Annotated in this window: 55 protein-coding genes and 1 tRNA gene (2 of these 56 only partly in view); 28 read left to right on the plus strand and 28 right to left on the minus strand. The window is 46.9% G+C overall.

The window, feature by feature from the left end; genetic code table 11:
• The 6 genes from DXN05_RS02885 to DXN05_RS02910 form a co-directional block, all read right to left on the minus strand.
• On the minus strand, positions 1-673 hold the 5' portion of the coding sequence (locus tag DXN05_RS02885; protein WP_116845693.1) for a hypothetical protein. The gene continues 53 nt to the left of window position 1, outside the view; 673 of the gene's 726 nt are visible here — the first part of the coding sequence; the start codon lies at positions 671-673; the stop codon falls past the left edge of the window.
• A gap of 156 nt (positions 674-829) precedes the next feature.
• The gene (gene bglX, locus DXN05_RS02890; protein WP_116845694.1) at positions 830-3,118 is read right to left on the minus strand and encodes a beta-glucosidase BglX; all 2,289 of its coding nucleotides are present in this window, start codon (positions 3,116-3,118) and stop codon (positions 830-832) included.
• 14 nt (positions 3,119-3,132) lie between these two features.
• Positions 3,133-3,798 carry a GDSL-type esterase/lipase family protein gene (locus DXN05_RS02895; protein ID WP_116845695.1) on the minus strand — a complete coding sequence of 222 codons (666 nt, stop codon included), beginning with the start codon at positions 3,796-3,798 and terminating at the stop codon, positions 3,133-3,135.
• A 93-nt stretch (positions 3,799-3,891) separates the two neighbouring features.
• Complete coding sequence (locus DXN05_RS02900; RefSeq protein WP_170148862.1) at positions 3,892-5,250, minus strand: glucoamylase family protein; 1,359 nt, start codon at positions 5,248-5,250, stop codon at positions 3,892-3,894.
• Positions 5,251-5,359: 109 nt separating this feature from the next.
• Complete coding sequence (locus DXN05_RS02905) at positions 5,360-6,889, minus strand: RagB/SusD family nutrient uptake outer membrane protein (protein ID WP_211329965.1); 1,530 nt, start codon at positions 6,887-6,889, stop codon at positions 5,360-5,362.
• 8 nt (positions 6,890-6,897) lie between these two features.
• Positions 6,898-9,996, minus strand: a complete 3,099-nt coding sequence (locus DXN05_RS02910; RefSeq protein ID WP_116845697.1) for a SusC/RagA family TonB-linked outer membrane protein — start codon at positions 9,994-9,996, stop codon at positions 6,898-6,900.
• Between the two features lie 298 nt (positions 9,997-10,294).
• Here DXN05_RS02910 and paaA point away from each other — a divergent pair, with 298 nt between their 5' ends.
• The 9 genes from paaA (at position 10,295) to DXN05_RS02955 (ending at position 16,812) form a co-directional block, all read left to right on the plus strand.
• Positions 10,295-11,245 carry a 1,2-phenylacetyl-CoA epoxidase subunit PaaA gene (gene paaA / locus DXN05_RS02915; RefSeq protein WP_116846373.1) on the plus strand — a complete coding sequence of 317 codons (951 nt, stop codon included), beginning with the start codon at positions 10,295-10,297 and terminating at the stop codon, positions 11,243-11,245.
• A 19-nt stretch (positions 11,246-11,264) separates the two neighbouring features.
• Positions 11,265-11,549, plus strand: a complete 285-nt coding sequence (paaB, locus tag DXN05_RS02920; RefSeq protein WP_116846374.1) for a 1,2-phenylacetyl-CoA epoxidase subunit PaaB — start codon at positions 11,265-11,267, stop codon at positions 11,547-11,549.
• Between the two features lie 27 nt (positions 11,550-11,576).
• Entirely contained in the window at positions 11,577-12,383 is an 807-nt protein-coding gene (paaC, locus tag DXN05_RS02925) for a 1,2-phenylacetyl-CoA epoxidase subunit PaaC (protein WP_116845698.1), read from the plus strand.
• A 12-nt stretch (positions 12,384-12,395) separates the two neighbouring features.
• On the plus strand, positions 12,396-12,902 hold the full coding sequence (gene paaD / locus DXN05_RS02930; RefSeq protein WP_116845699.1) for a 1,2-phenylacetyl-CoA epoxidase subunit PaaD: 507 nt from the start codon (positions 12,396-12,398) through the stop codon (positions 12,900-12,902).
• A 21-nt stretch (positions 12,903-12,923) separates the two neighbouring features.
• On the plus strand, positions 12,924-13,703 hold the full coding sequence (locus DXN05_RS02935; RefSeq protein WP_116845700.1) for an enoyl-CoA hydratase-related protein: 780 nt from the start codon (positions 12,924-12,926) through the stop codon (positions 13,701-13,703).
• A 127-nt stretch (positions 13,704-13,830) separates the two neighbouring features.
• A complete protein-coding gene (locus DXN05_RS02940; protein ID WP_116845701.1) occupies positions 13,831-14,439 on the plus strand; it encodes an acyltransferase in 609 nt (202 codons plus the stop codon).
• 285 nt (positions 14,440-14,724) lie between these two features.
• On the plus strand, positions 14,725-14,994 hold the full coding sequence (locus tag DXN05_RS02945) for a hypothetical protein (protein WP_116845702.1): 270 nt from the start codon (positions 14,725-14,727) through the stop codon (positions 14,992-14,994).
• Between the two features lie 98 nt (positions 14,995-15,092).
• Complete coding sequence (gene obgE, locus DXN05_RS02950; protein WP_116845703.1) at positions 15,093-16,085, plus strand: GTPase ObgE; 993 nt, start codon at positions 15,093-15,095, stop codon at positions 16,083-16,085.
• A 289-nt stretch (positions 16,086-16,374) separates the two neighbouring features.
• Positions 16,375-16,812, plus strand: coding sequence for a hypothetical protein (locus tag DXN05_RS02955; protein ID WP_116845704.1), 438 nt, complete (start codon positions 16,375-16,377; stop codon positions 16,810-16,812).
• A gap of 138 nt (positions 16,813-16,950) precedes the next feature.
• Here the strand turns inward: DXN05_RS02955 and DXN05_RS02960 are convergent, their stop codons facing one another.
• Positions 16,951-17,556, minus strand: a complete 606-nt coding sequence (locus DXN05_RS02960) for a DNA-3-methyladenine glycosylase family protein (RefSeq protein ID WP_116845705.1) — start codon at positions 17,554-17,556, stop codon at positions 16,951-16,953.
• 103 nt (positions 17,557-17,659) lie between these two features.
• Between DXN05_RS02960 and DXN05_RS02965 the strand changes: the two genes are divergently transcribed.
• The gene (locus DXN05_RS02965) at positions 17,660-18,085 is read left to right on the plus strand and encodes a YybH family protein (RefSeq protein WP_116845706.1); all 426 of its coding nucleotides are present in this window, start codon (positions 17,660-17,662) and stop codon (positions 18,083-18,085) included.
• Between the two features lie 252 nt (positions 18,086-18,337).
• On the opposite strand, the gene DXN05_RS02970 is transcribed toward DXN05_RS02965, so the two are convergent.
• Positions 18,338-19,111 (minus strand): glycoside hydrolase family 25 protein, encoded by a 774-nt coding sequence (locus tag DXN05_RS02970; protein WP_116845707.1) that lies wholly within the window; start codon positions 19,109-19,111, stop codon positions 18,338-18,340.
• 65 nt (positions 19,112-19,176) lie between these two features.
• On the opposite strand from DXN05_RS02970, the gene DXN05_RS02975 reads away from it, so the two are divergent.
• From DXN05_RS02975 to DXN05_RS02990, 4 genes are all read left to right on the plus strand, one after another.
• Positions 19,177-20,208 carry a radical SAM/SPASM domain-containing protein gene (locus DXN05_RS02975; RefSeq protein WP_116845708.1) on the plus strand — a complete coding sequence of 344 codons (1,032 nt, stop codon included), beginning with the start codon at positions 19,177-19,179 and terminating at the stop codon, positions 20,206-20,208.
• Positions 20,209-20,265: 57 nt separating this feature from the next.
• Positions 20,266-20,718, plus strand: a complete 453-nt coding sequence (locus DXN05_RS02980) for a MarR family winged helix-turn-helix transcriptional regulator (protein ID WP_116845709.1) — start codon at positions 20,266-20,268, stop codon at positions 20,716-20,718.
• A 204-nt stretch (positions 20,719-20,922) separates the two neighbouring features.
• Positions 20,923-22,395 (plus strand): glycoside hydrolase family 10 protein, encoded by a 1,473-nt coding sequence (locus DXN05_RS02985; protein ID WP_245975105.1) that lies wholly within the window; start codon positions 20,923-20,925, stop codon positions 22,393-22,395.
• A gap of 62 nt (positions 22,396-22,457) precedes the next feature.
• Positions 22,458-23,678, plus strand: coding sequence for a DegT/DnrJ/EryC1/StrS family aminotransferase (locus tag DXN05_RS02990; RefSeq protein WP_116845711.1), 1,221 nt, complete (start codon positions 22,458-22,460; stop codon positions 23,676-23,678).
• Between the two features lie 60 nt (positions 23,679-23,738).
• Here DXN05_RS02990 and DXN05_RS02995 read toward each other — a convergent pair whose 3' ends face one another.
• Positions 23,739-25,034 carry a response regulator gene (locus DXN05_RS02995; RefSeq protein ID WP_116845712.1) on the minus strand — a complete coding sequence of 432 codons (1,296 nt, stop codon included), beginning with the start codon at positions 25,032-25,034 and terminating at the stop codon, positions 23,739-23,741.
• A 577-nt stretch (positions 25,035-25,611) separates the two neighbouring features.
• Here DXN05_RS02995 and rpoN point away from each other — a divergent pair.
• A complete protein-coding gene (gene rpoN / locus DXN05_RS03005; RefSeq protein WP_116845714.1) occupies positions 25,612-27,099 on the plus strand; it encodes an RNA polymerase factor sigma-54 in 1,488 nt (495 codons plus the stop codon).
• Positions 27,100-27,163: 64 nt separating this feature from the next.
• Positions 27,164-27,841 carry a hypothetical protein gene (locus DXN05_RS03010; RefSeq protein ID WP_116845715.1) on the plus strand — a complete coding sequence of 226 codons (678 nt, stop codon included), beginning with the start codon at positions 27,164-27,166 and terminating at the stop codon, positions 27,839-27,841.
• 73 nt (positions 27,842-27,914) lie between these two features.
• On the opposite strand, the gene DXN05_RS03015 is transcribed toward DXN05_RS03010, so the two are convergent.
• A complete protein-coding gene (locus tag DXN05_RS03015; RefSeq protein WP_116845716.1) occupies positions 27,915-28,715 on the minus strand; it encodes a murein L,D-transpeptidase catalytic domain family protein in 801 nt (266 codons plus the stop codon).
• Positions 28,716-28,950: 235 nt separating this feature from the next.
• On the minus strand, positions 28,951-29,970 hold the full coding sequence (locus tag DXN05_RS03020) for an AI-2E family transporter (RefSeq protein ID WP_116845717.1): 1,020 nt from the start codon (positions 29,968-29,970) through the stop codon (positions 28,951-28,953).
• 519 nt (positions 29,971-30,489) lie between these two features.
• Between DXN05_RS03020 and DXN05_RS03025 the strand changes: the two genes are divergently transcribed.
• Positions 30,490-30,837: a hypothetical protein gene (locus tag DXN05_RS03025; protein ID WP_116845718.1), complete on the plus strand. Its 348-nt coding sequence runs from the start codon at positions 30,490-30,492 to the stop codon at positions 30,835-30,837.
• A 74-nt stretch (positions 30,838-30,911) separates the two neighbouring features.
• Here DXN05_RS03025 and DXN05_RS03030 read toward each other — a convergent pair whose 3' ends face one another.
• The 4 genes from DXN05_RS03030 to DXN05_RS03045 are packed head-to-tail and all read right to left on the minus strand — an operon-like array spanning position 30,912 to position 37,986.
• Positions 30,912-31,310, minus strand: a complete 399-nt coding sequence (locus DXN05_RS03030) for a response regulator (protein ID WP_116845719.1) — start codon at positions 31,308-31,310, stop codon at positions 30,912-30,914.
• Between the two features lie 27 nt (positions 31,311-31,337).
• Positions 31,338-35,894, minus strand: a complete 4,557-nt coding sequence (locus DXN05_RS03035; RefSeq protein ID WP_116845720.1) for a chemotaxis protein CheB — start codon at positions 35,892-35,894, stop codon at positions 31,338-31,340.
• A 15-nt stretch (positions 35,895-35,909) separates the two neighbouring features.
• On the minus strand, positions 35,910-37,430 hold the full coding sequence (locus DXN05_RS03040) for a GAF domain-containing protein (protein WP_116845721.1): 1,521 nt from the start codon (positions 37,428-37,430) through the stop codon (positions 35,910-35,912).
• Positions 37,417-37,986 (minus strand): biliverdin-producing heme oxygenase, encoded by a 570-nt coding sequence (locus DXN05_RS03045; protein WP_116845722.1) that lies wholly within the window; start codon positions 37,984-37,986, stop codon positions 37,417-37,419. Before DXN05_RS03045 ends, DXN05_RS03040 begins: the two co-directional genes overlap by 14 nt.
• A gap of 246 nt (positions 37,987-38,232) precedes the next feature.
• Between DXN05_RS03045 and DXN05_RS03050 the strand changes: the two genes are divergently transcribed.
• The 4 genes from DXN05_RS03050 to DXN05_RS24550 all read left to right on the plus strand — a co-directional run bounded on the left by DXN05_RS03050 (position 38,233) and on the right by DXN05_RS24550 (position 42,008).
• The gene (locus DXN05_RS03050) at positions 38,233-38,637 is read left to right on the plus strand and encodes an RNA polymerase sigma factor (protein WP_116845723.1); all 405 of its coding nucleotides are present in this window, start codon (positions 38,233-38,235) and stop codon (positions 38,635-38,637) included.
• A 99-nt stretch (positions 38,638-38,736) separates the two neighbouring features.
• Positions 38,737-39,288: an RNA polymerase sigma factor gene (locus tag DXN05_RS03055; protein ID WP_116845724.1), complete on the plus strand. Its 552-nt coding sequence runs from the start codon at positions 38,737-38,739 to the stop codon at positions 39,286-39,288.
• 202 nt (positions 39,289-39,490) lie between these two features.
• On the plus strand, positions 39,491-40,510 hold the full coding sequence (locus DXN05_RS03060; protein ID WP_158559107.1) for a helix-turn-helix domain-containing protein: 1,020 nt from the start codon (positions 39,491-39,493) through the stop codon (positions 40,508-40,510).
• Positions 40,511-40,547: 37 nt separating this feature from the next.
• On the plus strand, positions 40,548-42,008 hold the full coding sequence (locus DXN05_RS24550; RefSeq protein ID WP_158559108.1) for a hypothetical protein: 1,461 nt from the start codon (positions 40,548-40,550) through the stop codon (positions 42,006-42,008).
• Between the two features lie 32 nt (positions 42,009-42,040).
• Here DXN05_RS24550 and DXN05_RS03070 read toward each other — a convergent pair whose 3' ends face one another.
• The 3 genes from DXN05_RS03070 to DXN05_RS03080 all read right to left on the minus strand — a co-directional run bounded on the left by DXN05_RS03070 (position 42,041) and on the right by DXN05_RS03080 (position 43,443).
• Positions 42,041-42,403: a hypothetical protein gene (locus tag DXN05_RS03070; protein ID WP_116845727.1), complete on the minus strand. Its 363-nt coding sequence runs from the start codon at positions 42,401-42,403 to the stop codon at positions 42,041-42,043.
• Between the two features lie 67 nt (positions 42,404-42,470).
• Positions 42,471-42,842, minus strand: a complete 372-nt coding sequence (locus DXN05_RS03075; RefSeq protein WP_116845728.1) for a hypothetical protein — start codon at positions 42,840-42,842, stop codon at positions 42,471-42,473.
• 253 nt (positions 42,843-43,095) lie between these two features.
• Positions 43,096-43,443 carry a hypothetical protein gene (locus DXN05_RS03080; protein ID WP_116845729.1) on the minus strand — a complete coding sequence of 116 codons (348 nt, stop codon included), beginning with the start codon at positions 43,441-43,443 and terminating at the stop codon, positions 43,096-43,098.
• Between the two features lie 241 nt (positions 43,444-43,684).
• On the opposite strand from DXN05_RS03080, the gene DXN05_RS03085 reads away from it, so the two are divergent.
• On the plus strand, positions 43,685-44,083 hold the full coding sequence (locus DXN05_RS03085) for a hypothetical protein (protein ID WP_116845730.1): 399 nt from the start codon (positions 43,685-43,687) through the stop codon (positions 44,081-44,083).
• A 156-nt stretch (positions 44,084-44,239) separates the two neighbouring features.
• Here DXN05_RS03085 and DXN05_RS03090 read toward each other — a convergent pair whose 3' ends face one another.
• Positions 44,240-44,791, minus strand: coding sequence for an RNA polymerase sigma factor (locus tag DXN05_RS03090; RefSeq protein ID WP_116845731.1), 552 nt, complete (start codon positions 44,789-44,791; stop codon positions 44,240-44,242).
• A 642-nt stretch (positions 44,792-45,433) separates the two neighbouring features.
• Here DXN05_RS03090 and DXN05_RS03095 point away from each other — a divergent pair.
• On the plus strand, positions 45,434-46,192 hold the full coding sequence (locus DXN05_RS03095) for a murein L,D-transpeptidase catalytic domain family protein (RefSeq protein ID WP_211329966.1): 759 nt from the start codon (positions 45,434-45,436) through the stop codon (positions 46,190-46,192).
• 79 nt (positions 46,193-46,271) lie between these two features.
• Here the strand turns inward: DXN05_RS03095 and DXN05_RS03100 are convergent, their stop codons facing one another.
• The 5 genes from DXN05_RS03100 to DXN05_RS03120 form a co-directional block, all read right to left on the minus strand.
• Positions 46,272-47,894: a L,D-transpeptidase family protein gene (locus DXN05_RS03100; protein ID WP_116845732.1), complete on the minus strand. Its 1,623-nt coding sequence runs from the start codon at positions 47,892-47,894 to the stop codon at positions 46,272-46,274.
• A 116-nt stretch (positions 47,895-48,010) separates the two neighbouring features.
• A tRNA-Asn gene (locus tag DXN05_RS03105) sits at positions 48,011-48,084 on the minus strand.
• Between the two features lie 99 nt (positions 48,085-48,183).
• Positions 48,184-48,537 carry a Rieske (2Fe-2S) protein gene (locus tag DXN05_RS03110; RefSeq protein ID WP_116845733.1) on the minus strand — a complete coding sequence of 118 codons (354 nt, stop codon included), beginning with the start codon at positions 48,535-48,537 and terminating at the stop codon, positions 48,184-48,186.
• Positions 48,538-48,579: 42 nt separating this feature from the next.
• Complete coding sequence (hflX, locus tag DXN05_RS03115) at positions 48,580-49,770, minus strand: GTPase HflX (RefSeq protein ID WP_116845734.1); 1,191 nt, start codon at positions 49,768-49,770, stop codon at positions 48,580-48,582.
• Between the two features lie 128 nt (positions 49,771-49,898).
• Positions 49,899-50,663: an outer membrane beta-barrel protein gene (locus DXN05_RS03120; RefSeq protein ID WP_158559109.1), complete on the minus strand. Its 765-nt coding sequence runs from the start codon at positions 50,661-50,663 to the stop codon at positions 49,899-49,901.
• Between the two features lie 294 nt (positions 50,664-50,957).
• Between DXN05_RS03120 and DXN05_RS03125 the strand changes: the two genes are divergently transcribed.
• The 3 genes from DXN05_RS03125 to DXN05_RS03135 all read left to right on the plus strand — a co-directional run bounded on the left by DXN05_RS03125 (position 50,958) and on the right by DXN05_RS03135 (position 53,250).
• Entirely contained in the window at positions 50,958-51,389 is a 432-nt protein-coding gene (locus DXN05_RS03125) for a response regulator (protein WP_245975107.1), read from the plus strand.
• Positions 51,390-51,487: 98 nt separating this feature from the next.
• Positions 51,488-51,847: a response regulator transcription factor gene (locus DXN05_RS03130; protein WP_116845736.1), complete on the plus strand. Its 360-nt coding sequence runs from the start codon at positions 51,488-51,490 to the stop codon at positions 51,845-51,847.
• Positions 51,848-51,894: 47 nt separating this feature from the next.
• Positions 51,895-53,250 carry a sigma-54-dependent transcriptional regulator gene (locus DXN05_RS03135; protein WP_116845737.1) on the plus strand — a complete coding sequence of 452 codons (1,356 nt, stop codon included), beginning with the start codon at positions 51,895-51,897 and terminating at the stop codon, positions 53,248-53,250.
• Here DXN05_RS03135 and DXN05_RS03140 read toward each other — a convergent pair.
• The 4 genes from DXN05_RS03140 to DXN05_RS03155 are packed head-to-tail and all read right to left on the minus strand — an operon-like array spanning position 53,240 to position 55,681.
• Positions 53,240-53,878 carry a response regulator transcription factor gene (locus DXN05_RS03140; protein WP_116845738.1) on the minus strand — a complete coding sequence of 213 codons (639 nt, stop codon included), beginning with the start codon at positions 53,876-53,878 and terminating at the stop codon, positions 53,240-53,242. The two genes, DXN05_RS03135 and DXN05_RS03140, sit on opposite strands and share 11 nt — an antisense overlap.
• The gene (locus DXN05_RS03145) at positions 53,875-54,675 is read right to left on the minus strand and encodes a sensor histidine kinase (protein ID WP_116845739.1); all 801 of its coding nucleotides are present in this window, start codon (positions 54,673-54,675) and stop codon (positions 53,875-53,877) included. Before DXN05_RS03145 ends, DXN05_RS03140 begins: the two co-directional genes overlap by 4 nt.
• Entirely contained in the window at positions 54,633-55,295 is a 663-nt protein-coding gene (locus tag DXN05_RS03150) for a hypothetical protein (protein WP_116845740.1), read from the minus strand. The genes DXN05_RS03145 and DXN05_RS03150 overlap by 43 nt, the downstream gene beginning before the upstream one ends.
• Positions 55,296-55,303: 8 nt before the next feature.
• A complete protein-coding gene (locus DXN05_RS03155) occupies positions 55,304-55,681 on the minus strand; it encodes a hypothetical protein (protein ID WP_116845741.1) in 378 nt (125 codons plus the stop codon).
• 198 nt (positions 55,682-55,879) lie between these two features.
• Here DXN05_RS03155 and DXN05_RS03160 point away from each other — a divergent pair, with 198 nt between their 5' ends.
• Together DXN05_RS03160 and DXN05_RS03170 are read left to right on the plus strand one after the other, a co-directional pair.
• Complete coding sequence (locus DXN05_RS03160; protein ID WP_116845742.1) at positions 55,880-57,139, plus strand: pyridoxal phosphate-dependent aminotransferase; 1,260 nt, start codon at positions 55,880-55,882, stop codon at positions 57,137-57,139.
• A 522-nt stretch (positions 57,140-57,661) separates the two neighbouring features.
• Positions 57,662-57,671, plus strand: partial view of a glycosyltransferase gene (locus DXN05_RS03170; RefSeq protein ID WP_116845744.1) — the start only. It continues 1,103 nt past the right edge of the window; 10 of the gene's 1,113 nt are visible here — the first part of the coding sequence; it begins with the start codon at positions 57,662-57,664; its stop codon lies off the right edge, out of view.

A 57,671-nucleotide genomic window follows, 5' to 3' on the forward strand; every position in this document is an offset into this window, starting at 1 on the left:
TGTTGCCCGTGAAAGTGAGGGTTCCTGTTAAGTTTACTTTGGTACCGCCTGTGCCTGCACCTGTAAAAGTAACAGCTGCCGTACCGCTTTCTATTTCACCGGTTATTTTACTTACCGGCAATGCTTTGGCCGTAATGGTGGTATGGCCGTTAAAAGTGTTTTTATTGCGGAGGTGCGAAGTATGGGTGCCAAAGCGCTCGTAAGTAGCATCCATTTTATAACTGGTATCTTTTAAACCGGTAACGGTAAATGTTGCAAAACTGGTATCTGTGCCAGACAGCAGCAGGGGCACATCATAACTGGTGTTGCCGTTGTAGCTGATCACCAGTGTTTGCAGATCGCATTTGTACAGGCGTGCCCAGTTAAAATAATAGCTGTAGGTTGCTGCACCAACCGTACCTTGCCCTGTAGCAGTGGTATCGCTTTCAATGCTGCACTGGAAATTGCGTGCATTGGAATAAACAGTGGTCGTACGCATTTGTGCTGTAATACCAAGTGTTTCCGGGTTTACAGCGGTTTGAATCATGTCTGCCGCATCATCTGTGGTTATTTCGGTGCCGGCAGTCGCTTCAGATTCATTCTTTTTACAGGAAGTGAGCAGCAATGCAAAACAGGCAGCGCAGAGCAGCGCTTGTACCTGCCTGCCCTGAAAGAGCATTTGGGTTACTTTCATGGATGTAGGTTTTTTTAAGAATTAGAGGTTATAGATTATCTGTGCTGATAATAGTTTAAAGATGCAGAATAAATTTCAAAAGACCGGGCATTTAGTGAAAGAACATTAAATAAAAAAGGAGCGCCAGGCGCTCCTTTTTACTTCATATCGAATTGATTACTTCGTCCAGTTCACGCTTGCACTGTGTACATCCTGTGAGTTGGTACCGATCTGTATGATAAACTCACCCGGCTCCCACACATATTGCAAATCGCTGTTATAGAACTTCAACAGCTCAGGTGTTACCGCAAACGTTACTGTTTTGGTTTCACCGGGCTGCAGCATTATTTTCTGATAACCTTTCAGCTCCTTTACCGAACGGGTTACGCTGGCAACCGGGTCGGAGATATACAACTGCACTACTTCCTCACCTGCGTATTTACCGCTGTTGGTTACCGTAATACTTGCCTGTAATGCCTGGTTGCCTGTTACAGTTTGTTTATCCAGCTGCACATCGCCGTAAGTAAAACTGGTATAACTTAACCCATACCCAAACGGGAATAGTGGATCGTTGGGTATATCAAGATAACGTGATTTGTATTTTTCATTGCTTTTGCCATCATAAGGCCGGCCGGTGTTTTTGTGGTTGTAGTAAACAGGTATCTGGCCCACACTACGCGGGAAGGTGGCTGTTAAACGGCCTGCAGGGTTGTATTTGCCAAACAATACATCTGCCACTGCATTGCCTGCTTCAATTCCCGGGAACCAGGTTTCAAGAATCGCACTTACATGCGCATTTTCCCAGCCCAGCGTCATAGGGCGGCCATTCATCAATACCAGCACCACAGGCTTGCCTGTAGCCACCAGTGCCTGCAACAGCGCTTCCTGGTTATCGGGAATACCAATATTGCTGCGGCAGGCCGCCTCGCCTGTCATGCCGGATGCTTCACCTAATACAGCTACTACTACATCGGCCTGTTTGGCGGTGCTAACGGCTTCATTGAGCAATGCCTCAGGGCTTTTTGCATCGGCCACTATTTCTCCGCCATTGGCGTTAAGCTGTTTTAAGATGGCTGTATCATCCAGCAGATTGGCTCCCTTCGCATACAATACGTTTACTTTATCGCCTACCAGGTTTTTGATACCTGTAGCAATGCTTACCGCTTTTTTCCAGTCGCCCGCTGCACTCCAGCTGCCGATCATATCACGCTGGTTATTCGCCAGCGGACCAATCAGTGCAATCGTGCCAGACTGTTGCAGGGGCAATACCTGCTGCGCGTTTTTCAGCAACACGAAAGAGTGCTCGGCCACCGTACGTGCAGCAGCCAGGTGTTCTGCACTCATGATTTCTTTGGCAGCACGGTCTTCACTGCAATATTTGTAAGGGTCAGTAAACAAACCCAGCTTGTATTTCGCTTCCAGTATGCGGCGGCAGGCATCGTTAATCGCGGTAAGACTAACCTTTCCCTGCTGCAACGATTGCTTCAACGTGGTTAAAAAACCTTCGCCTACCATGTCCATATCCACCCCTGCATTCAATGCACGGGCCGATACCTGCTGCAGGTCACCAATGCCATGCGCGGTCATTTCATTGACAGCTGTATAATCGGTTACCACAAAGCCTTTAAAGCCCCATTGCTTGCGCAGCAAATCGGTCATCAGCCATTTGTTGGCAGTAGCAGGTACGGCATCCACTTCGTTAAAGGAAGTCATTACACTGGCTGCACCCGCATCAACAGCAGCCCTGTAAGGTGGCAGGTAGTACTGGTACATTTTAATGCGGCTCATATCAACCGTATTGTAATCACGGCCTGCTTCTGCGCCGCCGTATAGCGCAAAGTGTTTTACGCAGGAGAGTACCGTGTTGTTGCCATCAAAGCCATTACCCTGGTAACCTTTTACCATGGCTTTGGCTACTTCACTTCCCAGCCAGGGGTCTTCACCTGCTCCTTCCGAAATACGGCCCCAGCGCGGGTCGCGGGCAATATCCACCATGGGCGAGTACGTCCAGTTTAAACCATCGGCACTGGCTTCGGTAGCGGCTACCCTGGCAGATTGCTCCACCAGCCCCATGTCCCAGGTGCTGGCAATACCCAATGCAATCGGGAAAATAGTTTTGTGGCCATGAATCACATCATAACCAAAAAGCAGGGGTATATGCAGGCGCGATTCTTTTACCGCCAGCTCCTGCAGCTTGCGAACGGCATTCGGTGTAAAGGTGTTGAACACGCCGCCTACCTGGCCTTTCCTGATTTTACTATCCACATCCTGGCTTACAATAGGGCCGGTTACATCAAAGCCAACTGATACCAGGTTCAGCTGACCAATCTTTTCTTCCAATGTCATTTTCTGCATCAGCGTACTCACATAACTGTTCATCTTCGCATCCTGCGCCATGCTGTGCAAAGGCAGGGCACCCATAAGTGTTCCTGCAAGCAATCGAACTAACTGTTTACCTGTTTTCATAATTCCTTGTTGGGTTATGGTATCAAATAAGGCGCTATGGCTTTCTGTAAAATGCCATAGCCCGTTTTATTCATATGCAGCATATCGGCTACAAACAATTCCGGACGTGGTTGCCCATCGGGCGTAAGCAGTTGTGCATATACATCTATAAAAACTGCATGCACCTGCAGGTTGAAATAGTTTTTGATCAGCGCATTTGCAGCCACCATTTTTGGCCACAATGCCTGGCGGCTCGGACTGGGCTTTATTGAAACATAGGCAATATCTATCGTTGGCAGCTTGCGGCGTATCAGCCGGAACAGCTGTATAGCACGGTCTGCAACGGTTTCAGCCGTTATGGTATCTGATGTAACAAAATCGTTCTCGCCACAATAAATCAATATCTGTTTGGGATGATAGGGAAAGATAATATCATCTGCATAACGGATCACATCAGGCAAAGTAGAGCCACCGAACGCCCGGTTCAGCATTACCTGGTTGGGAAAATAATCCTGCACATCCGTCCACTTGGTAAAGGTTGAACTGCCGATCAGCAATATGCTGTTGGGCTCCGGCATGTTGAGACTATCACTGACTTTAAATGCCTGGATATCGTTCCAGAAAGGATATTGCGCAAAAGCAGCCGTTTGCAGCAGGTACATGCAGGCAAACGCAAGCAGCCGTTTCAGTAAAGCTTTCATGTAGTGAATTTATGCGGTTATTGTTACACAAAGCTATAAAAGTTCATGGGGGAAGGTTCAATTGTTTGATAGTTTAATTGTTCCATTTGTTCTTCATTCAATATTCTTCAGGTAAGGGCTCTCAAACCCCAGCCGCTTCAGCCCGAACTGTATTTCCGGGCAACTCATAAACAATTTCCATAATAAGCCCGTGCGGTAATTCTCAATCATTGCCACAATTGGCCCTTCATCAATGGCCAGGTAAGCGCTGGCATACCAGTTTTTCTCTTCGCTGAATGCATCGGTAAAACCATACGGCCCCCATATTTTACTGCCTACAGAATCATAAAAATACCGCAGCGCCCGCATAGATTGCGCCGGGGTATACGGGAAAGCAGATAAGGCAGCTGTTGGCGTTATTACCCCCAGGTCGTTTTCCGGCGAATGCGCGTTATAGCCTTCGTAATTATCACTTGCGGTAAGTCCCCAGCAGTTGGGGCCATAACCTTTGTATCCTTTGGGATTACGTACGCAATGCTCATAGTTAATCAGCGTATGATTCAGGTTCTGCAGCCAGTAATCGCCGTATTGGTCTTTTAAACCGTGCGGGTCAAGCCCCAGGAAAGAGTAGTGTGTAAAAAACAATGGGCCGCCATAATCAAACCCAAGTGGCAAAGTAATGCCGTAGAATGTTTTGCCGTTTTTAAAATGATTGCTCTCTGCCCAGCAATGATGATACACCTTCGGATCTATGGCATATTTGGGCGATGCGGCAGCAAGAATGTAGGTGATCAGCGTTTCATTCCAGCCGCGCAGTTCAAAGTTCATACTCCACCCATTGTTCGGGCTCCAGTGCCAGTACAGCAAATCCAGTCCGCCACGCGTATGCCAGTTCCATTCCGCTCCTTCCCATAACCAGTTAATACGGTTACGCAGCTCCGCTTCTTCGTTGTTGTTCCCGTTAAAATATTGTCTTGCACATAAGAGGCCCTGGAATAAGAAGGCAGTTTCTACTAAATCGCCGCCATCATCTTTCCTGCTGAAAGGAATGGTTTTACCGGTTTCTCCATTCAGCCAGTGGGGAAATATGCCATGGTAACTATCGGCCTTCCATAAAAAGTCAACTATCTTACGCAGTCTCGCCGTAGCTTCTTCGCGCGTTATCCAATTGCGGCTGGCAGCTACTACAATATCCATAATACCAAAGCCCGAACCACCTGTGGTTACTACTTCATCACCGTAATTATAGGCTACATTGCTGCGCTCGCGTGCCAGCCCGCTTACCGGGTGCGCAAACTCCCAGAAATAGCGGAAGGTCTGGCGCTGCGTTAATTCAAGCAATGCCGTATCCGATAAATTCGCGAGCCTTGTAACATTCGCCTCTCCCTTTGCAGCAGCGGGTTTACCCTTCTTCTGCGCATACACACATACCGGCAGCAACAGCAATAGCAAATGTTTTGATAATCGCATCATGTTCATTGAATTTATGAAGTGAGCCTTGCAGTGTTAACCGCAAAGCTCACATTGAATAAAACACACCAAGCGCACACATGCAACAGCGCATAGTATCTGCAACAATACATTAGTTGTAATTCGGATTCTGTTTCAATCTGCCGTTGCTGAGTGCGATCTGATCGCTGGGTATGGGGAACACTTCATTCTTGCCGGCCTGGAAGTTTTTGCCTTGCGCCTGCAGCCATTTGGCAGCAGTGCCCTGGCGCACAATATCAAAAAAGCGGTCATGCTCCATGGCCAGTTCAACACGGCGCTCATGCCAGATGGTATCCCGCAGCTGGCCTTGCGATACACCCTGCACTGCAGGCAAACCGGCACGCGCACGCACCCTGTTTAAGCTGCTTAAGGCAAGCCCCATATCACCGGTTTCATTGGCTGCTTCTGCATTCATCAGTAACACATCTGCAAAACGCAGTATGCGTAGGTTCTTGGGTAAATAATCCGTAACACCGCAATTGTCTTCTGCCGTACGGCTGTGGTAGGCTTTATAGCTGTACATGGTGTTCTGCACAGAATCCTGTCCGGGTATCCTGAAACCATCCCACAAAGTAGTGCCCGTAGCGGTAATGAAAATAATGGTGCCTGCTTTTCTTTTATCACCAGGTTCATAGCTGTCTGCCAGGCTTTGCGATGGTGTGTTAAATCCAAAACCCAAGTCCTGCCACCCACCTTTGCCGCCTGAGCGCGGGCCCTGGCAAACGGTGTACAATTGAATCGCATTTTTACAGTTGGCATTTACACCGGTCTGCACTTCAAAAATAGATTCAACCGAGTTTTCTCCTTTCTGGCGCCAGATATCTTCATACGTAGGATATAAATCATAACTGCCGTATGTACCTGCTATTACTTCATTGGTGAGGCTTAGTACCTGCGGCCAGTTTTTACGGTACATGTATACCTTGGCCAGCAGGCTGGCAGCCGCGCCCTTGTTGGCTTTACCCACCTGCGATTGTTCTTTTACAGGCAAATTATTCACCGCAAAGGTGAGGTCGCTGATAATGAAATTATATACTGAATCTGCCGATGCACGTGTTTGGTACTGATCACTGTTGGCCTGCGAAGCATCAGGCACTTTATCAATCAGCGGCACCCCGCCAAAAAAGCGTACCATGTTAAAATAGAAATAGGCGCGCAGAAAGCGCACTTCACCAATCAATGCATTTTTTTGTGCATCGGGCAACGGACTTAACGGCAGTTTATCCAATGCCTGGTTTACACGTGCAATGGCCTGGTAATACCCTTTCCAGATGTTATTGACAATGCTGTTTGTAGAAGTGAGCGTGAAATTATCGATGTCTTTCGCAGGACCATAATCATCCGGCGAACTGCCTTTGTCTGCATTGTCAGATGCCACTTCCGTCATAATCACATAGTTTAAGCTATGCACATCTGTACCAAATGCATCGCCCAGCCACAGCGCGTTGTAAGCGCCTGCCACCAGGTTTACGGCTGCCTGCGGATCTGTTTTAATGGCATCTTCAGACACCAGTCCCTGCGGGGGCTCGTTCAAAAACTTTTTACAGGATACTGCCACCACTAACACCATTGCTATGGCTGATAAAGCAAACCTGTATTTTTTATGGTTAAGTCGTTTCATACATCAAATCATTTAAAGTTTACATTAACACCAAAAGCAAATGTGCGCGGCGTGGGGTAGGCATTGAGTTCAATACCGGCGCTCAGCGGACTGGTATTGCCCGTTGTGGCCGAGGTGGTGCTGCCCACCAGCTCAGGCGTAAAACCCGAATAGCCTGTTATGGTGAACAGGTTTTGCGAAGTGAGGTAAAACCTTATGGAACTGGCAGGGAATTTTTCACCCAGCACTTTGGATGAAAGTGTATAACCAAGGGTGAGGTTGTTCATGCGCAAAAACGAACCCGATTCTACAAAATAGGTAGAAGCAGGTGTGTTCTGGTCAATGGTGATCGGGTCTGTGGTTGACGGATGGTTTGCACTGAAACGTTTGTTGAAATAATCCGCTTCTACATTATCCCGGCTATCGTAACGGTAGGCTTTTTTACCATTGTATATTTTGTTGCCGAGGTTGCCATACAAATCAGCAGACAAGTCCCATGCTTTATAATTCACACCGAAATTAAAACCAAAGTAAAACTTGGGTTGATAAGAACCTGCATTAAAGCGATCGTCCGGCGTTATTTTACCATCGCCGTTGCGGTCGGCATATTTCAGCTGACCAGGTTTCGCATCCGGTTGTATCAGCGTGCCGTCTTTGGCCTTGTAGTTGTTGATCTCATCCTGGCTCTGGAAAACGCCCAGTGACTGCAGCACGTAAAATGTACCAATCGGCACCCCCTGGTATGAGTATGTCACATAACTCTGTTGCCCCACAGCACCGTCAAACAAAGGCTGCCCGTCTTTCAGGTCATCAATTTTATTGGTATTGAAAGTTCCGTTTACACCAACTGTATAGTGAAAGTCTTTACTGATATTATCTTTCCAGTTCAGGCCAAATTCAAAACCCTTGTTGCTGAATGAGGCGGCATTGGTAATATACTGCCCGTCAGGGTCGCCCAGTATACCCGGTATGTTTACTTTAATCAACGCATTCTTCGTTGTTTTTTTGTAGTACGTAAACTCACCGGTCAGCTTGTTTTTCAGCATGCCGAATTCCAGTCCGAAATCAGTTTCCTGCAGCGTTTCCCATTGAAGATTTTTATCTTTGATATCCTGTATCGCCGTACCCTGCAGAATCTGCCCGTTAAAATAATACGGGATATTCGGCGTGGCGGTTACAATAAACAGCGATGGGTCAATATTGTCGTTGGCCACACGTCCCCAGCTGGCTTTTAATTTCAGCAGGTTAAACAACTTCTGGTTGTCCATGAATTTCTCGCGCGATATAATCCATGCACCACCTATTGATGGCGAGGTTTCATAACGGTTTTGCGTAGAAAATTTCGACGTACCATCGTAACGCACAGAAGCTGTCAGCAGGTACTTTTGATCAAATGCATAGTTCACACGGCCCAGGTAAGATATCTTATGTGTAATGGTAGCAAGGTTATCGTTGGTGGCCGTTGTTGGGTCGCCGGCATACAGGTACCACAGGTCAGGATTAGGCGACACGTTTTTTACCGCACCTGTTAAATATTCATTGTGCGCACCATATACCAGGAAACCACCCAGCACGGTAAGATCGCTTTTGCCAAACGATTTGGTGTACGTAGCCGTATTATCCCAGGTATAGATAAAGTTGTTATCCCTGCGGTTGGTGAGCTGACTTAAATCATTGCGCTGGTTACCACCCTGTGTTAAAAAGGTAGTGGTATCGCCGGTTTGATAAAACTGGTAGTTATACGTTTTGCGGTTGGCATTGTACCAGTCTGCATTAAACATCGACTTCAGTGTAAGCGAACGGATGGGTTTGTATTCCAGTCCGAATGCGCCCTGCAGCCTGTTATCATATAAAGTATTGCTTACGCTTTCTATGTCCAGCACCGGGTTACCTACATTTTGAAATGCGGAAGTATTACCATAACGCCCGCCTATTTTCGATGGAATAACCGGTGAGGCACGGTATGCATCATTGTAAGCACCCACCAGGTTTACGTCATTGGTTTTACCGTTGGTATACGATGCCTGCGTAATCAGCTTCAGCTTATTGTTAATACTGTAAGTGTTGTTCGAGCGCAGGCTGTAGCGCCTGTACTTGTTGTCGATAATAATACCCTGGTCTTCATAATAACCGGCGCTGAAATAATATTTCACCGCTTCCGTACCACCCGAGAGTGATACTACCTGGTTGGTATTTATGCCCGTACGCAGCACTGCATCGTACCAGTCTGTATTCGAAGGATTGGAGGGTATCACCAGCGATGGCGTGGCATCTTTCTGGTAATCGGCATATTGCTGGGCATCAGCCAGCTTCACTTTGCGGGCTATTTTGCGGGTACCTACCGAGCCTGTATAACTCACCATCGGCTTGCCGGTTTTACCTTGTTTGGTAGTGATGATGATAACACCGTTACCACCACTTAAACCATAGATAGCCTGTGAAGACGCATCTTTCAAAATGTCTACGCTTACAATGTCGGCTGTATTGATATTGCGGATATCATTTGTTAGCACCCCGTCTACCACGTACAGCGGGTCTGCACCTGCCAGCATGGTACCCGTACCCCTGATGCGTACCGTAGGCTGTGAGTTGGGCGCACCCGAACTGATAATCTGCACGCCTGCAGCCTTGCCCTGCAATGCCTGTGTAGCTGTTTGCACCGGTTGTTTTACCAGTTCTTCCCCCTTCACGCTGGCTACCGCACCGGTTAAATCCCTTTTGCGTTGTGTACCATAACCTACCACCACCACATCGCCCAGTTGCCCGCCCGAAGGGGTAAGGGTTACGTTGATCATGGTTTTACCGGTTACAGACTGCTCTACGCTGTCGTAACCAATATAACTGAATACCAGAATAGACAGGTCACTCACCGTAATGGCATAGTCACCCGTATTATTGGTGGTGGTTCCTTTGGTACCACCTTTTACCTGTATGGAAACATTGGGCAGTGGCGCGCCTGTTTCATTCACTACTTTGCCGCGAATGGTAATATCATCGTAGTACCCGGCATAGGCAGCAGCCGTAAATAGCAGCCAGCAACCGGCAAGCAGAAACAAGGCACGCAAACCGGCAGCAGCATGCCGGCGCCCGGTGCGGTGCACCGGAGGGTGTTGTAATAAATACTTCATTGGAATGTGTTTAATTAAGTAGCCACCGGTACACTGTATTGCATTAAATGCATACCGGTAAAATCCGAAACCATCTTGGTTTATTTACGGCAGGTTGCTCAGAACAATGAGGGTGTTGTTAAAGGTCGGGGTGCAGTTGGATTTTGACCAGACAATAGGTTGCGCATTAAACACTACAAAGACAAGCATTATAAGCGAATTGTTGCACATACGTAGCGTAGAATTTGATGTATATTTACAAACTAACAAACGTTAGTGATTGTCAAAAAAAGCGTATTTTTGGAACAAACAGCGCATCATGGAAACAGTCGAGATCACGTGCCCCGACCAGGTGTTCCTGGACAAGCTGGACAGGGAGTTGAAAATTGAGCCGAAAGACTGGATGCCGGAACCTTACCGGCAAACACTCATCCGGCAGATAAGTCAGCATGCGCACAGTGAAATTGTAGGCATGCTGCCCGAAGGCAACTGGATTACCCGCGCCCCATCGTTAAAGCGCAAAGCCATATTGCTCGCCAAAGTGCAGGATGAAGCAGGCCATGGCCTATACCTGTACGCCGCAGCAGAAACACTGGGCATTTCACGCGAAAAAATGTACCAGCAGCTGCACAACGGCAAGGCCAAATATTCGTCCATATTTAATTATCCCACGCTTAGCTGGGCCGATATAGGCGCCATTGGCTGGCTGGTAGACGGTGCTGCCATTATGAACCAGGTGCCCTTGTGCCGCAACAGTTACGGGCCTTATGCCCGTGCCATGGTGCGCATTTGCAAGGAAGAAAGCTTTCACCAGCGCCAGGGCTTTGAAATTCTGCTCACGCTTAGCCGCGGCACCCCGCAGCAGCGCGCAATGGCACAGGATGCCGTTAACCGCTGGTGGTGGCCCAGCATGATGATGTTTGGCCCGCCCGATGCCTCCTCACCCCATACGCAGCAAAGCATGCGCTGGAAAATTAAACGTTTCACCAACGACGAGCTGCGGCAGAAGTTTGTAGATATCTGCGCAGAACAGGCAACTATTCTCGGCTTCTCCCTGCCCGATCCGCTGTTGAAATGGAATGCAACCACCGGTCATTTCGACTTTGGCCCCATTAACTGGGACGAGTTTAACCAGGTGATCAACGGCAACGGCCCCTGCAACAAAGAACGCCTCGATGCCCGCCGCAAAGCCTGGGACGATGGTGAATGGGTACGCGAAGCTGCAGAAGCACATGCCGCCAAACAAAAAACAAAGGCTGCCGCAGCCTGATAACACAAACAATACACCCATGCATACAGACTGGCCTTTGTGGGAGGTTTTTATCCGCAGCAAACAGGGACTTGATCATAAACACGTGGGCAGCCTGCATGCAGCAGATGCGCAGATGGCCATTGAAAATGCCCGCGATGTATACACCCGCCGTATGGAGGGTGTAAGCATATGGGTGGTGCAAAGCAGCGATATACACGCCAGCAATCCCGATGACGCAGAAAGCCTGTACGATCCCGCGAACGACAAGGCCTACCGGCATCCCACGTTTTACGATTTGCCCGACGAGCTCAGGCATATGTAACCAAACCCGCAACACAACATGCAAACAATGCCCGCATCTTTATTACCCGATACAACCATTATCAACACCAACGCGCGTATCAGTTATGTGTTGTACCTGGCAGATAATGCATTGATACTGGGTCACCGCAACAGCGAATGGTGTGGCCATGGCCCTGCACTGGAACAGGATATCGCCTTATCCAACATCGCACTCGACCTGCTGGGCCAGGCACGCCACCTGTACCAGTATGCAGCGGAATTGTATAACCAACTTAATCCATCGGCGCCTGTTACAGAAGATCATCTCGCCTACCTGCGCGATGTAAGGGATTTCCGCAACTGCCTGCTTGCAGAACAGCCCAACGGGCACTGGGGGCAAACGGTATTGCGACAGTTCTTCTTCAGCTGCTGGCAATATTATTTCTATCAGCAATTGCAGCATAGCAACGACACACAGCTGCAGGCCATTGCCATAAAATCGCTCAAAGAAGTAACCTATCACCTGCGCTGGAGCAGTGAATGGGTGATCCGCCTTGGTGATGGTACTGCGGAAAGCAAAACCCGCATGCAGCAGGCTGCCGCCGATTTGTGGCCCTACACGCATGAATTGTTTCAACCCGCAGCCTTTGAACAGGAAGCTGTATCTGCCGGTTATGGTGTTACACCGGGCAGCATTGAAAAGGATTGTCTTGGCAGAATACAACATATATTTTCGGAAGCTACGCTGTCTGTCCCGGTTACGCAACCAGGCCTGCACAGCGGCGGTAAAACAGGTGTACATACGGAACACCTTGGCTTTATACTCGCCGAAATGCAGTTTTTACAACGCGCCTACCCCGGCAGTGAATGGTAAACCCGATAAACTATGACAACAAGCCCGCAACCGTTAACAACGGCGAACATATGGCAGGTACTGGAAACCGTGCACGACCCGGAAATACCCGTGCTGTCTGTAATTGACCTGGGCATTGTACGCGAAGTAACCGTGCAGCAAAACGAAGTGCACATCACCATTACCCCTACCTATTCCGGCTGCCCTGCTGTTGATGCTATCCGTATGCACATACGGCTGGCCCTGTTACAGCAAGGCATACACGATATACATATTCATACCAGCCTTTCGCCTGCATGGACAACCGAATGGCTTACCGAGGCAGGCAAAAACAAACTCAAAAGCTATGGCATTGCCCCGCCGCTGCACCTGCAGCAGGTATGCTCACCCGATGCATTTCAGCGCGAAGAGGCCGTGCCCTGCCCACGCTGCAACAGCCACAACACGCATATGATCAGCCGTTTTGGCGCCACGGCCTGCAAAGCGCTGTACCAGTGCAACGACTGCCACGAGCCGTTTGATTATTTCAAATGCCATTAACACCTAAAACTGCCCCCATCCATGGACGCATCCGTTTTATTCTCTATCGAAGATCAGGTTGCCTGCATCACCTTGAACAGGCCTGCCAAACTCAACTCCTTTAACCGCGAAATGGCCCTGCTGCTGCAACAATTGCTGCACACCTGCCACACCTCGCCCGAAGTGCGTTGTGTACATATCACCGGTGCAGGCAAAGGCTTTTCTGCCGGGCAGGATCTGGCAGAAGTGACCGACCCCGACGGACCAGGCATGCAGCGCATTTTAAGTGAACACTATAACCCGGTTATTCTACAGATACGCCGGCTCGGCAAACCAGTGGTGGCCGCTGTAAACGGCGTGGCCGCAGGCGCAGGCGCCAACATTGCGCTTTGCTGCGATATTGTACTGGCAGCCGAAAACGCCAGCTTTATCCAGGCATTTTCTAAAATAGGTTTGATACCTGACAGCGGCGGCACCTTCTTTCTGCCACGGTTGATTGGCTGGCAAAAAGCTTCTGCATTAGCTATGCTGGGCGACAAAGTAAGCGCAGCCGAAGCTGCACAAATGGGCATGATTTATAAAACCCTGCCCGAAGAAAACTTCACCGCGCAAACCATGGCTATTGCCAAACAACTGGCAACCATGCCTACGCATGCGCTCGCACTCATCAAGCAGGCCATGAACAGCAGCCTCAGCAACACACTGGAAACCCAGCTGCACCAGGAAGACCAGTTGCAGCAACAGGCCGCCCGCACGGCAGATTTTAAAGAAGGCATACAGGCGTTCATGGAAAAAAGAACACCCGTATTTACAGGTTCATAGTTATACACCTAACGACGTTCAGTTAAGTGCTTTGCATACGCCTTTGCGCCCTTGCTCCATTGCGCGCCTTGCGTGAAAAAAGAGCTTAACTAAACTGCATTGTTTACACACGCATCAATTATTTCGCATGTTTTACGCATTCAACGAATTTATTCCCGTAGTACACCCTTCCGCTTTTGTACACCCGCAGGCTGCCGTAACAGGCAATGTCATCATCGGTAAAAATGTATACATCGGGCCCGGTGCAGCCATACGGGGCGACTGGGGCGCCATTGTTATTGAAGATGGATGCAATGTGCAGGAAAACTGTACCATACACATGTTTCCCGGCGTTACGGTTGTATTGAAAGAAGCTGCGCATATTGGCCACGGCGCTATTGTACATGGCGCCACCATTGGCCGCAACTGCCTGGTAGGTATGAACAGTGTTTTGATGGATAATGTAGATCTCGGGGATGAATGTATTGTAGGCGCATTAAGTTTTGTAAAAACAGGCACCATCATCCCGGCAAGAAGTGTGGTTGCCGGTAACCCCGCTAAAATTATTAAGGAAGTAAGTGATGAAATGCTCGCCTGGAAAACAGCCGGTACCGCTATTTACCAGCAACTGCCCGGTGATATGCACGCACACTGGCACCCCTGCGAGCCACTCGCCGAAATGCCCGCAAACAGGCAATCACCGGTGAATAATACATCGTACCAGCCCTGGCAACAGCAAAACAATAGCCCCGGTTAGTATAGCCTGAAAAGACATTTTCCCGCCATTGGCACCAACAAGGCCTTGAACGATCCTCGAACGACCCCCCGACGATCTTCGGGCGATACTACTATTTGCGCCAAAACGGTATGCTACAACAGAACATTACCCCCAGTCAGCGTTACAACAGTTATTTCCTTAGATTTTAATAATTCAATAATATTTTCCGGTACGGTATATGCCTCATGAGGTGGAACTTAGCATATGCGCTTACCGGTTTTACTACTGCTGTTAGTCTGCATTGGCATTTGTTACCGCAAAGTTTTGCAGAGCAAACGCTACGACTTTGTACGCCACCGCACCACCATTGATACGCTGTGCCAGGCCAACGGCATTGTGCGCAATATTGGTAACGATGATATTCCTGTTTACGTTATCTACTGCGAACGCCAGAATCTCCGCCTGCTTCCCTGCAACCTCCCCAACGGCTACCGCCAGCCCAACAAACCCGTTATCGTAAGCGGCAACCTCAAAGCCATGCAACTCATGGAACATGAATACGGCGAATACTTCGAAATCACGGGAATCAGGTAAAATTGTTTGATGGTTTGATGGCTTGATGGTTTGATGGTTTATACCCAACAATAAAACCATAAAGCCATGCAACAATTATTACAGATATTTGCAGCCAGATGGAAAAGACGAACTTTATCGATTACATCCGCATTTTTGCCAAAAGCGGGCATGGCGGCGCTGGCAGCAGGCATTTTGCCCGCACCAAATACAACGCCCAGGCAGGGCCGGATGGCGGTGATGGCGGACGTGGCGGACACATTATTCTGAAAGGCAACCAGCAGCTGTGGACCTTATTACACCTGCGTTACTATAAAAACGTACTCGCCGAAAACGGCGAAAACGGCAGCAAAAACAACTGTACCGGTCGTACCGGCAACGATGTGATTATTGAAGTGCCGCTCGGCACAGTAGCCCGTGACGAAGAAACCGGCGAAATGGAAGCCGAAATACTGGAAGACGGCCAGGAAATTATTTGGCTGCCAGGTGGCCGCGGTGGTTTGGGTAACTCCAACTTTGCCACCCCTACCAACCAGGTGCCCGACCATGCACAACCCGGTGAACCCGGTGTGGAAGGCTGGAAATCTCTGGAACTGAAGGTATTGGCCGATGTTGGTTTGGTAGGCTTCCCCAACGCAGGCAAATCAACCTTGTTAAGCGCTATTACTGCCGCACGCCCTAAAATTGCCGATTACGCATTTACTACCTTAACCCCGCAACTGGGCATGATTGAATACCGTGATGGCCGTTCGTTTTGTATGGCTGATTTACCCGGTATTATTGAAGGTGCGGCAGAGGGCAAAGGCCTTGGCCACCGCTTCCTGCGCCACATTGAACGCAATTCTGCACTGCTGTTCCTGATCCCGGCAGACAGTGACGATCACATGAAAGAATTTAATATCCTGGTCAGCGAGCTGGAACAATACAATCCCGATTTGCTGCAGAAAGATTTCATGATCGCCATCAGCAAAAGCGATATGCTCGATGATGAGCTGAAAGCCGCTATCAGCCAGGAATTGCCAGGCAATGTTCCCCATATCTTCATTTCCTCTGTTACCAATAAGGGACTAAGCGAATTGAAAGACCAGCTCTGGGAAATATTAAACAAATAACTATATATCATTTTCTTTAAACAAACAGCTGCATTTTGATACATACAGCTGTTTGTTTATTAATTTTTTGTGAATACAAGGCAAATATTACTTCTCTTCAGTATATTTGCAGTACACAATTCAGCGAACGAACAGTTCACCTTTCTTCGCAGAACCTTTTCGATCGAATAGTTCCCACCGTTTGCTTGTTCCGCCGATTGCATTGATTAACGCCTTGGCGTTCACGATTGATTTAGCATGTGATAGGATTGTTTTTGCCGCTTTTATTAAACCGCTAAAAATTATTGTTATGAAAAAACAATCATTCCGTGTAGTATTGAAACAGGTGTTGATGGCAGCCGGTATCGCAGCAGTAGTAACCCTGGCCCTGCCCGCATCAAGCAAAGCAAACACTTACAATAACAGTGTTGATTCAGTAGGCACATCCGTAAAAAAAGCCGAAATCCAATACCTTGGCACTTACGACAACAGCGTTTGGTTCAACATTAACTTCGCGAACCCCAATGCCAATAAATTCGAGATCATCATCAAAAACGATGAAAACGAAGTACTGTACCAGGGTAAATTCAGCGACAAGAATTTCTCTAAAAAAGTAAAAATCCTGAAAGAGCAGGACGAAATGAAACCAACGTTCATTCTCCGCTCACAGGACAATGAAACTGAACAGCGTTTCGTTATCAACAGCGCCACCCGGCTCATTGAGGAAGTAGTAGTTACAAAACTCTAACTGGTGACCACTTCATTTGCGTCACAAACAAATGAAACCATCAACAATAAAAATAGGTTGCCCCCTTACATGAGGCAACCTATTTTTTATTTACCCGGCTAAGCGCTCAAAAACCATCTAGCCATACAGCCATCAATCTTACAAGGCGATCCCCACATCTTTCCATCGCCACAAATGAATACAGGCATAGGTGCGGTAAGGGCTCCATGCTTCAGATAGTTTCAGCATCTTCAGCCGCAGCGCTTTTTTATCCAGCTTCTGCAGCTTGTATACACCAATCATCGCATTTTGTATGCCCAGGTCATCTACTGCAAACACATCTTCCCTGCCCAGCGAAAACATCAGCAACATTTCCACCGTCCACCTGCCTACGCCTTTTATCTGCGTAAGCAAATCGATGATCTCATCGTTCTCCATTTTCAGCAGCTTTTTATCCGTGATCTTGTTTTCTATGCAGAACAATGCCACATTCAGCACATACTGCACCTTGGCATTGCTTAAGCCCACGCTGCGCAGCACAGACGGGTCTGTTGCCAGTATCTGTTTGGGACCTGGCTCCTTCCCCTTGTATAATTCAAGAAAACGGTGGTAAATCACCTTTGCCACTTTGGTGCTCAGTTGCTGGCTCATAATGCTGGCAATTAAGCGAAGCGGTATATTGTCGCGCACCGGCAGCGGCTCCAGTGGCTCGCGTATAATAGCAGTCAGCTTTTTATCTTTCTGTAAATGTTCCAGGTAATTCATCTTTCTAAAATAATCTGAAATTAGGAGAATGCCATCATTTGAAATACCCGGAAATTGCGGAAATGGATGAACGGTTATGGCAGTTCTTGTTTATTTTTAAGGCATGAGAAAATACTACTGCCTGCTTATTACCTTACTGCTGTTAAACAGCGCACATGCGCAAAGTAAAGACGAGCAGGAAATCCGCGGCCTGCTCAATATACAAACCGAAGCCTGGAACCATGGGAATATCGAAGCATTTATGCAAACCTACTGGCAAAGCGACAGCCTGCTGTTTGTAGGAAAGAAGGGTATTCAATACGGCTGGACCAACACGCTCAATAACTACAAAAAGAGTTATCCCGATGCCACGGCCATGGGCCAGCTGCATTTCAACATATTGCAGGTAAAACGCCTGTCTGCCCTGTATTTCTTTGTTGTGGGCGAATGGCACCTGCAACGCACCATCGGCAACCTCGACGGCCATTACACTTTGTTGTTGCGCAAAATAAAAGGCCATTGGCTCATCGTCTCCGACCACAGCAGCTAAAACGTGAATCATCAGTCGTGAGTGATCTAAGCGAGCTCTTTTCGAGAATCGAGAATCGACAGTCGAGACCATCTTAGCAAGTCAGCCCGAAGCGAAAAGCGCCGGTGAGGACACCGGCTTCGGCATAGAAGAAAGTCCCGCCGCGGCTAAGCCGGTGCGGGACTACATCCCAGCCGTTGCCGGTGTCTCCACCGGCAACAAATCTTCGCTCCATTCACTATTGCCTGTTCACTATTCACCACTCACTGGTTTTCACTTCAGCAACAAATCCCTGAAATCAGTCGAATCTCCTTTAAACACGTTAAAGTCAACCTTGCTTTCAATACCGTCTACATTACCCTGTTCGTTGTGCTGCCAAAAAATCCAGTCGCGTTTAATGCGTGGCTGTTCTTCCTGCACATAATGTGCAATCCATAATGGGTATTCATCAAACGGGGTACCGAGGTATTGCTCGTAAAAATCAACATAAGAATACAGGATGGGCTTTACATGATACGCCTGTTCAACTGTTTGCAGCCAGGCCAGCACCTCCTTGCGCATTTGCTCGGGCCGTACGCCGTACAACTGTTCAATATCCAGCACCGGCGGTAAATCGCCGGGTTCAAGTGTTACGGTATGAATAAAGTTTTCTGCCTGTGCCTTGCCGCTCTTGGTAGCCAGGAAAAAATGATAGGCCCCGCGTGGCACACCGCTTTCCTTGGCCCTTGCCCAGTTGCGGCGAAACTGCCGGTCTACATTGCCCAGTCCCTCGGTGGCTTTAATAAAAGCAAACCCGATGCGCACATCCTGCACATGCATCTTCTTAACGGCAGGCCAGTATATTTTGCCCTGGTGTTTGCTTACATCTACGCCGTGCAGCATATAACCCTGCGGCATGTCAATATCGAAACCGGTATAGTGCACAAACCTGGCTTCAGGCTCAAACCACCCGGTAATCCAGAGGTAGGCGCCTGCGCCGGCAAGCAGCAATACAATAAGTACGCGTATCAATAGACGGGCAAGGGAAGGTTTTCTGGTTGGTGTCATTATTGCTTACTGCTTAATTGGTATCAAGTTGCAAAAATGCGGAATTTCGTACTTTTACATTAACCATGGCATATTTCAATTTTAACGATAGCGTGAACCTGATGTCGAAGCTAACCCCGAAAAGGCTATGGAATGCCACAAAGGTGTATAGCAGTTACTGGATAACCCGTATCACGGGCAAACCCATACAATGGGGCTACCCGGTATCCATCTCATTCGAACCAACCACTTCCTGTAACCTGCGTTGCCCTGAATGCCCCAGCGGACTAAGGGCTTTTACCCGCCCTACAGGCATGTTGCAGCAGGATTTTTTCCGTGATACCATCGATTCCATTTATAAAGAGCTGTTGTACCTTATTTTTTATTTCCAGGGCGAGCCTTACCTCAATCCCAATTTCCTGGAAATGGTAAAATACGCACATGATAAGGGTATTTACACGGCCACCAGCACAAATGCACATTATTTAACAGATGAGCGCGCCCGCAAAACAGTGGAAAGCGGGTTAGACAGGCTGATTATTTCTGTTGACGGCACTACCCAGGATGTGTACCAGCAATACCGCGTGGGCGGCAAACTGGAAAAAGTGCTCGAAGGCGCCCGCAATATTGTTAAGTGGAAAAAAGAACTCAACAGCAAAACACCGTTTGTTTTTTTCCAGTTCCTGGTGGTAAAACCCAATGAACACCAGATCGAGGAAATAAAACAGCTGGCAAAGGAAATTGGTGTAGACCAGGTGCGTTTTAAAACCGCGCAGGTATACGATTACGAAAACGATCCCCACCAGCTGATCCCTGACAATGAAAAATACAGCCGTTATAAAAAGAACAAAAAGGGCGAAATGACCATCAAAAGCGGTTTGGGCAACCATTGCTCCAAATTGTGGCAGGGGAACGTGATTACCTGGGACGGGCTGGTAGTACCCTGCTGTTTCGACAAGGATGCCATGCACCAGCTGGGAAACCTTAAAGTACAGAGTTTCAAGGAGATATGGAATAACGACAATTACAGGCAATTCCGTAAAGAGTTGCTAACCAGCAGAAAAAACATAGATATCTGTGCAAATTGCAGCGAGGGCCTCTCAGTTTGGGAAGAATGAGCTATATTGTTAGCGCTTTATTGAAATCGTTAGACCCTTGCAACCCTTTTTTGTATTATGAACATAGATAAGGCGATTAATCAAACCAAGTTCAGAAGTGAATATCAAAAGCTGATGATCAATGTGATCTTCTCTTCTAACTGGATCACCGAAAACCAGAAAAAATTTCTGGAGCCGGAGGACATCACGCCTCAGCAGTACAACATTCTCCGCATTTTGCGCGGCAGTCACAAACCGCTCAGCACCCTGCAGATCAGGGAACGTATGCTCGACAAAATGAGCGATACCAGCCGCATTGTAGACCGCTTATTACTGAAAGGTTTCGTCGACAAAAAGACCTGCGCTACCGATAAGCGCCTGGTTGACATTACCATCAACGACAGAGGTCTCGAAATGCTCCTTCGCCTCGACAACCGTAACCTCGAACTCGATCGCATGGTTACCAACACACTCTCCGAGGACGAGGCAAGAACTTTAAACAATTTATTGGATAAGATGCGGAATGAATAAAAACAGAATACGTCTATCTTCGCTGCCCCGCACATAAATGGATTGCCCCCGGCACTATTTGTGTGTTGTCACTTGCGCATTTATTTGATCAGAAAATCTATACGAGTAGTGAAGTGCAGCTATTTTTTTGTTTTTGTTTTAGCCCTTTTTTGCCCGCTAACCATCCTGTTTGGACAATATTCCCCCAAATACGAATTCAGAGGGGTGTGGATTGCCACAGTGGCTAATATTGACTGGCCCAGCCGCAAAGGGTTACCCGTTGAACAGCAGAAAGCCGAGTTTAAACGCATACTCGACCTGCACCAGCGTAATGGCATGAATGCCGTGATTGTGCAGGTAAGGCCGGCAGCAGATGCATTTTACCCATCGCCCTACGAGCCCTGGAGCGAATACCTCAGCGGCAAACAGGGCGTTGCGCCAGTACCTTATTACGATCCGCTGCAGTTTATGATTGATGAAGCGCACAAACGCGGCATGGAGTTTCATGCATGGATTAATCCCTACCGCGCCGTGCTGCACAACAACAGCTCGTCTGTTGCACCCAATCATATTACCCGCACCCACCCCGACTGGTTTGTGAACTACGGCGGAAGTAAATATTTTGACCCCGGCAAACCCGAAGTAATGAACTACGTGGTTAACGTGGTAAAAGATATTGTAGAGCGCTACGATATAGACGGCATTCACCTGGACGATTATTTTTATCCCTATAAAATACCCGGCAGGGAATTTCCCGATGCCGCTACCTACCGCAAATACGGCGCTGGCATGGAGAAAGACGACTGGCGCCGCAGCAACTGCGATTCCCTGATTTTTAAACTGCACCAAGTAATCACCGCTGCCAATCCGTATGTAAAATTTGGCGTTAGTCCGTTCGGCGTGTGGCGCAACAAATCCGACGACCCGCAGGGCAGCAATACCCGCGGCGGCTCACCTGCCTACGACGATTTATACGCAGACATTTTGCTGTGGCTGGAGAAAAAATGGGTAGATTATGTTGCACCCCAGCTGTACTGGGAAATAGGCCACCAGCTGTGCGATTACCGTACCCTGCTGGATTGGTGGGGCAACAATACCTATGGCCGCCACCTGTATATTGGTCATGGCATGTACCGCACCGTTGAAAACGTAACCGCAGCATGGCGCGGCACACACGAAATACCCAACCAGATTGAACTGTTACGCCGCAACGATAAAGTGCAGGGCAGCGCTTTCTTCAGCAGCAAAAACTTTGAAGAAAACCCGCATGGCTGGGATGATAGCTTGCGCAACCACTATTACCATTTCCCCGCCATTGTGCCGCCCATGCGCTGGCTCGATGCCCTGGCCCCCTTACAGCCCAGCATTACCAATGCACGCGATATTGCCGACCGGTCTGTTACCGCAGCCCCCATTATACGTATTGATGGCGCGGCAAAAGATACCGAGCTGGTAAAAAGCTTCGTGATTTATGCCACCAACACATACAACGTACTGGGCCAGCAACCCCGTTACATGGTGGTACCCAAAGACGACAATACTTTCAGCCTCGATATTCTGCAGAGCGATTTGCCGGCAGACTGGACCAACTGTTTTATTGCCATCAGCACCATTAACCGCAGCAACAACGAGAGCCCTATCAGCAACACGGTAGAGTTCATCAAAACCGACAAAGGCTGGATGATTCCAAGGCAATAGCCATCTTCTTCCTACCTTTGCCGCAGTAGCCATTACATCCGATTAACTTTAAAATTTTAGCTATGCCCGGATTTGAATTTTTTGGAGCAGAAGAGCGCAAAGAAGTCAACGACGTACTCGAAACCGGAATTATCATGCGTTATGGTTTCGACGGACCACGCAAAGGCGTTTATAAATCACGTGAGCTGGAACAGGCTATCTGTGAGCGCCTGGGCAGCAAACATGCATTGCTTGTTTCAAGCGGCACCGCAGCTTTAACCACGGCTATGGCTGCGCTGGGCATTGGTGCAGGCGACGAGGTAATTATGCCCGGTTTCACATTCGTAGCCAGCTTTGAAGCCGTATTAAGTGTAGGCGCCGTACCTGTGCTGGTAGATATTGACGAAACGCTTACACTGAACCCGGAAGCAGTGAAAAAGGCCATTACCCCGAAAACAAAATGCATTATGCCGGTACATATGTGCGGCAGCATGGCCGATCTGGATGCTTTACAGGCAATAGCCAAACAACATAACCTGCTGCTGCTCGAAGACGCTTGCCAGAGCATCGGCGCAACCTATAAAGGCAAGGCCCTCGGCACCATTGGCGATGCAGGCACTTTCTCTTTCGACTTTGTAAAAACCGTTACCTGCGGCGAAGGCGGTGCGGTGTTAACCAACAACAGCACGGTATACGAAAACTGCGATGGTTTCAGTGATCATGGGCACGATCACAAACGTGGAGACGACCGTGGTGCAGATGAACATCCTTTTCTGGGTTACAACTACCGCATCAGCGAACTGCATGCAGCAGTAGGGCTGGCGCAGTTCCGCAAGCTTGATCAGTTCCTGGAACTGCAGCGCAAAAACTACGGCATCTGGAAAGAAGCCCTGGGCGCTATTCCTGAAGTAAGCTTCAGAACAGTACCCGATGCTGCAGGAGACAGCTGCACGTTTGTATCCTGGTTTATGCCTACCGGCGAACTGATGCAGGCCGTACTGGCAGAACTGAAAGCGCAGAATATAGCAGGCGGCCATATGTACTGGTTTAACCACAACTGGCACTACATCCGCAAATGGGATCACCTGAAAACAGCGAAAAGCCTGTACCCTTTGAACGAAGCGCAGCAACAGGCGTTGCGGGCATTGCAGCAGCAGGATTTTTCCGCGAGCGACGTCATCATGTCACGCTGCGTAAGCACCGCTATTACACTGGGCCTTACAGAAGCACAGGTAAAAGAAAAAGCCGGTGCAGTAGCAACGGCTATCAAAAAAGTGCTGCAACAGCAGGCTGTTTCAGCATAATACAATATTGTTCTCTTGCACAAAGGCTGTTTTATACCACCAGGTGTGAAACAGCTTTTTTTATTCCGGTACTTTTACTGCTTCGCCCCATTTCAGCACAGCAGTACGTATATCATCCATTTTATAGGGTTTCAGCAAAAAGTCGTTAAACCCTGCACGTATCACAATCTCTTTTTCACTGATCAATGCATTGGCTGTAACGCCTACTATCACTGGTTTTTGGCCGGTTAAAAAATATTCGCGGATGCGTCTTGTTGCTTCCAGTCCGTCCATTACCGGCATATACAGATCCATAAAAATGAGATCAAACGTGTGCTCTATCGCCAGCGCCACAGCTTCAGCGCCATTTTTTGCCACCACGCACTGGTACCCCATTTTACCAAGCAGGGAAGTAAGCATAAACTGGTTCATATCATTGTCGTCCACAATCAAAATACGCAGCGGCATTTGCTGCGCCAGCGTATTGTCGATCAATGCAGCTGCTTCGGTGGTTTCACCATCAGGCTCTGTTTCAAATGGCTCTTTCAGCATGCGGCCTTTAATGGTGAAGGTGATAAAATTGCCTTTGCCTGCAATGGTTTCCATTTTAAAAGTGCCACCCATTAATGCCACCAGGCGGGTGCTAACCGAAAGACCGAGGCCGGTTTGGTCGGTTGTCATGCTGAGTGCATGCACATTCGCGTGATGATCGGGTATCAGCATGCTGCCTGTAATAGGCTGGATAAGGCTGTTGTCTTCTATCGCAAACAAAATCTCAATCGCATCGTCCTGCCTGCTTTTCAGCGAAATCTTCAGCATGATGCCGCTGCCGTCAGCTGCCTGCCGTTGGGCATTGCTCAGCAGGTTAATCAACACCTGCCGCAGCCTGGAATGATCACCGAGTATCAGGTCAGGCACCTGTTCGTCTACCTGGCTGGCAATACTCAAATGGTTGCCTGCCGATGCGTTGAGCAGTGACAAAACCTCACGCACACTGCGTTTCAGGCCAAAAGGTACCTGTTCAAGCTGCAGGGAGCCCGATTCAATTTTTGAAAACACCAGCATGTCGTTAATCACCGACAGCAGCGAAACGTTGCTGTGGTGAATATTGCTGACATATTTCTTCTGCTCTTCAGACAAAGGAGTTTGCATCAACAGCGAGGTTAAGCCAATGGCGCTGTTCAGCGGCGTGCGGATGGCATGGTTCACGGTAGCGAGGAACTGCGCCTTGGATTGCGTCATCTCTGCTTCTGCCTTGCGCGCATCTTCCACTTGCTTGCGTGCTTCGGTACGTAACCGCGTACTTTGCTTCAATAACAGCAAAATAAACACAATCAGAAACAGGCAAATAATTAGCGTAGCAGGTATATACAACATGATGTTCTGGTTTTTGAACAAGAATGCTGGGGCAATTATTCCCCAACACTTTGCTACTCACCACAATTATTATCAACTAAAAAACAATAATATAATAAATACCGTTTATATCTTTAGTCTTTTACAGGAGTGACCCTATTTATATTATGCAATTAATCGTAAGAGAATTTAATTTGCAATTAATATTTTATTAATTGAAATATAGGGAGGCTAATGTTTACCCTCCAGCTGGTCAACATAGTCAACCGAACCCAGTCGTATTTTCACCGGAAATTTTACTGCTTTTTCCAGTTTCAATTCCTTATCGCAGAAAAAAGGTAAATGATTGGTATAATAATTAGCAGGTATAAGCCGTATAGGGTAATGTGCAACAGCAGCCGAATCGCGGATTTGTAAAGTTTTAACAACTATGCTGGTTGAATCAGTATGCGTTTGCGCCTGCGCAAAAACTTTACATAAAACACAGCAAACTACCAATATTGTTTTCGGCATATAGTATGATGATTACACCGTAAATTTACCGCGAAAAACCAAGTTCTGGATTTGCCTTAACGCATATTTAGGAATCTGAAAAAGAATGGCACTTAGTCAATCATTACAACAGAAATTATTACAGAAACTGTCACCTCAGCAGATTCAGCTTATGAAACTGCTGCAGGTACCTACTGCCAACCTTGAAGAGCGTATCAAGGAAGAGCTGGAAGAAAACCCGGCCCTGGAGCAGTCGGAAGACAGCCATGACGACAATTACCTCGACGAGCCTTCCGATGAATTTGAATCGGGTGAGGACGAGTATGATATGGATGGAAGCGAGGATGAGTACGAGAATATCGACATCAGCGAATACGTCTCCGACAGCGACGACGATGTAGCCGATTACAAGCTGCGCGACGATAACTACCCGGAAGCAGACGATAAAAAAACCATTCCTTTCAAACTCGAAAGCAGCTTTCACGATACCCTGCTCGATCAGCTGGGCCTGCTGTCATTGGGCGAACGTGATTACAAAATAGCAGAGCAGATTGTAGGCAGCCTCGATGACGATGGTTACCTGCGCCGCGAATTGTCGTCTATTGCCGATGACCTTGCCTTCAGGCAAAACATCGATGCATCTGAAGAAGAAATTGAAAGTATCATTAAAAAGATACAACAGTTTGACCCGCCGGGTATTTGTGCACGCGACCTGAAAGAATGCCTGCTGCTGCAGTTGCGCCGACAGTTAATTGAAGGCAGGGATGTAGCGCTGGCTATTACGGTGCTCGACAAATACTTTGACGAGTTTACCAAGAAGCACTACGAAAAAATACAGCGTGGCCTTAACCTCGACGATGATCAGCTGCGCGATGTAATCAATATCATCATTAAGCTCAATCCCAAGCCGGGAGGCAATTTGGGAGAAATAAACAAGGCGGAAAGCTATATCGTTCCCGACTTCTTTATTCTCAACAACAACTCCAAGCTGGAGCTTACCCTCAATGCTAAAAACGCACCCGACCTGCGCATCAGCGAAGGTTACCGCGAAATGCTGAAAGAGTATGATAAGGGTGCTAAAAAAGACAAACGCCAGAAAGAAGCGGTGATGTTCATCAAGCAGAAAATTGATTCTGCGAAATGGTTCATCGACATGATCAAACAGCGCCAGCACACCCTGCTGAGCACCATGAACGCGATCATGAACTACCAGCACGAGTTCTTTCTTACCGGTGACGAAACCAATCTTCGTCCCATGATCCTGAAAGATATTGCAGAGATCACCGGTCTTGATATCAGCACCGTAAGCCGTGTGGCCAACAGTAAGTTTGTGCAAACCGAGTTTGGCACTTACCGCCTCAAATTCTTCTTCAGTGAATCACTCAGTACCGAAAGCGGTGAAGAAGTGAGCACCCGCGAAGTAAAGAAAATACTGAGCGACCTGATAGAAGGTGAAGACAAGCGCAAGCCGCTGAGCGATGAGCGCTTAACCGAACTGCTCCAGGAAAAGGGCTACAATATTGCCCGCCGCACGGTAGCCAAATACCGCGAACAGCTGAACATACCGGTAGCAAGGCTCAGGAAACAATTATAATTTTAACGCCACGATATTTTCACCAGCCAGGCAGCACCACTGCCTGGCAATTTTAATCGTACACATGACCACAGATATTGATATACCACAAGAACAGCAACCGGCCACACAGCCTGCAGCCTTGCGCGTGCTGGCCAAACTGGTGTCGTATATTTTTCACCCGTTGTTTATTCCCACGTATATTTTTATCTGGCTCATGCTGCGCTTTCCTTACGAATTTGCCGGCATTACAGAAAAAATGGTGAAGCTGCGCCTGCTGGGCGCATTCTGGACCACCGCCTTTTTCCCTGCCTTCGCGGTGTTTTTGCTTTGGCGACTGAAGTTTGTTGAAAGCATTTTGCTGCGCACACAGAAAGAGCGCATTGTGCCCTACATCATTACCATGTTTTTTTACTGGTGGATGTGGTACCTAAGCCGCAATTTCACCGACCAGCCCATTATACTGAAAAGCTTTTACCTGGGTATTTTCTTTACCACTGTACTGGGCCTTATCGGCAATGTGTTCTTTAAAATAAGCATGCACGCCATGGGCATTGCCGGCGGCCTCTGCTGCGTTATTGCCACCTGCTTTTTATACCATGTTCACCTTGGAGCCGATATTGCCATTGTAACCCTGGTTGCCGGACTGGTAGGTACCAGCCGCCTGCTGCTGAACGATCATAGTCCGGCCGAGGTATACGCCGGTATTATCGTGAGCATACTATGCCAGCTGCTTGCCTGGTATTTTGTATTTAAATTTTAAAGGAATATAACCTGCAGTAAAAAAGGGCGCTCAGTGTGAGCGCCCTTTTTTATAATATCTTCATCCGGAAGCATTATTTATTCAATGCCGCGATGTTCAGCGGGGGAAGTGGTGCTTCCAGCGCAGGCCAGTTAAAACGTGCATTTACAATTTGTGAGCTGTGTGCGTACCAGGCATCGGGGTAATAAGCGAAAAAGCAGCTGCCGTCTTTAATCTCATCGATAATGTTTTTATGCTCTTCATAAGGCACAGCCGGGCAACCATAACTGCGGCCCATCATCTGTCCTTCGTCGGCCCTTTCTCCATTTACATAAAAACTGCCGTGCATTACAATATCGCGTTTGCGCACATTGCTGTTAATGCCATGCTCCTGCCCGTCGAAACGCATGCTGTAGCCGGCTTTGCCGCGGTAAGTTTCAGCAGTGATCATAAAACCCAGTGAGCTTTTGTGCGAATTATTGAGGTTGGAAAAGCTGGAAGCCATGTCTTTTCCTGAATTGCGACCATGTGACACATACGTGTTGTACAGGATAAGCCCCTTTTCCATATCGAGTACATACAGGCGTTTGGCGCTGCTGGGCTGACTGTAATCGCAGATAGTGAGCAAATGTTTTTTGGCAAGCAGGTTTTTACTGAGCAGGTACTCGTACCCTTTGCAGGCATTGAAAAATACGCTGCGGTTTAAACCGGCAGAATCAAGGTGAAGCTGGGTGTACATACTGTCTACCCAATGATTAACAACAGCAGATTCACTGTTACCGAGCAGGGAAGGGAATTTTTTGTCGTCGTTAAGATCTTTGCCAAAAGCGCTGGTTACGGCAAGAGATCCAAAGGTGCATGCGTAAAAGCCACACAGAATCAAAAATCGTTTCATCACTGGTTGCTGATTTGGTTTTTGCGTTCACAATTGGATTTTCAGGTTGGTAGTTGTGCCATTAATAATGACCTGCGGGCAAAATTATTGTGCATCCGGTAAAAAAAATCGGCCGCCCGGTCATTTTAAGGCTATTTAACTACATTCTAACTGCCTCAAAGTAGGCAAAATCTGCCCAAAATATGGGTCTAAACGCCTTTTTTTTAGCATTTTATGCCCTTTGCGGCCGTTTCTTTTACAATTCCCCTGAATTTGAAAACTCGTTAAAATAGATACGTACCAGTAATATAAACATGGCAATAAGAATGGGACCAAATATTAATCCGATGAAGCCAAACATGTTTACACCTATAATTACACCAAACAGGGTAATAAGCGGGTGTATATCGCCAATTTTCCTTTGCAGTACAATGCGGAAAAGATTGTCAACCGTGCCTATTACACCAAACCCGTAAATCAGCATTACAATACCCTTCCATGCAGGCTCCTGCACAAACAATAAAATGCTTAGCGGAACATAGGCCATAGCGGCACCTACAAACGGCAGCATGGAAGTAATGCAGGTTACCATAAACCAGAACCAGGGATCTTTTACACCCAGGAAAAAATAGGCCACCAGCCCCACAATACCCTGCAGCAGGGCAATCAGCGGTACACCCAGTGCATTGCTGATGACCAGCCCTTTCAGTTCCTTGCCCATGCGTATTTTATTGGATGTTTTAAGCGGCATATGCGTAAACAGCCATTGCTCCATGGTATCGTAATTCACCAGCATAAAATACAGGATGAAATACATGATCAATAACATGGTAAGTGTATTGAACGTTGCGCCAAGCACATTGGGCAAACTGCCGGCGATAATAGTGCCTGCCTTGCTCAGGTTTTCGCCGCTCAGCAAGTGAATATCATACTGCTGCTGTAAACGGCCGATAAGATTTTTGAGCGCTTCGATTACCTGGTTGGAGTGCTGCACTGCGTAATTGATGCGCGAGCTGAGCATGGTCACCATCACCCAAATGGGCACCAGCACAACCAGGAAGGTAAGCAACAGCACAATGGTAGCGGCCCAGGGCTTGCGCCAATGCTTTTTACCTACCAGGAAAGCCATCTGTGAACGTACCAGCACATAAAAAGTAACTGCACCAAGCAGGGCTGGTATAAAAGAAGATAATTCAATAAATAAAATTGTACCCAGAATAAGCAGTATGGCAATAAAAGCTACCTGGCGTAGTTTGTTGCTGTCGAGATAATTCATGTCCAAATATGTATACCTGTGTTATTCATATTTGATGCCAGCTGCAGTTATTTGCGTTACGGGGGGCGGGAAAGTGTAGTTGCGGCTTGTGATATAAAAAAAATTTCACCAGCGTAAAACCAAACAGGCTGATAAACGTTTAAACATTGACTTGAATGTGTACAGTATGGGCAAAAAAAAAGCCCTGATAAGACTATCTGGGCCGTTGCTAACCTATGAAAAACACCGATGTAAAGATAAGCTGGGTTATTTTGATATACAATAGCCAAACCTTAAGCAAAGATTAAAAAACGCTGAAAATTTTAAGGCCGCAACCAAAACTAACAGCTTTCCCAATAATTACGCATCTTCCTATTCATCCCTGTTTACACAAATACTGCTTAAAGACGCATACACTTGTTTGCCTGTTGTAGAAACAAATACCCGGCTGATAACCGGCACTTCCCGGTAATACACTGGCATTACACACAAAGCAGCCGCGGTATAATTGTTGAACCCTTCCCCTGTAAAACCTGTTTTATGCAAAAAGAAGATCAAATGACAACGCTGGCGGGTGTAATGGAAAAATTGCGCCTCAGGAAACTGGACAATGAGTTCCGGTGGACAGCCGAAGGCTTTACGGCAGGCAAAGGCAAAAATTACCAACCGGAAGATTTGCTGATCACGAAAACCTATCGCTTCGAGGGTATGAGCGATCCTTCAGATAATGCCATACTGTATATTATAAAAGCCAATGACGGCTTAACCGGTTACAGTCTGGACGCCTATGGCGCCTATAGCAACCATGAAGATGAAGAAGGCTATGATAATTTTATACGCCTGATACCTATCGAAGCGCATGAAGAGCAACTGAATGAAGAAATTTAGCCGCTGTACCTGCCTGCTGAATAAGCCAGAACGAAGAATTTACTGGTCTCCTCCCCTCGCGGAGGAGATTTTTTTTACCTGCCTGTATTTAAAAAGCTTTTTACCATATCGGTATATTCCTCGTACGAACTCGGTTTGCTGATGGTAGCCTCTGCTCCCAGCCTGGTACACTGATCCATAAAAACAGCGTCGTTATAGGTGCTGTAAATAATTACCGTAATGTGTTTATAGCGGTCACTGGTTTTAAGATAGGAAAGGGTTTGCATGCCATTCATTTTAGGCATGTTGTGATCGAGAATGATCAGGTTGGGTAAATTGCCTGTACCCGGTATGGCATCGAGGTACTGAATTACTTCAATGCCGTTTTCCACGAAATCGAGCGCTGAACGGCTATAGCCGAGGTCTTCAAAAACCTGGTCGAATATAAATCGGTCATCGCTGTCGTCATCTGCCAGTAAAATTTTCTTCGTCATACGCTCCTGTTAAAAATGCGGTTGTTGTTATCCCACTGTGGCAACATGCCTTTGTGCAACCGGTAATAGGATAGTGAAAACGGCGCCTTTACCTTCTTCGCTGTGAGCAGAGATAATGCCGTTGTGTTTGTCAATAATTTTCTTGGTAATAGCCAGCCCTATGCCGCTGCCCTCATATTTGTCTTTCGAGTGCAGGCGTTGAAACAATGTAAAAATGGTGTTTTTAAAATGTTCATCAAAGCCTATCCCGTTGTCTTTAACCGTTATTTTGCAAAATGCACCGTTTTTGTCGGGCATACTGTTAAAGTTTAATTCATTCACCAGTTCTGCGTCAATGGTAATTACTGGTTCCAGTTCTTTTTTTACAAACTTCAGCGAATTACTGATCAGGTTTTGAAATACCTGCCGCATCTGGCCGGGTATTACTTCCAGTTCGGGTAAATCGTGTGCAATAATAATTTTCGCCTTCTTCTCCTGAATAGTGATCTCCAGGTCTTCGAGTATTTCATGCACAATGCCGTTCAGGCTTACCCATTCAAACCGGTAATTGCTGGCGCTGAGGCGCGAGAAGTTTAATATATCAGTGATGAGTGAACGCATGCGTGCGCTGGAATGAATAATGCGTGCGAGATAATCAGCTGCCGGTGCTTCAAGCGTGGGCGCATATTTATCTTTCAGCATTTTGCTGAACATATGAATTTTACGCAACGGCTCCTGCAAATCGTGCGAAGCAACAGAGGCAAATTGCTGTAAATCGCTGTTGCTGTTTTCCAGTGCTACGTTAATCTTCTGCAATTCGGCCGTACGTTGTTTTACTTTCTGCTCCAGTAATTCATTGATCGATTTCTGTTCATGAATATCGGTGCTGGTGATAATCCAGCTGATGGTTTGGCCCTCGTTGTCGCGGTGTGGCTTGGCACGCATCAGGTTCCAGTGGTAGTTATTGCCTGCTGTGCGCAAACGCAGCTCAAGCTGAAAGCCATTGCCATTGCGGGCCGCGGTATCCCATGCCTGTAACGCCACAGGCAAATCTGTTTCGTATACCACCTGTTGCCAGCCATTGCCCAGGGCGGCTTCAGCAGAAATACCGGTATATAATTCAAAATGCTTGTTCGCAAAGTCAACCTGCTTGGCTGCATTGGCGGTATATAAAATTAACGGCACAGATTCGGCCAGGAAGCGGCGTTCTGCAATATTGCGGGCCACCGCTTTTTCGGCACGCTTCAGTTCGGTTACATCGAGCATAGAGCCCAGCATGCGGTAAGGCGTATTAAATTCATCGTGCAGTACATAAGCGCGGTCAAGTATATTGGCATACGTGCCATCGGCCTTCAGAAAACGGTATTCGGCACTCCACTGCGTTTCGTTGCTGTTGATAATAGCATATATGCTGTTGCCGGTTCTCTCCCTTTCTTCGGGATGCACTTTATTGAGCCAGAAAGCACGGTTGTATTCGCCGGAAGCATACCCGAATATGGCAAAAAACGAATCGTTCCACCACACTTTGTTGTTCACAAAATCCCAGTCCCAGATTGCATCATTGGTAGCGCGTGATACCAGCCTGAAACGTTCATCGCTTTGTGTTAACTCACGGGTGCGTTCCAGTACCTTGTTTTCAAGTTCAATATTCAACTGACGCAGGTTTTCTTTTACCGTTATCAGTTCATTATAGTTTTTACGCAGCTTTTGTTCAGCAGATTTTTTTTCAGAAATATCTGTATAAGTTGCCACAAAGCCATCCATCATTTTAACAGCACTGATGGCAAACCACCTGCCGCCCATTTCCTGCAGCTGCACATCTTCCTGCAAAGGCTTATCGTTTTGTACCAGCTGTACATATTTGTCGAACAGGCCCTGTTGTGCCAGCACAGGTGCTATACGCTGCAATGACTTGCCTGTGTAGGTTTCAGCGGGGTCGGCAAAAAACACAGCAGCTGCCGCGTTGGCTGTCTGAAACAAAAAGTCGGTTACTTTCAGGTTGCTGTTGCGCACTGCCTTAAAAGCGATAATAGCGCTGCGGCTTGAATTGAAAATACCGCGGATAATATTGTTGAGATCAGTAATGGTGGTTACATCCACAAAAGAGAGAATTACCCCGCCATGCTGTTTGTTTTGCCGCAGGTAAGGCATAATGCGCACCAGCAGGTTAACACCGTTCTGCAGCTGTACTTCACGCTCTATCATATCGCCGTCTTTAAGCACCGTTTCAATATCGCCGATCAGGTTTTCGTAGCGCAGGTTGGTAGAAATATGGCTGATGGGCCGCCCTATATCTGTTTCAATAAAATTGATAATACGTACAGAAGCAGGATTGAATTTGCGGATACGCAGATCCATATCCAGGAAAACCTGGCCTATATCTGTACTGCGGAAATAATTGTTGAGGTCATCATTCAGCTCAATCAGCTCTTTTATTTTAAGCTGGTATTCGGTATTGAGCGTGTGCAGCTCTTCGTTGAGTGATTGTAATTCTTCATTGCTGCTTTGCAGTTCTTCATTCGCGCTCAGCAATTCTTCGTTGCTGCTCTGTAGTTCTTCGTTGGTAGTTTCGAGCCCTTCCACTGCCATTTGCAGGCTGTACTTGGTTTCACTCAACTCAGCCTCCAACTCGGCCATATAAGCGCTTGTATCAGCAGTTCCGGCAGAAGCCGGTGACGGCGTTTGTGCTGCCGCGGCATATTCCATACTGGCATCCCCGATAACTACCAGTGTATAGCCATTGCCCTGTACTTTAGAAGGCGGCTTTACCATCAGGTTTACTGCTTTGGCCACCTGTTGCTCGGTATACCGCAGGTTGCGCAGTGTTTTTTTCTGCCCGTCTTTCCATGCATGCTTAATGGTGATGCTGAGGTTGACCGATAAATCCTGCGGCAGCATACGCAGCAGGTTCAGCTGCAGGCTTTTCTTTGGCAGTGATAAAAAATGATCGAAGTTGCCGGAAGCTTCTTTTATCTCGTACTGCTGGTCAATATAAAATGCTGCATAATTAAACTCTTCAGCCAGCGCCTCCCTGAAAGCATCTGCCAGTGAACCCTGGCGCGTTTTGCTTTCTGTTTTTAAAATGGCTGCTGCCGGTTTTAACGCCGGCTCGGGCATGCCCTCAATCGGGTGCTGGAACAAGGCAGGCGAATGACTGCTGCCGCTGATTTTGCGGTAGAGTTTCCACTTGCTGTTGATTTCGATCAATGCATCTTTTATGTAGTTGGGATTTTCGCTGGAACCGAGCAGCAAATAACCATTGGGCTGCATCGCAAACAACAGTACCGCGTAAATTTTCTGCTGCAATACCGTGCCCAGGTAAATAAGCATGTTGCGGCAACTCACCAGCTCGTTCTTGATAAACGGGGGATCCTTGATAATATTATGCTTTGCAAATACAATCTGTTTGCGGATACGTGGTATAATGGTATACGAATCCTGTTCGCGTATAAAATAGTTTTCCAGCAGCAGCGGATCTACATCCTGTGCAATAGAAAAAGGATAAGCACCCTTTGAGGCAATTTCAATATTGGATTCATCGAGGTCGGTAGCGAATATTTTTACATCTACCTTTTTATCCTGCGCAGCGAGCAACTGATCGAAGCAAATGGCAATGGAATATGCCTCCTCACCCGTGCTGCATGCTGCCACCCATATTTTGATGGTATCACCTGTTGATTTCTCTGCTACAATAGCCGGTATTACACGTGTTTTTAACAGCTCAAACGCTTCTGCATCGCGAAAAAAACGGGTTACGCCAATCAGGAAATCTTTTCCCAGCAGCGCAGCTTCTTCCTGGTTGCCGCGCAGCAGCTGCAGGTATTCTTCAAGTGTAAAAACATTGTGCTGCATCATGCGCCGTGAAATACGGCGCAGGATAGTAGGCGTTTTGTAATAGTGAAAATCGTACCCGGAGGCCTTGTGAATAAGCCCAAAAATTTCCTGTAACACGTCATCGTTTACCTTGCCGTTATCCAGCACATATACCGGTGTTTCCGTAATATGACTGAACATTTCAGCCGGCATGGCCGCAGGCGTAAGCACCACATCTGCATTACCCGATGCTATAGCGCTGTTGGGCATACCATCGAAGCGGGCACTCTCCGGCGTTTGCACCATAACCATACCGCCGGCGGCTTTAATGGCTTCAATACCCTTGGTACCATCTGTACCTGTACCACTGAGAATAATAGCAATAGCTTTTTCCTTTTTCTCTTTTGCCAGGGTATATAAAAAACTATCGATGGCAGTGTTGGGTGCTTTTTCGTTGCGTTTGTCGGCCAGCAACAGTTTATTGCGGCCAATGGTCATTACCTTGTTATTGGGAATTACGTAAATGCAGTTTTTCTGTATGAGGAGCTCATGTTTGGCTTCATACACTTTCATATGCGTATGACGCGATACCAGCTCAACCAGCAGACTTTTGTAATCGGGCGACAAGTGTTGTATAATGACAAAAGACAGGTTGGCGGTTTCAGGCATATTATCGAAAAATTCATGAATCGCCTCCAAACCACCTGCCGATGCGCCAATGGCCACCACATAATGCCCCTGATCGTTCACGCCTTCCGGCGCCTCTGTTCGTTTTGTTTTATTGCCAGACACAGCAGGTACTTGTATTTATGGTAAAACTTGTCGTGTATTAAATTCATAGATAAAGCTACGCAGGTACTCTGCCATGCGCAGTTCTTCATCATGCCAGGGAAGTGATATGGCCCTGAATGTTTGCTGCCAGAGTTTAAAGGAATGGCGCGGATGATATTTACCGGTATTGCCTTCAAACTGTATGGCTTCATCGGGGTTGCCGCCCCAGTTTACGGTGCGCACCACCTCGGGTCTGAACAACAGCAGGTAATCGTCCCCATTGCTGTTCAAAGGAATTGCCAGCAGCCCGCTTGCATGGCCGGTGTATTTATGTGCCGTATCAAACACGCTGCTTAAATGTGTTTCACTCCATGTGTTTTTCAGTTTCCTGGCATTGAGCCAGAACACCAGCTCTTCCAGTTCTTCTGCCCCGGGTGTTTGACCATATAACTGCACTTTACCCTGCTGTATCAACGCAGCCCCTGTTGCATTAAACAATGACAGCAAATGCGCGCCACCTGCAGCAAAGGCAGCGGTAACACCCTGGCTGTTGTACACCTGTTCTATAAAACGGGCATGGCTCTCGTTCAGCAGCGCGTTGAATAAAGATTGCTCTTTATTATTCAGCGCAGTAACCTTGGCCGACATAATACCAGACAACAATTCAAACACCGCACACATTTCAAACGAAAGGTATTTGGCTTCGCGGTGATGACAGGCAATCAATCCCCACAGTTTATCGCCGTACATAATGCGCGTGCTCATAGATGCCATTACGCCCATGTTTTTGAGATACTCAATATGCACCGCAGCTACTGCGCGCATGTTGCAATCGCTCAAATCAACAAACGCATGCGTTACGGGGTTAATCACCGGGTATAATTTAACCGGTGTGTATTCGCGTGATGGTATTAAACGGTAAGCATTGCGCTGGTACAAATCGCGCGCCTGCCTGGGAATATCTGATGCAGGGAACGTAAAACCCATGTACGATTCCATGGCTGGCTCCATTTCTTCGGCTACTACCGTACCATTCCAGTTTTCATCAAAATGGTAAATCATCACCTTATCGAACCCGGATATTTTTTTAAGTTCCCTGGCCGCAACAGTACACATGGCCGCAGTGGTGGGCGCTTCTTCAATGGCCAGCATGCTGTACTTGAGCTCCTGGAATACCGATACAAAAGGCTGCAAGCTGGCTGTTTCATACGCGTTCAGCTCTATTTCAACCAGTATATAACCCGTTTTGGCATGCGCCAGTGCGAGATATTGTTTATCCTGCACCGTTAATGTAAACGGAATTTTATTACTGGTTGCTTTATCAAAGTGTGCGGTGAGCAGGTTTACCGCAGCCTCACCAACATGCGCCTGTAAGGGAGTGCCTGCCAGTTCGGTTACCGGCAGGTTAAACACGAGGTGTGCATTTTCGCTGGCCTGTACAATTTGCAGGCTGGCACCATCCAGCACCAACAGTACGCCATAAGGCTGAACCAGGTTAATATTGTGTATGGGCAGGCTGCCGCAAAAGGCAGAATCATAATTTTTATCTGGCGTCATGTGCGGCTATCCATTTTTGAAAACTTACAAACGTATCATTGGCGGCATACAGCAGGGCTGCTTTTTCCGTTTCGCTGAAATCATCCTCGAGCAATAATTTAAAACGTTGCCACATGGCTGCTGTTTGCTCGCCGTACCCCTCGAAAAAAGACAGGGCACCGCCAGCTTCCTGCAGGCGCTGGCGAATCATATTCGAAATAATTTGTCCGCCCAGTGTAGAGCCCTCCAGCACATACATAGCCCCCAATGCCTGCGGGTACGAGGTAATATCGGGCAAAGTATTACACAATGTGGTTGCTGCCACACTGCCGCCGTCAATAGCGGCCATATCGCTGAGGATGGATTGCGCCTTGCGCCTGGCTTCAAAATCGGGCAGTTTATCGCATACCTGCGGAGCTATTTTCGTTTCCAACGCTGCATAATAGCCGTAAAACAAACGCAGCAGGCGCGTATAATCTCCGCCCGTGCGGATGCTTTTAATGGCCGGTATCATCCTGCCTTCCAATGCGGCATGGGCTGATTTTGTATAATTTTTCAGTTCTTCTGCTAATACCATGGTTTTGTTTTTCTTAATCTGCCTTCAAAAACACACATTTCACCGAAACAGTGACTAATAACACATTATCAAGCAATAACAATGCCTGCAACATTTTGTTGGAGGCTGGTCAGTTTTGTTCATTTGTACTTGCAACTTCGAAGTGCTGCAATTATTTTTATATTTAGCACCGCTTGCCATTATCCTGTCTCGAATTACCTGCCCACAACCCTTTCATCCATCTGTTTTACCGAAAAATGTTACCCTATGAGCATGTCGTACGCATATTCCGGCCTAACGCATGAACAAAAGCAGGCGCAACTTGAAATGGCACTGGCCAGCGGATCGGAGACTGCGCTGTACCTGATACAGGAGCTGTATACGAAAACACTGCTGTTTCATGTGTACAACCAGTTGCGCAATACCAATCCGCAGCGCAATACTATCGAGCGCATTATTATGGATGCCTATATCAGCCTCTGGGCGGTGAAGGATAATTACCGCAGCATTGCCGCTGTTAAATCATTTTTATACCAAACAACCACAGAAGCCTGTGAGGGGTATTGCCGCAGGTATGGCAAGCCGGTTATTTCCACGGTTGACACAGTTTATCCCAGTGCGCCGCTCAACAGGAGACATATGGAAGAAACTGTGCAGGAGCATTGGGTATAAGGGGATACTGTATATTTGTAATCTCTATCTGTCCCCTGTTTAAACATTGATACGGCCCTGCCCGGCAGTGCCGTATGTTTCACCCAACAACCCCTTACTATGAAGAGTATACTGGTTAAATGGCCGGGGCAGCCAGCGCCGCGTACTTTACATGCCGTGCTGTGCGACAGAGGCCAGGAATTCTGGGATATGGCCCTGCACTGGTCGGGTAACCGCCATAAGGCAGAAGCAATTGTTGCCGATGCATTTGTTCACCTGTGGCAAAAACAACCGGTACTTAAAACCATGCTGGAACTGCGCGTTTTTCTGTACGAAGCAGTTTGCCTCAGCAGTATTTACTTTCTGCAAACACATATGTCCGGTGCACCCTACTACGAACTGGTGCGCGAAATTCTGCACCGTTATACCAACCCCGGCGAGCGCACTTTGATGGATGAGCTGCTGCTTAACAGCTGCCTCGAAGAATTAAAACACCTGTCTGTTCCACCCATGTCAAAAGAAGTATTTACCCGTTACTATGTGGGCGGAGAAAACCTGGTAACCATTGCCAATAACCTGCAGATACCTGCCGGTGAAGCGCAGTTTCTGCAACTGCTGGCATTACAGCAGCTGGTGTACAGTGACCGCATTTATTCTCTGCCGCAGATATAATTCAGCCCGCATATCCAATGGCATATTGCCGGAAACGGTTGCCAATACCCGTGCCTGTACTGTTGGCTTGTCGCAGTTTTTTTATATATTGTATCAGCTTCTTTCCCTATTCATTTCCCTTCTTTTAATCCCACGTGTTTAAGCATTTGTACTGATGCAGGCAGCCCGGCGCTTTTGCCGTTACTGTAAAAACATGGCTACTATGGATTGCTTACTCACAACGCAGGCTGGTGAGCGTATTCAGCTTACCAGGGATTCGTCGTTTTGCGATGCGGCGCGCACGCCTTTGCCAGGCAGCATTGCCTGCTCTGCCGAAGCTGCATTCGGCAGCATCGCCGTACAGCAACTGCAGCAGGCAGATTATACGGTTTGGCGTATTACAATAAACTGCACCCGCAACGATACGTTGTACTACGCACCTGCCACGCCGCAGCTCGCCTGCCATATTGCTACGCAAGGACACTGGCAGTACCAGGCAGCACAACAAGCCGTGCATTTAAAGCAGGAGCAATATTGTTTTTGTTATTACCCGCACGGCCCTATACAACTCACGGTAAAAGCAGGCTGCAGTTACAGCCTGTTGTGCATAAGTTACAGCTTTCACTACCTGGCTACCAATGCACGCCGCATGCTGCGCGTGCAGCCTGCGCTGGCACGTGCACAACAGCAACAGGCTGTTCAGTTTACCGCGCAGCCTGCATGGCTTACCTTAAAGGCCTGTCATTTGCTGCAGCAGCTGCTACAGCAGGGTATGCAGTTTTTCCGGCACAACAATATGGGCGTATTGCTGACTGAATTGCTGGCACAATTAAACGAACCAGCTGAAACATACACGCATTATACGCCGTACGAGCTGGAGTGCCTGTACGCCATCAAACAACAGATGGAAGCAGACCTGTTTACACACACGTCTATCAGTGAACTTGCGCATGCTTATCATATTAACAGCAATAAATTAAAAAAGGGTTTCATGAGCCTGTTTGGCACCGGTGTGTTTGGTTACCTGGAGCAGGTGCGTATGCAACTGGCCGCAACATTACTTGTACAGGGAGAGCAGTCGCTGGAGGAGATTGCAAAAGCAGTGGGCTATGGATACGAGAGCAATTTCATCAAGGCCTTCAGGCATTATTACCGGCAAACGCCCAACGCTTACCGCAAACAGCACAAGCCTGCCGGTATTGTACAACCCTTGCCGCAGCAGGTTTTCAGCGGCAACATCTGAATTATACGCTACCTATTATTCACTCAATATCCTTTACATGAACCCATTTATCCGATTTGTATTACACGAGCCAGCTAACCGGCGGTTATTGCTGAAAACATTGGTTGTAACACTGGCGCAATGGATAATTTTCAAACTGCTGTATCCTTATGCCGATTTTTTTTCTGATTCGTACAGCTATATTGAAGCCGCTGCATCACACGCAACCGTAAGCATCTGGCCTATCGGTTATTCATGGTTTCTCAGCTTGCTGCACCAGGTGCATTATTCAGATACATTTGTGACCAGTGTGCAGTATTTTTTTCTTATTTGCAGTGCGCTGGTTTTCTTTTTCACGCTGCTGTATTTTTATCAGCCAGCCCAAAATACCATCCGTTTTATCTGGGTATTTTTTTTCTGTAACCCGCTGCTGTTATACCTCAGCAATTATATTTCAAGCGACAGTTTGTTTACTGCTTTAAGCCTGTTATGGTTTACCCAGTTGTTATGGATTATACAACGCCCTGTATGGTACCAGACAATTACACAGGCCTTGTTGTTGCTCATTGCGTTTTGCGTGCGTTACAACGCCATGTACTACCCGTTGATAACCGCGGTGGCGCTGTTTGCCTCTGCCCTGCCTAAAGTTATTAAATGGGGCGCACTGGTGTTTAGTGTGCTGCTGCTTGCGCTGTTTGTAAACTATACCGGTGCTGAAGCCAAGCGGCTTACCGGCACCCGGCAGTTTTCGGTGTTCAGCGGGTGGCAACTGGCCAATAACGCGCTGTATGCTTACCCGCATGTAAAAGTTCCCTATCACATATTTGAAGGCAAGGCAAGCCTTTTTAACCGCAAAGTGGTAAAACCGTTTTTTGATACCTGCCACCCGGGCATAAAGGATATATCGCCAATGAACGGCGCGTTTTACATCCGCATGCCTTATGCACCTTTAAAACAGTACTACATTAAATACGTGCACGACAGCACGCCTGCCACCGATTTCCAGGCATGGGGCGGCGTATCGCCGGTATTTGCATCGTTTGGTAGTACGTTTATTAAAAATTACCCGGGCGCGTATATACAGCACTACATACTGCCCAACAGCGTAAACTATATGCTGCCGCCACTCGAAAAACTGGAAGTCTACAATCTCGGCCTGCCGCAGGTGTATTCCGAAGCCAGGTACTGGTTTCATTACAAAAGTGACAATGTGCATGCTGTTTCAGCCGGCTTGCAAGGCGTGTTGCTGTTTATTTTTCCGCCCCTGTTCCTGGTGTTGAATGGTGCTTTTATTTTTTGCCTCACCGGCTTTATAAAAAAACGGAAGCTGATACCGCACACCCTGTGGTTATGTATCGTGCTCACAATGGTTTTGTTTGCAGCCAATGCCTCATTCAGCATCCTGGCTTCACCCATTGTTTTCAGGTACCAGGTTTTTACGATGATCGTGATTTTTGCTTTCAGTGCTATATTATCTGACCTGGCAGACAGCAGGCAAACAAAAACAGCTGCCGGATGATAACGACTGTGCCTGCGCCCATGAAGGTGCAATTACCAGCCGTTTTTGATATACAGGGCAGTTGTGCCGGATTGGCCTTCCACCAGGTGCAGGCCTTTTGCAGCGAGCGCCTGCGGCCAGTTAAGAATATGCACCATATCGCCGCGCGCACTCACATTAATGTTAAGCACCAGGTCTATATTGCCTGCAATGCCGGTAGCGTCTATTACCTGGAGCGATTGTGTGGCAGTGATAATGTATACCAATGCCGCTACAGGGCAGTTTACCAGCAACAGGCTTTCGGTTTCTTCATTAATACGCAGCACGGGTTCACCGCCGTGTGTAGCAAGCTGCAGCCTGGCAGATTCGCTGGCGGTAAGGTAATAACAGGGTTGAAGCACTTCACGAAGATCCATGCTTAGCGTTTTCAGGTTTTCGGTGGGTGGGTAGCGTTATTGGCAGGTAGTAAGGCAGATGGCGTTGTTACCATTCGGCGGCGTGGTCATCTTCTGTCACCAGCACCAGTTTTTCTATCTCGGCCTCCTGCAAATCAAGTCCGTTGGCGCGCAAGGCTTTTCGCCAGTGCTGCAACATCAGTTGCCGCGGTGCATTGAGGTTGATATGAAGTGTGATATCGATATTGCCCTTGATACCGGTTGCATCAATGATATTGTTGGGTTGCGTAAGATCGATGAGTTTGATGAACAGTTCCATCGGGTAATTGAGAATACTGATCTGGTCGCGTGAATACGAGCAATCAAGCAATCCGGCGCTCCCTTTGGTTTGCAGCTGTTCGCGGGCAGCAGCATTGGCTACCAGGCGGTAACAAGGTATTTTAATGGCATTCAGGCGCATGTTACAGTTATTAACTAAGTCCACAGAATGTTTCAGCGGGGCGTAAAGGTTAATGCAAGCGATATGGATTTACGATTTTAAAGGGGCGGGAAAAGAAAATGAAGAGGGAAGCAAAGAATTGCGCCCCTCTTTTTAGCCTGCACCAACAGGCATTGACTAACATTATGCAACTAAACCAAAACCTCTGTTGCTGTAAGGCACCGGAGGTGCGGCATTGCGCCTGTTAGTACAGGTGGTGGCTTTACCGGGTTGCTCATGCCTCCTCCTCCATTAATATGCCACGCTCTACCTCCATGCAAATCAGGTCAAGCCCGTTTGCCCTGAGGGTAAGCTGCCAGTTACGCAGGCGTGAGAGTGGCAACGATACTATATCCAGGTCAATATTTCCCTCTATACGTGTTTCATTGATCACCGGGAGCTGAAGTGTTAACTCCATATCATTAATGAGTGCAGTTAAGGGATGATTGACCATTGTAAAACCTGCCTGGGCAGAAAAAAAGTTGATCGAACCAACCGGGCCTCCCTTCGTCCGCAGTTTTTCCCTTGCCTCGTCTGTTGCAACGAGTTTATAACACAGTATTTTCTTTACCTGAACACGCATAAGGGTACATTGTTGAAACCAGAAGGATAATAGCAAGCCTAATCTACTACAAAGATCAATGCACTGTGAGTGCAAAAACACAACGAATAAAATGAACAGCGGGTGAATTGCTGCGCGGCTATAAAAACGGTTTTAGCAAAGCCGCACCTGCAAAATAGTCTGCCCCGGGGTACAGGAAATCACTTGTTGTGCTGATTAAACTTGTATACATTTGACCTATCCCCCCTTAAGCCCATTTTCAATGCATGCAGAATTTGACATCGACGAATACCTCGCATCTGGTGTAGCCGCCAGGTATGCCCAAAACCTGCTGACGCAGGAGGAGTTAATGCTGTTTGAGCAGCGGTTTAGCCAATACCCCGAACTCCGCAATGCACTGCTGGCCGAACAACTGTCGCTGCTACAGCGTAAAATGAACAGCAGCGTAATACCTGCAGCCGCTATCTGGCAGCAGGTAGAGCAGGCCATGAGCCATTCTGCCAATCCTGTTCACCCGCTTTCTCCTGCCGCAACCACCATTCCCGTATCAGACCGCGATGAAGCCGGCCGTAAATTTAACCGGCAGCTGCTGTGGTTTATACTGATTACACTGGCACTCACGGTTGTTATTGCCCTGCTTTACTTTTTTGTGCTGGTTTAAAAAAGGGCAGCCCTGTTACAGGCTGCCCGGGAACCCAGGACAAAAATGCGGCCCCTGCCCGTTAGGGGTAGGGAGTTATATGCTTATTTATTTTACCCGGTTGCCAAAGCAGCCATACTGATTAACCCAACGCTTTACCTGTGAGCCCGCTACCAGTTAACGCAATGGCACCAGGCGTTTTTTCATGGAAGTAACTGCCAGCCGCAGATGCGTTTTTACTGAATTGATACTGATACCCATTGCCGCTGCGATGTCTGTTTTTTTACGTCGCTCCAGTATGTTTAACCTGAATGCCATGGCCTGTTGCGGTGGCAGCATTTTGTGCGCACGCTGTATAGCCCTGCCAATTTCAATATTTTCTGAAGGATTAACACTCTCCCATTCACATACAGTACCCCGATACTTTTGCAGCATTTCCGTTTGCCGTTTCCTGGAGCGGAGCATGTTGATGGATTCGTTGCGCACACTTCGGAAAAGAAATAATTTCAAACTGCTGTCTACATTCAGGTAATGTTTGCTACGCCAGAAACGCACCAGTACCTCCTGCACCACATCCTGCGCCTCATCCCTGCGCCCCAGCAATTGAAACGCCTCGAACAACAGTATGGGCAGGTAACGGTTATACAACATCCAGAATACGTCTTCCCTGTCGTTTTTCAAGTATTCAATCAACTGTTCATCACTGAGTGACTGCTTGCCTGATTGCATAAAATTTCAGCTGCCTGTTTTGTGTTAAAAATTATATACCGTACGCCGGTTTCTCTTTTCGTTGTAAAACAGAATAGATTGGATTGCTAAGCAATTGATACTTAGTAGAATTTTTCATGATAGGCAGTAAGTGTAGACAGGTACAGGAAAGTACCTTCATTACAACAGGTTACTGCATGCATTTACCATGAAGGTTATTGGATTATTTAGTTAGAATGGCTTCCGTTCACTACATTCAGGAGAATCGTAATTGCTTGACACGCAGTTTGGGAAACCGCCGGAAGAATTATTATGCAGTAAAAGGCGCTGCACCTTGCTGCATCAGGACTGTTTTCGCCAGGTTTATTATCCGTACACAAACGTTTTGCAAACCTTCGGAATAACAAGCGCTTTTTCAAATGTATAAAGCAGTTCTTACATTGTCAAGTATTATTTTGATATATGTAAAATGATCGCTCTAAGCAAGCTTTGTCAAATGACAGCAATATGACAGGCAAACTGTAACAAAAGGGCCTTTCTGCCGTTATTATTGCACGTATCCCGCACTGATTACTGCTATTATCTGCCTTCTAACTGCCTCCGGGATACAACTCCAGCCAAACTAACATGAACATAATTTCTTAATGCAAAAACTGAAAAGTAATGGAAAAACCCATGTTACATGCGTGGAGATGGATTGTGGCAATTTTTGTGTTATTCACTGCCTTTGGATTTTGTTTTGTGTACAACGAGCACACTACCGATAAACCTTTAACAAACACCCGGCAGGCATCCCAGCCTATTGCAACAGACAGCAGCGATGCTGTATTGTACACGGGCCTGCATCTCGATTCACTGGGTCTTAGCAAACAGGCTTTTGATAATGCCATGCATGGGTATAAAACCTTGCAGGCAGCAGGCAAACTGCAAAACGACCAGGTGTTGAGCATCGTGGATTTTAGCCTTCCTTCCTCACAAAAAAGGCTGTTTGTAATTGATCTGAAAAATGCACGCCTGTTATTTAACACGTACGTATCGCACGGCCGTGGTTCAGGTGCAGCATTGGCTACCGAGTTTTCGAACCAGGCCAATAGTTTTAAAAGCAGCCTGGGTTTTTATGTAACCGGCGATACCTATATAGGTCATCACGGTTATTCCTTACGCCTCAATGGCCAGGAAAAAGGCATCAACGACAATGCATTAAGCCGCGGTATTGTAATGCACAGTGCAGCTTACGTTGATTCGCGCATTGCAGCTGCACAGGGCTTTATCGGCCGCAGCCAGGGATGCCCTGCAATTCCTGCAAAAGAACATAAGGCAATTATTGCAGCCATACGAAATGGCAGCTGTTTATTTTTATACAGCGCTGATAAAAAATATGCAGCAAGCTCAACACTTGCACGCAGTAATAATGCGGCATAAAACCAGTACGGTTGCAGCTATATAAAGAGCGCGTCACAGCCTTGCCGTGACGCGCTCTTGTATGTTATGAAAATCGTTGCTATTTTTCGGCCAGTGTGCTGTCTTTTGCAAGTGGGGTTGTAAACATCCGTGCAGCAAGCTTTGCATCATGACCATAAATATCTGCCCTGAACTGCAACGTATTATTTTCATCCATCCATGCGGTATAGTAAGAGATCAGTACAGGCACAGGTTTCTTCAGCTCCACAAATTTTTCCTTGCCGCTGTTCATGGCACTGTCAATGCGCTGTGGCGTCCATTTGGGCATATCCTGCAGTAAGTATTGCGCCATCTTCACCGGGTCTTCCAGGCGTATGCAACCATGACTGTATGCCCGGAAATCTTTTTTAAACAGGTCTTTCTCATTGGTATCATGGAAATAAATATTGAAGCTGTTCGGGAAAAGAAATTTCACTTTACCCAATGCATTCTGTTCGCCGGGTAACTGTCGTATCACCGGCAAACCATTTTGCTCACCCGTAATTTCCATGTGTTTTTCTTCCAGGTAATGTTTGTTCTTTTCCATGGAAGGCAATACCTCGTTGCGGATGATGCTCGGCGGCAAATTCCAGTACGGACTAAACACTATTTCGTTCAGGTTGCCTGAAAACATGGTTGTGCCATGCGCATCTTTACCCACTACCACGTTCATGTCAAAAGCCTTTTTGTTTCCCTCCCATACATGTAATTTAAACTCCGGAATGTTTACCAGTATCAGCCTGTCTTTCGGCGTGGCAGGCACCCAGCGCATGCGATGCATGTTTATCAGCAGCTGTTGAATGCGGCTGAGTACAGGCAGGTTCATTTCCTGCAGCAGGGCATTGCTTACTATGCCATCCGGTGTATGGCCATGTGTTTGCTGAAAAGATTTCACTGCATTCACCAGTGTATCGCTGAATACATCGCTGGTATCATTCCCTGCCAGTTCACCGGTTGCTATGAGGCGTTTTTTAATAAGTGTTACCACTGTTGCATGTGTGCCTTTTACCAGCTTTTTGGGCACTGCAGGAATAGTGTTCCAGCCGCCTTTGTGTGCAATGGCCACATATTTTTCAAGCTCTTTTTTTACGGCACTGTAGGTGTCGTTTACAGCAACATCATTCTTTTCTTTTGATTGAAGAATGGAATCGGCCATTTTCAATACATCCTGTTTTTGCAATGGAATAAACTGCTGAACTACGCTGGCTGCGCTGGTGTTGTACTGGTCATGTACAAACTGTACAAAACGCCGGGTGAGTAACAATTCTGTTTTTACAAAAGAGGCATTGCCGGCTGAAACGCTGAGCGTATCTGATTGCATCAGCTCGTCTACCCGGTCATCCAGTTTTTTGGCACTGCTGTCGGTAACAACCTTGTATAAACTGCGGAAACCATATGCCTGTTCGGTTAACCCATCGCTGGCAAACCAGGCAAATTGCAGGTTGCGCACATTATAGAAATTGCGGATGCCATTGGCGATGGTATCTGATACATGCTGCTGTGCAATAAATTGCTCAATTGCGGCACTATCTAGAAACAGGTCGCTGTAAGCATTTTGTGGCGTAATGGCCAGGTTGCGGGGCAGCAGTTGCTCTTTTTCATCAGCAACCGGCTGCTTTTGTTTGTTGTGGCAGCCTGCCAGCAGTAAAACCGGCAGCGCAATACGCAGGATCATGTTTTTCATACCTGGTATATTTCAAAACACATGCCCGGACGCAGAAGAACTTTAGTGCGCTACGGCGAAATACACTTTATCAGGCAAATAAAAAAGCCACCCGAAAGAGTGGCTTAATTTTTTCGCTCCCGAAACAGGACTTGAACCTGTGACCCTCTGATTAACAGTCAGATGCTCTAACCAACTGAGCTATTCGGGAATCCTTTTTACCGCTGAAACAACTGTTGTTGTATCGTTGGGGTTGCAAAAATAGGAAGTTTTATATTACTACCAAATTATGCAGAACTTTTTTTAAAAATTATATCCAGCCAAATAATCCGGATGCCTCGAATCCAATGTACACGCCATCTTCACGCTCTTCTACTGCAAAAGTTTTTAAATAATATCCTTCGCCACTTACATTACGTCCATTCTTTAAACTGAATTTATAACGGTGTAACGGGCATACTACATTACCTGTTGCATCTATAAAGCCGTCTGCCATTATACCGCCTGCATGCGGGCATTTATACGCTACTGCATACAATGTTTCCCCATGCTGCACCAGTGTCATTGTTTTACCGCCTGCTTCTACTATCGCCATGTCGTTGCTTTGCCATGCAATAGCCGCACGCGAATCGGCCAGCTTGTGCCAGTTTATTTTTTTGCTCATGAATGTTCAATGAAAATTGACTGCTGCCAGCTTGTATAAAAATTAATAGAAATGCTCGGTTTTATAAGGATATCTTATCTGGTACATGGTACGCACTTTTTGCAGTATTACATCGCGCAGCACATCAATATTGCGGCGCTCGGTAGCAGACACAAATACGCAGTTGCCTTCGGTAATATGCTCCCATTTTTCCCGCAGCTCGCGCAGTATATCTTCACGCACTTCAGGCTCCAGCCAGCTGTCAAAATTCCGCTCTTCGTATAAATCCATTTTATTGAAAATGGTGAGTACGGGTTTATCAAATGCTTTCAGCTCCTGTAATGTTTTATTCACTACTCCAATATGCTCTTCATGCTGCGGATGCGATACATCCACCACATGCAGCAATATATCGGCCTCGCGCACTTCATCCAATGTGCTTTTAAAGCTTTCTACCAGGTGGTGCGGCAGCTTGCGGATAAAACCAACGGTATCGCTCAGCAAGAAAGGTGTGTTTTCAAACACCACTTTGCGGGTAGTCGTATCCAGCGTTGCAAACAATTTGTTTTCTGCAAACACTTCGCTTTTGCTCAGCAGGTTCATCAGCGTGCTTTTGCCAACATTGGTATAACCCACCAGCGATACACGGATAAACTCACCACGGTCTTTACGCTGGGTGAATGCCTGCTTGTCTATCTCCTGCAGTCTTTTGCGCAGCAGTGAAAGTTTGTCTTTAACAATACGGCGGTCTGTTTCAATTTCCGATTCACCCGGGCCGCGTGTACCAATACCACCGCCCTGCCTTTCCAGGTGTTGCCACATACCTTTCAGCCGCGGCAGCAGGTACTGGTATTGCGCCAGCTCTACCTGTACTTTGGCCTGTGCAGTACGTGCCCTGCTGGCAAAAATGTCGAGGATAAGGTCGCTGCGGTCAATGGTTTTAACCCCCAGCTCTTTTTCTATATTGGTAATTTGTGAGCCGGTGAGCTCATCATCAAAAATCACCAGGTTCACACCTTTTGCAGCAATATAATTTTTGATTTCTTCCAGTTTGCCTTTGCCCACAAAGGTCTTCCGGTCGGGATGCGGCAGCTTTTGCGTAAACCGCTTTACGGTTATTGCCCCGGCAGTTTCAGCCAGAAATGCCAGCTCATCGAGGTATTCCTGCACCTCTACATCGGTCTGGTTCTTTTGTATCACACCTACCAGTACCGTTTTTTCATCTTCCCGCTCCTGTAATTTTTTCTCTATCAATCGCGCTAAATTTCTGCAAAAATACGTCAAGTATTTGAATGCCCGGTTTTTACCCCGGTTCGGCAGGCAGCAATAAAAAAGCTCCCGGCTATGCAGGGAGCTTTTCTAAAAAATTGACTGTAAATAGCTTATAAACCGCTCAGGGTAATACCAATTGACCATGGGTTAATGGTAGGTCCGGCACTGCTTTTCAGCAGGGAAGTGAGCTGGTACGAGCCATCCAGGGATATAAAACCAATACCCACGCGTCCTGTTACGGCAGCTTTGGTGGTATTAAAATAATGTTTATCCTGCTCTTTTACGATATAACCGGAGCCATAGAGGCTGGCGCCATTTTCATTGATCTGGTTTTTGCCTTTGGTATAGGCTTTCAGTAATAAGCCCAGTTTTAAACCCAGGGATGCTTTAAAACCTTTGTTGGGTTCTTCCACGTTATCAGCGTAACGCAGTTCAAGGGGAATTTCCAGGTAGTCGGTAGCCAGCTTGAACTTCTTAAACTTGTTGTCGCTTGAGTTTTTTGTGTCCGAAAAGGGCATGGTCGTGTTGTTCGATTTGATATCGATAAACACATCATTGAAAAAATAGTTATTTGTACTTAAACCTATACCATAGCCCAGGCTAATGTGCGGGTTGCTTTTGGAAGGTTTATCCAGCATGAAATACACGTTGAAATAACGTGAAAAACCTTTGGGGCCATACACAATATTGGCGCCGCTCCAGTTTTCGTACCCCAGCTGCACCATAAAATGATCGTTGGCACGGTTGCTCAGATCAATCGCCGATTTCTTCAGGTCCCTTTTGCCAGTGGTGCTGGTGTTGTCTGTTGTTTTCTGCTGCGACTTCACATTACCAACGGCAAGGAACAACGCTACTGCCACTAAAATTTTTTTCATCATGCAGTTATTGAGTGTCAATTATAACTTTCTTTTTTTGTTAATCGGACAAAAATAAAAGAAATGCCCTCAGGCATTTGGTTAAAAATATGCCAATTCGCATCAAATGAATTGTTTTTCAAGCACATTTTTACAACTGCGCAGCACAATGAGCCGTGATACTGGCTTTAAAGCATTATTTTGTCCTTGTTTTGAGTACGGTTATCCTATTGGTCGAAAAAAACCAAAATGAATAATAATGAACCGTTTTGCTCAACTGAGTGACTGAAAACTGTGTTATTTTTTCGACCTATTATGAAGAACAAGAACAAATCCAATATGGACACTACTCCTACCATTGTTATAGCCGAAGATGAACCTGGCATGCTGATGCTGCTGGAGCAATGTTTGAAAAACCATGGTTATACTATTTATACTGCGTCTGATGGCAGGGAAGCCCTTCAGCTGATTGAACAACAATCGCCCGATTTGATATTAACCGATATTATGATGCCTTTTACATCCGGGCTCGATTTAATCGGTATCGTTCGCTCTTCTACCCAGTTTACCCATATCCCGATTATTGTATTATCGGCCATCGAAGAAGAATCTACCGTTATGCAGGCTTTTCACCTGGGTGCCGATGATTTTGTAACCAAACCTTTTGCCCCCAACGAGCTGTCTATACGGGTACGCCGCCTGCTGGCCAATTACCGCCATTCGAGTGAACCGGCAGCATTTGCCTAGCGCTATCCTGTTAATTAACATACTGCGGTTTGCTATTGCGGCAGGGCTTAGTACTTTTGTGTAATTAATCATTGCTGCTTACCAATATCCTGCGCCGTATGAAAATTTTAGTTGCCGAAGAGGAGCCATTGATGCTTAAAACCCTTCAGCTTAAATTAAAGAAAGAAGGGCATGAAGTATTTGGCTGTGCTGACGGGCGTTTCGCTCTTGAGGCCATCCAGCACCTGTTGCCCGATCTCGTAATTACCGATACCAACCTGCCCCATCTCTCGGGTCTTCAGCTGATCAGTGCTGTTAAATCGATCATCCAGAAAAAAATTCCTGTAATTGTTGTCTCAGCCAGTGCGCAGGACGATATGATTGCAGACGCCCTGGATCGCGGCGCTGCTGATTATATTGTAAAGCCATTCAGTCTTGCCGATATCGCACAAAGAATTAAAAAGTTCATCGCCCGCTGATTCAGTCGCCACCCTGTACCTTTGCGCGGTATAAATAAGGTATACCCGTGCAAAAATTACTGATCATAGACGATGAAGAAAAGCTGAGAACCCTGCTGTCGCGTATCCTGCGACTGGAGGGCTACCAGGTTTTAGAAGCAGGCACTGCTGCCCAGGGACTGAAGTTGCTGGACAGGGAAGAGCCTGCGGTTGTGCTGTGCGATGTAAAATTGCCGGATGCCAATGGCGTGGAGCTGATACCCTCGCTGCTTAACGGGCGCGCTTACCTGCAGGTGATTCTGTTAACCGCCTATGGCAATATTGCCGATGGTGTACAAGCCATCAAAAACGGCGCCTTTGATTACATTACCAAGGGCAACGACAATGAAAAAATTATTCCCCTCGTTGCACGTGCTTTTGAAAAAGTACAGCTGCAGCAACGCATACGCGACCTGGAAAAACAGGTATCCAAAAAGTACAGCTTTGCCGGTATCATCGGCAAATCGCCCGAAATAAAACGCGCCATAGAACTGGGCAAAAGGGTAAGCGGCACCGATGCCACGGTATTGCTGATGGGTGAAACCGGCAGCGGCAAAGAAGTATTTGCACAGTCTGTTCACTACAACAGCAAACGCGCGCAACAGCCTTTTGTAGCCATTAATTGCAGCGCTTTTAGCCGCGACCTGCTTGAAAGTGAAATTTTCGGCCACAAAGCCGGCGCATTTACCGGGGCATTGAAAGATAAAAAAGGATTGATTGAAGAAGCCAGCACCGGCACGCTGTTCCTCGATGAAATAGGTGAAATGCCCGTTGAACTGCAGGCTAAACTGCTGCGTGTACTGGAAAGCAAAACATTTATAAAAGTAGGCGATACCAAAACAATAGAAGCAGATGTGCGCATTATTGCCGCCACCAACCGCCAGCTTGAAACAGAAGTAAGCGAAGGGCGCTTCAGGGAAGACCTGTTTTATCGCCTCAACGTATTTACCATTATCCTGCCTTCTTTAAATGAACGCCGGGAAGACATTCCTTTGTTTGTTGATTTTTACATGCAGCAACTCGGCGCCAAACTGGGCAAAAATATTACGGGAATTGACAAACAGGCCCTGCAGCAGTTGCAGGCGCACAACTGGAAGGGCAATATCCGTGAATTGAAAAATGTGATAGAGCGTGCCTGCATACTGGCCGATACACCGGTACTTACGGTAGACAGCCTGCCGTTTGAGTTTCAGCACGTACCTGCGCCCGGCAATTCAGGCAATGGCAATTTTCTGTCGGCTTTTGATTTGGCCAGCGTTGAAAAACTGCACATTCAACGCGTGCTGAACCATACCAGGGGCAATAAAACAGAAGCGGCCAAACTGCTGAATATTGGTCTTACCACTTTATACCGCAAAATAGAGGAATACCATATTACACTTTAACCATGCCGTTTTTAATGGTGTACAGTACCAGCCCTACGCGTGAAGTGGTGTTGAGTTTTTCAAACAGGTTGCAGCGCAGTGCCTCAACAGCCCTGGGAGTGATAGACATATCTGAAGCAATTTCCTTGTACGATTTTTCGGTACAGCAAAGTTTCAGGAACTCCGTTTCCCTGAAGCTCAGCTGCACATCGGCCATCTCCTGGTCGTTTTTATTGATAAGGTGAACCAGTTTGCCGGTTACCAGTTCATTTAAACAGAAGCCTTTGTTCACCACATCGTACAGGGCGGCGCGCAACACTTCGGGTTTGCTGTCTTTTAAAATATAGCCTTTGGCGCCATTGCGCAGCATGCGGATAATGGCGCTGTCATTGTCCATCATCGATAAAATAAGCACCTTGGTATCGGGATAATGTTCTTTTATCCAGCCGGCGGTTTCAAAGCCGTCCATTTCGGGCATGGTAATATCGAGTAATACAATATCAGGCACCCCGTGTATTTTGAGCTGGGATATAAAATGCCGCCCGTTATCGGCTTCAAACAATACATTGTAATCGCCGAAACTGTTGATCACAGCCATCAGGCCACTGCGCAACAGCGCATGATCATCCACTAAAGCCACCTGAATCATAACGCAGTAGTATTAGAAGTTTGTTGTAAACAAATGTTTACCTGCGTTCCATTGCCCGGGGAGGAGTGAATTTGTAAGGTTGCATTGATCAGGTGGGCACGCTGCTGCATGCTTTTTAAACCAATGCCTGTTTTCTTTTCATCGAGACAATCCATATCAAACCCAACGCCGTTATCCGCAATGGAAATGCAGGTTTTTTCCTGCGTGGTGGTAATATTTACCGCCAGCAGGCTCGCTTTCGCATGTTTCAGGCAATTATTGAAAATTTCCTGCACCATACGAAATACCACGATAGTCTGCTCGTCATTTACCAGTACCTCATTTTCATCATAAGATAGCCGGGTTTGGATTGAAAGGGTTTTTCCTAGTAGCTTTAATTCATTTTCTATGGCTGTTACCAGCCCCAGATCGGTGATTTTTTCACCCAGTAAACTTTTGCTCAGATCGCGCAGATCGGCGATGGCTTTTCCAAGCAGCTGTTCTGTTACATCGAGCTGCTCGTTACTGCCCACTGTTGTGTGCAGAATATTTAAATTGAGTTTGGCCAGGCTGAGCACCTGGCCAATATTATCATGAATTTCCTGGCTGATGTTGCGAAAAGTCTGCTCCTGTATTTCCAGCTGCGCCTGCAAAATCACCTGCTCGTACTGCACCTTTAAATTAAACATCTCTTTCTGGTGCAGAATACGCCTTCTGTGTAACTGCAGAATAAACAGGTAGAAAAACACCAAAAAGAATACCAATACAGCAGAAGCTACAATAATGACCGTATCTGTGTATTGGGGCGCTTGTAACATAAAAGTCCGATAGATATCATCGCGAATTTAATGAATATAGCAATAACGTTTACAGTCAAAACATTTAGAGATTGTTCCTGCAGCTTTTGTGTAAGGAAATAGCGGTAAGATGCCATTGCCAGCAAGCTGATGGTACAATAAACCAGGAAGGCACTTACAAACCAAAAGATGGGTAATTTCTGGAAGTAAAGGATTTTGTCTGATTTTGATAAGTCAAACAAAAAATACATACTATAAATAATTATTATAAGATATGCATATCCCGATGCAATGCTGTTAAACGTATTCCATGGCTCCCAATATACGATATCAATTACGCAAAACAATGTACTGGGTATGTTGATTAACCAAAACTGCCTGGAGAAATTTTGCCCGGTGATGGCCCTGGCTATGATAAATACCACGAACATCAATTCTATCCAGTTGGCAAAATGATACAGCACAAGATTGTTGATATAGAACTTTCCCAGCACATTGGTACAACCATACAACAATATATTATAGATGAAAAAGTAAAACCAAACCCTGTCTTTTTTATCAATATCCTTCCACAGTATAATGTACAGGATGAGACAAAGCAAGGGCATATAGGTATCGTTGTATGATAATACTTTAAACATATTGCTGTTTAGTTAAGAAAATTCGATTTGCCACAGTTTGAAGGGCAGGGAGAACCACCCTGTGAACCTCCATCCTGTGCGCCGTTACCTGTGGCTGGACCTTTACCTTTGGGCATTTCTTCAGGAATACCGTAGTCGTCGAGCTGGTCAGTTGCTTTATTTTTCACACAACCTACCATGATAGGCCGGGGTACCATTACACCTTTTTTCATTTCAGCACCAAAGTAAATACGGATACCATCCATTTTTTTACCATCCTGTTTCAGCAAAGCTTCAATTTCTTCCCTGGTAAAAGTGTAGGCCCTTGGTGTACTTTTAGGGAGGTCTTTGATGTGTTCTTTGTAAGCAGCAATCAGCTTCGCTGCTTTTTTTAAGTCAATGCTCATGATTGGTCAGTTTTTTAGTGTATTGATTATTTGATTTAGCAAGTGTCACAACGGGCAAATTAACCATTCGCATCATCACCAGCAACCGTTAATTGCACATTTCTTGTCCGTGAAAAAACACATTGGCTCTTTCGTGTAAATTTAGTATGGCATTCAGCAGGCACTCATACCTTTATACCGTATTAAAATTTATGAAGCATGAGCAAATTAAGCCAGCTCGCTGAAACCCTTATCGGTTCTGAAATTGTGCGTCTTGGTAATGAAATCAATGACCGTATCCGCAAAGGCGAAAAAATTTACAACTATACCATCGGGGATTTTGACCCTGCCGTATTTCCCATTCCCAAAGAACTGGAAACGCTGATTATAGATAGCTACCGGCAACACTATACCAATTATCCGCCTGCCGATGGCCTGCTCGAGTTACGTGAAGCAGTTGCCACCTTTATCAAACAGGGGGAAAACATTGATTATGCTCCCAACGAAATACTCATTGCAGCCGGTGGCCGCCCGCTTATTTACACCATTTTTAAAACCCTGGTGAATAAAGGCGATAAAGTAATTTATGCAGTGCCCTCGTGGAACAACAATCACTACGTGCATTTAACCGATGCACAGCATTGCCTGGTTGATGCCACGCCCGAAAACAATTTTATGCCCACCGCGGCAGACATTGCCCCGCATATACCGGGCGCTGCGCTTGTTTGCCTGTGCACGCCGCAAAACCCAACCGGCACTACTTTACCCAAAGCCGAGCTGGAAAAAATATGTGACCTGATACTCGCCGAGAATGCGCGCGGAAGTGCAGACGAAAAAAAACTGTACCTGCTGTACGACCAGATGTACTGGACCCTTACCTATGGCGATACGCAACACTACAACCCCATTACCCTGCGCCCTGAAATGAAACAGTACACGGTATTTGTAGATGGCATGTCAAAAGCGTTTGCAGCTACCGGTGTACGTGTTGGCTGGTCGCTGGGCCCTGCTGCCGTTATTGCACGCATGAAGGCCCTGCTCAGCCACCTTGGCGCATGGAGCCCGATGGCCGAACAAAAAGCCGCCGCCAAATACCTGCTGCAGCATGAGCAGATTAAAACCTACATGCAGCATTTTAAACAGGAACTGGAAACCAGGCTCCGGCTTATTTACCAGGGATTTGTTCACCTGAAAGAGAAAGGTTACCGGGTAGATGCGGTAGCGCCGCAGGCCGCCATATACCTTACCATTCGCCTTGACCTTGCCGGTTTAACCGCACCGGGAGGGCAGCAACTCAATAACCAGGCTGATGTTACCGCATACATTTTAGACAAGGCTAAGCTGGCTGTAGTGCCTTTTTATGCTTTTGGCGCCGGTAAGCAATCGCCCTGGTACCGCCTCAGCGTAGGCACCTGCAAAAAAGAAGAAATCAGTGAAATGCTCGGCAAGCTGGAAGAAGCACTGGCTATGTTGCAATAGCGACAACAGGCTGTTCTTATAACAACAAAGGCCACCCATGGGTGGCCTTTGTTGTTATAAATTTATTTTATCAGTTCTTATTATTCATAAAAACGAACGGTTTTAATACGCGCTGCCCTGCAACCCGCAAAATCTGGTAGGGCTTCGATAGTATCTTATGGCGGGAAATGTCAATCACTTCGTTTGCCACACAAAATACTTCCATACTTTCTGCGTGATACAGCAGTTCATGCAGCAATTCAACTTCATGTTCCAGTTCCCTTGCGTTAAGGGTTCCGTTTTTAGTTAAAACAAGCAAATCTCTGTTTGGGGAGCGCATACAACACCGTTTACTTCTTTGTTAAAATCCTATCCTACTATGCCTCTTCGCGCCGGACACCCGCACCTGTTTTTGCTCGCAGAGCCGCAGGATGCAAATACCACAGTCAGGATCAACAATATAAGAATAGTTTGGTTTACCTTTCGCCTCATATAAGTTTTCTAAATTAAGAATTTATTACTGGATTTTTTTTCTAAAAAAAGGTGCTGAACA

This window comes from Deminuibacter soli (genome assembly GCF_003412455.1).
In the GTDB taxonomy this organism is placed as follows: Bacteria; Bacteroidota; Bacteroidia; order Chitinophagales; family Chitinophagaceae; genus Deminuibacter; species Deminuibacter soli.

What these genes read in the sequence shown, in the direction of transcription:
- bglX (WP_116845694.1), bottom strand. Translation starts at nt 3,118, where the DNA reads ATGAAAACAGGTAAACAGTTAGTTCGATTGCTTGCAGGAACACTTATG.
- DXN05_RS02895 (WP_116845695.1), bottom strand. Translation starts at nt 3,798, where the DNA reads ATGAAAGCTTTACTGAAACGGCTGCTTGCGTTTGCCTGCATGTACCTG.
- DXN05_RS02900 (WP_170148862.1), bottom strand. Translation starts at nt 5,250, where the DNA reads ATGATGCGATTATCAAAACATTTGCTATTGCTGTTGCTGCCGGTATGT.
- DXN05_RS02905 (WP_211329965.1), bottom strand. Translation starts at nt 6,889, where the DNA reads ATGAAACGACTTAACCATAAAAAATACAGGTTTGCTTTATCAGCCATA.
- DXN05_RS02910 (WP_116845697.1), bottom strand. Translation starts at nt 9,996, where the DNA reads ATGAAGTATTTATTACAACACCCTCCGGTGCACCGCACCGGGCGCCGG.
- paaA (WP_116846373.1), top strand. Translation starts at nt 10,295, where the DNA reads ATGGAAACAGTCGAGATCACGTGCCCCGACCAGGTGTTCCTGGACAAG.
- paaB (WP_116846374.1), top strand. Translation starts at nt 11,265, where the DNA reads ATGCATACAGACTGGCCTTTGTGGGAGGTTTTTATCCGCAGCAAACAG.
- paaC (WP_116845698.1), top strand. Translation starts at nt 11,577, where the DNA reads ATGCCCGCATCTTTATTACCCGATACAACCATTATCAACACCAACGCG.
- paaD (WP_116845699.1), top strand. Translation starts at nt 12,396, where the DNA reads ATGACAACAAGCCCGCAACCGTTAACAACGGCGAACATATGGCAGGTA.
- DXN05_RS02935 (WP_116845700.1), top strand. Translation starts at nt 12,924, where the DNA reads ATGGACGCATCCGTTTTATTCTCTATCGAAGATCAGGTTGCCTGCATC.
- DXN05_RS02940 (WP_116845701.1), top strand. Translation starts at nt 13,831, where the DNA reads ATGTTTTACGCATTCAACGAATTTATTCCCGTAGTACACCCTTCCGCT.
- obgE (WP_116845703.1), top strand. Translation starts at nt 15,093, where the DNA reads ATGGAAAAGACGAACTTTATCGATTACATCCGCATTTTTGCCAAAAGC.
- DXN05_RS02955 (WP_116845704.1), top strand. Translation starts at nt 16,375, where the DNA reads ATGAAAAAACAATCATTCCGTGTAGTATTGAAACAGGTGTTGATGGCA.
- DXN05_RS02960 (WP_116845705.1), bottom strand. Translation starts at nt 17,556, where the DNA reads ATGAATTACCTGGAACATTTACAGAAAGATAAAAAGCTGACTGCTATT.
- DXN05_RS02965 (WP_116845706.1), top strand. Translation starts at nt 17,660, where the DNA reads ATGAGAAAATACTACTGCCTGCTTATTACCTTACTGCTGTTAAACAGC.
- DXN05_RS02970 (WP_116845707.1), bottom strand. Translation starts at nt 19,111, where the DNA reads ATGACACCAACCAGAAAACCTTCCCTTGCCCGTCTATTGATACGCGTA.
- DXN05_RS02975 (WP_116845708.1), top strand. Translation starts at nt 19,177, where the DNA reads ATGGCATATTTCAATTTTAACGATAGCGTGAACCTGATGTCGAAGCTA.
- DXN05_RS02980 (WP_116845709.1), top strand. Translation starts at nt 20,266, where the DNA reads ATGAACATAGATAAGGCGATTAATCAAACCAAGTTCAGAAGTGAATAT.
- DXN05_RS02990 (WP_116845711.1), top strand. Translation starts at nt 22,458, where the DNA reads ATGCCCGGATTTGAATTTTTTGGAGCAGAAGAGCGCAAAGAAGTCAAC.
- DXN05_RS02995 (WP_116845712.1), bottom strand. Translation starts at nt 25,034, where the DNA reads ATGTTGTATATACCTGCTACGCTAATTATTTGCCTGTTTCTGATTGTG.
- rpoN (WP_116845714.1), top strand. Translation starts at nt 25,612, where the DNA reads ATGGCACTTAGTCAATCATTACAACAGAAATTATTACAGAAACTGTCA.
- DXN05_RS03010 (WP_116845715.1), top strand. Translation starts at nt 27,164, where the DNA reads ATGACCACAGATATTGATATACCACAAGAACAGCAACCGGCCACACAG.
- DXN05_RS03015 (WP_116845716.1), bottom strand. Translation starts at nt 28,715, where the DNA reads ATGAAACGATTTTTGATTCTGTGTGGCTTTTACGCATGCACCTTTGGA.
- DXN05_RS03020 (WP_116845717.1), bottom strand. Translation starts at nt 29,970, where the DNA reads ATGAATTATCTCGACAGCAACAAACTACGCCAGGTAGCTTTTATTGCC.
- DXN05_RS03025 (WP_116845718.1), top strand. Translation starts at nt 30,490, where the DNA reads ATGCAAAAAGAAGATCAAATGACAACGCTGGCGGGTGTAATGGAAAAA.
- DXN05_RS03030 (WP_116845719.1), bottom strand. Translation starts at nt 31,310, where the DNA reads ATGACGAAGAAAATTTTACTGGCAGATGACGACAGCGATGACCGATTT.
- DXN05_RS03040 (WP_116845721.1), bottom strand. Translation starts at nt 37,430, where the DNA reads ATGACGCCAGATAAAAATTATGATTCTGCCTTTTGCGGCAGCCTGCCC.
- DXN05_RS03045 (WP_116845722.1), bottom strand. Translation starts at nt 37,986, where the DNA reads ATGGTATTAGCAGAAGAACTGAAAAATTATACAAAATCAGCCCATGCC.
- DXN05_RS03050 (WP_116845723.1), top strand. Translation starts at nt 38,233, where the DNA reads ATGAGCATGTCGTACGCATATTCCGGCCTAACGCATGAACAAAAGCAG.
- DXN05_RS03055 (WP_116845724.1), top strand. Translation starts at nt 38,737, where the DNA reads ATGAAGAGTATACTGGTTAAATGGCCGGGGCAGCCAGCGCCGCGTACT.
- DXN05_RS03060 (WP_158559107.1), top strand. Translation starts at nt 39,491, where the DNA reads ATGGATTGCTTACTCACAACGCAGGCTGGTGAGCGTATTCAGCTTACC.
- DXN05_RS24550 (WP_158559108.1), top strand. Translation starts at nt 40,548, where the DNA reads ATGAACCCATTTATCCGATTTGTATTACACGAGCCAGCTAACCGGCGG.
- DXN05_RS03070 (WP_116845727.1), bottom strand. Translation starts at nt 42,403, where the DNA reads ATGGATCTTCGTGAAGTGCTTCAACCCTGTTATTACCTTACCGCCAGC.
- DXN05_RS03075 (WP_116845728.1), bottom strand. Translation starts at nt 42,842, where the DNA reads ATGCGCCTGAATGCCATTAAAATACCTTGTTACCGCCTGGTAGCCAAT.
- DXN05_RS03080 (WP_116845729.1), bottom strand. Translation starts at nt 43,443, where the DNA reads ATGCGTGTTCAGGTAAAGAAAATACTGTGTTATAAACTCGTTGCAACA.
- DXN05_RS03085 (WP_116845730.1), top strand. Translation starts at nt 43,685, where the DNA reads ATGCATGCAGAATTTGACATCGACGAATACCTCGCATCTGGTGTAGCC.
- DXN05_RS03090 (WP_116845731.1), bottom strand. Translation starts at nt 44,791, where the DNA reads ATGCAATCAGGCAAGCAGTCACTCAGTGATGAACAGTTGATTGAATAC.
- DXN05_RS03095 (WP_211329966.1), top strand. Translation starts at nt 45,434, where the DNA reads ATGGAAAAACCCATGTTACATGCGTGGAGATGGATTGTGGCAATTTTT.
- DXN05_RS03100 (WP_116845732.1), bottom strand. Translation starts at nt 47,894, where the DNA reads ATGAAAAACATGATCCTGCGTATTGCGCTGCCGGTTTTACTGCTGGCA.
- DXN05_RS03110 (WP_116845733.1), bottom strand. Translation starts at nt 48,537, where the DNA reads ATGAGCAAAAAAATAAACTGGCACAAGCTGGCCGATTCGCGTGCGGCT.
- DXN05_RS03120 (WP_158559109.1), bottom strand. Translation starts at nt 50,663, where the DNA reads ATGAAAAAAATTTTAGTGGCAGTAGCGTTGTTCCTTGCCGTTGGTAAT.
- DXN05_RS03125 (WP_245975107.1), top strand. Translation starts at nt 50,958, where the DNA reads ATGAAGAACAAGAACAAATCCAATATGGACACTACTCCTACCATTGTT.
- DXN05_RS03130 (WP_116845736.1), top strand. Translation starts at nt 51,488, where the DNA reads ATGAAAATTTTAGTTGCCGAAGAGGAGCCATTGATGCTTAAAACCCTT.
- DXN05_RS03140 (WP_116845738.1), bottom strand. Translation starts at nt 53,878, where the DNA reads ATGATTCAGGTGGCTTTAGTGGATGATCATGCGCTGTTGCGCAGTGGC.
- DXN05_RS03145 (WP_116845739.1), bottom strand. Translation starts at nt 54,675, where the DNA reads ATGTTACAAGCGCCCCAATACACAGATACGGTCATTATTGTAGCTTCT.
- DXN05_RS03150 (WP_116845740.1), bottom strand. Translation starts at nt 55,295, where the DNA reads ATGTTTAAAGTATTATCATACAACGATACCTATATGCCCTTGCTTTGT.
- DXN05_RS03155 (WP_116845741.1), bottom strand. Translation starts at nt 55,681, where the DNA reads ATGAGCATTGACTTAAAAAAAGCAGCGAAGCTGATTGCTGCTTACAAA.
- DXN05_RS03160 (WP_116845742.1), top strand. Translation starts at nt 55,880, where the DNA reads ATGAGCAAATTAAGCCAGCTCGCTGAAACCCTTATCGGTTCTGAAATT.